The organism is Kitasatospora sp. NPDC056327, from assembly GCF_042261735.1.
Classification (GTDB): Bacteria; Actinomycetota; Actinomycetes; order Streptomycetales; family Streptomycetaceae; genus Kitasatospora.
Genome location: NZ_JBHJRC010000014.1, coordinates 1 through 56,257 on the forward strand (window position 1 = coordinate 1; position 56,257 = coordinate 56,257).

At 74.4% G+C, this 56,257-nt stretch carries 51 protein-coding genes and 3 riboswitches (1 of these 54 cut by a window edge); of the genes, 21 read left to right on the forward strand and 30 right to left on the reverse strand.

Annotated features, from left to right (window positions below; genetic code table 11):
• Positions 1–79 precede the first annotated feature (79 nt).
• From ACFCX4_RS03800 to ACFCX4_RS03810, 3 genes are all read right to left on the reverse strand, one after another.
• The gene (locus ACFCX4_RS03800) at positions 80–472 is read right to left on the reverse strand and encodes a DUF3040 domain-containing protein (protein WP_376138653.1); all 393 of its coding nucleotides are present in this window, start codon (positions 470–472) and stop codon (positions 80–82) included.
• A gap of 408 nt (positions 473–880) precedes the next feature.
• Entirely contained in the window at positions 881–1,633 is a 753-nt protein-coding gene (locus ACFCX4_RS03805; protein ID WP_376138655.1) for a methyltransferase domain-containing protein, read from the reverse strand.
• 121 nt (positions 1,634–1,754) lie between these two features.
• Entirely contained in the window at positions 1,755–2,363 is a 609-nt protein-coding gene (locus ACFCX4_RS03810; protein WP_376138657.1) for an SAV_6107 family HEPN domain-containing protein, read from the reverse strand.
• Positions 2,364–2,875: 512 nt separating this feature from the next.
• Here ACFCX4_RS03810 and ACFCX4_RS03815 point away from each other — a divergent pair.
• Positions 2,876–3,517, forward strand: coding sequence for a DUF4126 domain-containing protein (locus ACFCX4_RS03815; RefSeq protein WP_376138658.1), 642 nt, complete (start codon positions 2,876–2,878; stop codon positions 3,515–3,517).
• A 10-nt stretch (positions 3,518–3,527) separates the two neighbouring features.
• Positions 3,528–5,036 (forward strand): phytoene desaturase family protein, encoded by a 1,509-nt coding sequence (locus tag ACFCX4_RS03820; protein ID WP_376138659.1) that lies wholly within the window; start codon positions 3,528–3,530, stop codon positions 5,034–5,036.
• A 28-nt stretch (positions 5,037–5,064) separates the two neighbouring features.
• Here ACFCX4_RS03820 and ACFCX4_RS03825 read toward each other — a convergent pair whose 3' ends face one another.
• Both ACFCX4_RS03825 and metF read right to left on the reverse strand, forming a co-directional pair.
• Positions 5,065–6,036 carry a hypothetical protein gene (locus ACFCX4_RS03825; RefSeq protein ID WP_376138661.1) on the reverse strand — a complete coding sequence of 324 codons (972 nt, stop codon included), beginning with the start codon at positions 6,034–6,036 and terminating at the stop codon, positions 5,065–5,067.
• A gap of 143 nt (positions 6,037–6,179) precedes the next feature.
• A complete protein-coding gene (gene metF, locus ACFCX4_RS03830) occupies positions 6,180–7,094 on the reverse strand; it encodes a methylenetetrahydrofolate reductase [NAD(P)H] (protein ID WP_376138662.1) in 915 nt (304 codons plus the stop codon).
• 220 nt (positions 7,095–7,314) lie between these two features.
• On the opposite strand from metF, the gene ACFCX4_RS03835 reads away from it, so the two are divergent.
• On the forward strand, positions 7,315–8,421 hold the full coding sequence (locus tag ACFCX4_RS03835) for a polyprenyl synthetase family protein (protein ID WP_376138663.1): 1,107 nt from the start codon (positions 7,315–7,317) through the stop codon (positions 8,419–8,421).
• 62 nt (positions 8,422–8,483) lie between these two features.
• Here the strand turns inward: ACFCX4_RS03835 and thiE are convergent, their stop codons facing one another.
• From thiE to ACFCX4_RS03850, 3 genes are all read right to left on the reverse strand, one after another.
• Entirely contained in the window at positions 8,484–9,128 is a 645-nt protein-coding gene (gene thiE / locus ACFCX4_RS03840) for a thiamine phosphate synthase (RefSeq protein WP_376138664.1), read from the reverse strand.
• On the reverse strand, positions 9,125–9,490 hold the full coding sequence (locus ACFCX4_RS03845) for an Rv2175c family DNA-binding protein (RefSeq protein ID WP_376138665.1): 366 nt from the start codon (positions 9,488–9,490) through the stop codon (positions 9,125–9,127). Before ACFCX4_RS03845 ends, thiE begins: the two co-directional genes overlap by 4 nt.
• Positions 9,491–9,603: 113 nt before the next feature.
• Positions 9,604–10,833: an NAD(P)/FAD-dependent oxidoreductase gene (locus ACFCX4_RS03850; protein WP_376138666.1), complete on the reverse strand. Its 1,230-nt coding sequence runs from the start codon at positions 10,831–10,833 to the stop codon at positions 9,604–9,606.
• 181 nt (positions 10,834–11,014) lie between these two features.
• Positions 11,015–11,127, forward strand: a riboswitch (TPP riboswitch).
• Between ACFCX4_RS03850 and thiO the strand changes: the two genes are divergently transcribed.
• The 4 genes from thiO (at position 11,121) to pknB (ending at position 15,205) form a co-directional block, all read left to right on the forward strand.
• A complete protein-coding gene (gene thiO / locus ACFCX4_RS03855; protein WP_376138668.1) occupies positions 11,121–12,284 on the forward strand; it encodes a glycine oxidase ThiO in 1,164 nt (387 codons plus the stop codon). (Overlaps the previous riboswitch by 7 nt.)
• Positions 12,281–12,502, forward strand: coding sequence for a sulfur carrier protein ThiS (gene thiS / locus ACFCX4_RS03860; protein ID WP_376138670.1), 222 nt, complete (start codon positions 12,281–12,283; stop codon positions 12,500–12,502). The genes thiO and thiS overlap by 4 nt, the downstream gene beginning before the upstream one ends.
• Before the next feature lie 3 nt (positions 12,503–12,505).
• The gene (locus ACFCX4_RS03865) at positions 12,506–13,321 is read left to right on the forward strand and encodes a thiazole synthase (protein ID WP_376138672.1); all 816 of its coding nucleotides are present in this window, start codon (positions 12,506–12,508) and stop codon (positions 13,319–13,321) included.
• 108 nt (positions 13,322–13,429) lie between these two features.
• Positions 13,430–15,205 carry a Stk1 family PASTA domain-containing Ser/Thr kinase gene (pknB, locus tag ACFCX4_RS03870; RefSeq protein ID WP_376138752.1) on the forward strand — a complete coding sequence of 592 codons (1,776 nt, stop codon included), beginning with the start codon at positions 13,430–13,432 and terminating at the stop codon, positions 15,203–15,205.
• A 49-nt stretch (positions 15,206–15,254) separates the two neighbouring features.
• Here pknB and ACFCX4_RS03875 read toward each other — a convergent pair whose 3' ends face one another.
• Positions 15,255–15,884, reverse strand: a complete 630-nt coding sequence (locus tag ACFCX4_RS03875; RefSeq protein ID WP_376138673.1) for a sulfite oxidase-like oxidoreductase — start codon at positions 15,882–15,884, stop codon at positions 15,255–15,257.
• A 239-nt stretch (positions 15,885–16,123) separates the two neighbouring features.
• Here ACFCX4_RS03875 and bfr point away from each other — a divergent pair, with 239 nt between their 5' ends.
• On the forward strand, positions 16,124–16,603 hold the full coding sequence (gene bfr, locus ACFCX4_RS03880; protein ID WP_376138674.1) for a bacterioferritin: 480 nt from the start codon (positions 16,124–16,126) through the stop codon (positions 16,601–16,603).
• A 16-nt stretch (positions 16,604–16,619) separates the two neighbouring features.
• On the opposite strand, the gene ACFCX4_RS03885 is transcribed toward bfr, so the two are convergent.
• Positions 16,620–16,889 carry a bacterioferritin-associated ferredoxin gene (locus ACFCX4_RS03885; RefSeq protein WP_376138676.1) on the reverse strand — a complete coding sequence of 90 codons (270 nt, stop codon included), beginning with the start codon at positions 16,887–16,889 and terminating at the stop codon, positions 16,620–16,622.
• 193 nt (positions 16,890–17,082) lie between these two features.
• Positions 17,083–18,420: a class II 3-deoxy-7-phosphoheptulonate synthase gene (locus ACFCX4_RS03890; protein ID WP_376138678.1), complete on the reverse strand. Its 1,338-nt coding sequence runs from the start codon at positions 18,418–18,420 to the stop codon at positions 17,083–17,085.
• A gap of 309 nt (positions 18,421–18,729) precedes the next feature.
• On the opposite strand from ACFCX4_RS03890, the gene ACFCX4_RS03895 reads away from it, so the two are divergent.
• The gene (locus tag ACFCX4_RS03895) at positions 18,730–20,664 is read left to right on the forward strand and encodes an anthranilate synthase family protein (protein ID WP_376138680.1); all 1,935 of its coding nucleotides are present in this window, start codon (positions 18,730–18,732) and stop codon (positions 20,662–20,664) included.
• Positions 20,665–20,712: 48 nt separating this feature from the next.
• On the opposite strand, the gene ACFCX4_RS03900 is transcribed toward ACFCX4_RS03895, so the two are convergent.
• The 3 genes from ACFCX4_RS03900 to ACFCX4_RS03910 form a co-directional block, all read right to left on the reverse strand.
• Positions 20,713–21,408, reverse strand: a complete 696-nt coding sequence (locus ACFCX4_RS03900) for a response regulator (RefSeq protein ID WP_376138682.1) — start codon at positions 21,406–21,408, stop codon at positions 20,713–20,715.
• A 100-nt stretch (positions 21,409–21,508) separates the two neighbouring features.
• Positions 21,509–22,777, reverse strand: coding sequence for a MacS family sensor histidine kinase (gene macS, locus ACFCX4_RS03905; protein WP_376138684.1), 1,269 nt, complete (start codon positions 22,775–22,777; stop codon positions 21,509–21,511).
• A 37-nt stretch (positions 22,778–22,814) separates the two neighbouring features.
• Entirely contained in the window at positions 22,815–23,654 is an 840-nt protein-coding gene (locus ACFCX4_RS03910; protein WP_376138754.1) for a lysophospholipid acyltransferase family protein, read from the reverse strand.
• Between the two features lie 323 nt (positions 23,655–23,977).
• On the opposite strand from ACFCX4_RS03910, the gene ACFCX4_RS03915 reads away from it, so the two are divergent.
• From ACFCX4_RS03915 to ACFCX4_RS03925, 3 genes are all read left to right on the forward strand, one after another.
• Positions 23,978–24,772, forward strand: a complete 795-nt coding sequence (locus ACFCX4_RS03915) for an alpha/beta hydrolase (RefSeq protein ID WP_376138686.1) — start codon at positions 23,978–23,980, stop codon at positions 24,770–24,772.
• 10 nt (positions 24,773–24,782) lie between these two features.
• Positions 24,783–25,703, forward strand: a complete 921-nt coding sequence (locus tag ACFCX4_RS03920; RefSeq protein WP_376138687.1) for a hypothetical protein — start codon at positions 24,783–24,785, stop codon at positions 25,701–25,703.
• A 669-nt stretch (positions 25,704–26,372) separates the two neighbouring features.
• Positions 26,373–28,574 carry a calcium-binding protein gene (locus tag ACFCX4_RS03925; RefSeq protein WP_376138689.1) on the forward strand — a complete coding sequence of 734 codons (2,202 nt, stop codon included), beginning with the start codon at positions 26,373–26,375 and terminating at the stop codon, positions 28,572–28,574.
• 134 nt (positions 28,575–28,708) lie between these two features.
• Here ACFCX4_RS03925 and ACFCX4_RS03930 read toward each other — a convergent pair whose 3' ends face one another.
• The 5 genes from ACFCX4_RS03930 to ACFCX4_RS03950 all read right to left on the reverse strand — a co-directional run bounded on the left by ACFCX4_RS03930 (position 28,709) and on the right by ACFCX4_RS03950 (position 33,043).
• Positions 28,709–29,452 carry an endonuclease/exonuclease/phosphatase family protein gene (locus ACFCX4_RS03930; protein ID WP_376138691.1) on the reverse strand — a complete coding sequence of 248 codons (744 nt, stop codon included), beginning with the start codon at positions 29,450–29,452 and terminating at the stop codon, positions 28,709–28,711.
• Between the two features lie 252 nt (positions 29,453–29,704).
• Positions 29,705–30,649 carry an ROK family glucokinase gene (locus ACFCX4_RS03935; RefSeq protein WP_376138693.1) on the reverse strand — a complete coding sequence of 315 codons (945 nt, stop codon included), beginning with the start codon at positions 30,647–30,649 and terminating at the stop codon, positions 29,705–29,707.
• A 192-nt stretch (positions 30,650–30,841) separates the two neighbouring features.
• Positions 30,842–31,216: a DUF5304 family protein gene (locus ACFCX4_RS03940; protein WP_376138695.1), complete on the reverse strand. Its 375-nt coding sequence runs from the start codon at positions 31,214–31,216 to the stop codon at positions 30,842–30,844.
• A 161-nt stretch (positions 31,217–31,377) separates the two neighbouring features.
• On the reverse strand, positions 31,378–32,553 hold the full coding sequence (locus ACFCX4_RS03945; protein ID WP_376138697.1) for an ArsA family ATPase: 1,176 nt from the start codon (positions 32,551–32,553) through the stop codon (positions 31,378–31,380).
• Positions 32,554–32,587: 34 nt separating this feature from the next.
• The gene (locus tag ACFCX4_RS03950; RefSeq protein WP_376138699.1) at positions 32,588–33,043 is read right to left on the reverse strand and encodes an SRPBCC family protein; all 456 of its coding nucleotides are present in this window, start codon (positions 33,041–33,043) and stop codon (positions 32,588–32,590) included.
• A 353-nt stretch (positions 33,044–33,396) separates the two neighbouring features.
• Here ACFCX4_RS03950 and ACFCX4_RS03955 point away from each other — a divergent pair, with 353 nt between their 5' ends.
• Entirely contained in the window at positions 33,397–35,190 is a 1,794-nt protein-coding gene (locus tag ACFCX4_RS03955) for an AMP-dependent synthetase/ligase (protein WP_376138701.1), read from the forward strand.
• A 131-nt stretch (positions 35,191–35,321) separates the two neighbouring features.
• Here the strand turns inward: ACFCX4_RS03955 and ACFCX4_RS03960 are convergent, their stop codons facing one another.
• Positions 35,322–36,458 (reverse strand): glycosyltransferase family 4 protein, encoded by a 1,137-nt coding sequence (locus ACFCX4_RS03960; RefSeq protein WP_376138703.1) that lies wholly within the window; start codon positions 36,456–36,458, stop codon positions 35,322–35,324.
• A gap of 255 nt (positions 36,459–36,713) precedes the next feature.
• Between ACFCX4_RS03960 and ACFCX4_RS03965 the strand changes: the two genes are divergently transcribed.
• Entirely contained in the window at positions 36,714–38,132 is a 1,419-nt protein-coding gene (locus ACFCX4_RS03965; protein WP_376138705.1) for a glycosyltransferase 87 family protein, read from the forward strand.
• 9 nt (positions 38,133–38,141) lie between these two features.
• Here the strand turns inward: ACFCX4_RS03965 and ACFCX4_RS03970 are convergent, their stop codons facing one another.
• From ACFCX4_RS03970 to ACFCX4_RS03995, 6 genes are all read right to left on the reverse strand, one after another.
• Entirely contained in the window at positions 38,142–39,257 is a 1,116-nt protein-coding gene (locus tag ACFCX4_RS03970; protein WP_376138707.1) for a hypothetical protein, read from the reverse strand.
• 56 nt (positions 39,258–39,313) lie between these two features.
• Positions 39,314–40,378 carry an NlpC/P60 family protein gene (locus ACFCX4_RS03975; RefSeq protein WP_376138709.1) on the reverse strand — a complete coding sequence of 355 codons (1,065 nt, stop codon included), beginning with the start codon at positions 40,376–40,378 and terminating at the stop codon, positions 39,314–39,316.
• Positions 40,379–40,630: 252 nt separating this feature from the next.
• A complete protein-coding gene (locus tag ACFCX4_RS03980) occupies positions 40,631–41,809 on the reverse strand; it encodes an NlpC/P60 family protein (protein ID WP_376138711.1) in 1,179 nt (392 codons plus the stop codon).
• Between the two features lie 10 nt (positions 41,810–41,819).
• Positions 41,820–41,976: riboswitch (cyclic di-AMP (ydaO/yuaA leader) on the reverse strand.
• Between the two features lie 408 nt (positions 41,977–42,384).
• On the reverse strand, positions 42,385–43,428 hold the full coding sequence (locus ACFCX4_RS03985) for an NlpC/P60 family protein (protein ID WP_376138713.1): 1,044 nt from the start codon (positions 43,426–43,428) through the stop codon (positions 42,385–42,387).
• A 210-nt stretch (positions 43,429–43,638) separates the two neighbouring features.
• Positions 43,639–45,147: an NYN domain-containing protein gene (locus ACFCX4_RS03990; protein WP_376138715.1), complete on the reverse strand. Its 1,509-nt coding sequence runs from the start codon at positions 45,145–45,147 to the stop codon at positions 43,639–43,641.
• Positions 45,148–45,281: 134 nt separating this feature from the next.
• Complete coding sequence (locus ACFCX4_RS03995) at positions 45,282–45,545, reverse strand: hypothetical protein (RefSeq protein WP_376138717.1); 264 nt, start codon at positions 45,543–45,545, stop codon at positions 45,282–45,284.
• Positions 45,546–45,747: 202 nt separating this feature from the next.
• Between ACFCX4_RS03995 and ACFCX4_RS04000 the strand changes: the two genes are divergently transcribed.
• The gene (locus ACFCX4_RS04000; protein ID WP_376138719.1) at positions 45,748–46,590 is read left to right on the forward strand and encodes a rhomboid family intramembrane serine protease; all 843 of its coding nucleotides are present in this window, start codon (positions 45,748–45,750) and stop codon (positions 46,588–46,590) included.
• Positions 46,587–46,868 (forward strand): Lrp/AsnC family transcriptional regulator, encoded by a 282-nt coding sequence (locus ACFCX4_RS04005; protein ID WP_376138721.1) that lies wholly within the window; start codon positions 46,587–46,589, stop codon positions 46,866–46,868. Before ACFCX4_RS04000 ends, ACFCX4_RS04005 begins: the two co-directional genes overlap by 4 nt.
• A 29-nt stretch (positions 46,869–46,897) precedes the next feature.
• Here ACFCX4_RS04005 and ACFCX4_RS04010 read toward each other — a convergent pair whose 3' ends face one another.
• The 3 genes from ACFCX4_RS04010 to ACFCX4_RS04020 all read right to left on the reverse strand — a co-directional run bounded on the left by ACFCX4_RS04010 (position 46,898) and on the right by ACFCX4_RS04020 (position 50,283).
• Positions 46,898–48,307, reverse strand: a complete 1,410-nt coding sequence (locus tag ACFCX4_RS04010) for an aminotransferase class V-fold PLP-dependent enzyme (protein WP_376138723.1) — start codon at positions 48,305–48,307, stop codon at positions 46,898–46,900.
• Positions 48,308–48,360: 53 nt separating this feature from the next.
• Positions 48,361–48,478: riboswitch (SAM riboswitch) on the reverse strand.
• A gap of 119 nt (positions 48,479–48,597) precedes the next feature.
• Complete coding sequence (trpD, locus tag ACFCX4_RS04015; protein WP_376138725.1) at positions 48,598–49,674, reverse strand: anthranilate phosphoribosyltransferase; 1,077 nt, start codon at positions 49,672–49,674, stop codon at positions 48,598–48,600.
• A 183-nt stretch (positions 49,675–49,857) separates the two neighbouring features.
• On the reverse strand, positions 49,858–50,283 hold the full coding sequence (locus tag ACFCX4_RS04020; protein WP_376138727.1) for a hypothetical protein: 426 nt from the start codon (positions 50,281–50,283) through the stop codon (positions 49,858–49,860).
• Positions 50,284–50,675: 392 nt separating this feature from the next.
• Between ACFCX4_RS04020 and ACFCX4_RS04025 the strand changes: the two genes are divergently transcribed.
• From ACFCX4_RS04025 to ACFCX4_RS04045, 5 genes are all read left to right on the forward strand, one after another.
• Positions 50,676–51,296: a heme-copper oxidase subunit III gene (locus tag ACFCX4_RS04025; RefSeq protein WP_350566761.1), complete on the forward strand. Its 621-nt coding sequence runs from the start codon at positions 50,676–50,678 to the stop codon at positions 51,294–51,296.
• A gap of 186 nt (positions 51,297–51,482) precedes the next feature.
• Complete coding sequence (locus ACFCX4_RS04030) at positions 51,483–52,292, forward strand: c-type cytochrome (protein WP_376138729.1); 810 nt, start codon at positions 51,483–51,485, stop codon at positions 52,290–52,292.
• Positions 52,289–53,359, forward strand: a complete 1,071-nt coding sequence (locus tag ACFCX4_RS04035; RefSeq protein ID WP_376138731.1) for a Rieske 2Fe-2S domain-containing protein — start codon at positions 52,289–52,291, stop codon at positions 53,357–53,359. The genes ACFCX4_RS04030 and ACFCX4_RS04035 overlap by 4 nt, the downstream gene beginning before the upstream one ends.
• Positions 53,356–55,008 (forward strand): cytochrome bc complex cytochrome b subunit, encoded by a 1,653-nt coding sequence (locus ACFCX4_RS04040; RefSeq protein ID WP_376138733.1) that lies wholly within the window; start codon positions 53,356–53,358, stop codon positions 55,006–55,008. Before ACFCX4_RS04035 ends, ACFCX4_RS04040 begins: the two co-directional genes overlap by 4 nt.
• A 133-nt stretch (positions 55,009–55,141) precedes the next feature.
• The gene (locus ACFCX4_RS04045; protein ID WP_376138735.1) at positions 55,142–55,525 is read left to right on the forward strand and encodes a GntR family transcriptional regulator; all 384 of its coding nucleotides are present in this window, start codon (positions 55,142–55,144) and stop codon (positions 55,523–55,525) included.
• Between the two features lie 34 nt (positions 55,526–55,559).
• On the opposite strand, the gene ACFCX4_RS04050 is transcribed toward ACFCX4_RS04045, so the two are convergent.
• On the reverse strand, positions 55,560–56,257 hold the 3' portion of the coding sequence (locus ACFCX4_RS04050) for an Ig-like domain-containing protein (protein WP_376138737.1). The gene runs 562 nt beyond the window's last position; 698 of the gene's 1,260 nt are visible here — the last part of the coding sequence; its start codon lies beyond the right edge, outside the window; it ends in the stop codon at positions 55,560–55,562.

Below are 56,257 nucleotides of genomic sequence, written 5' to 3' on the forward strand. Positions count from 1 at the left end.
CCCCGGGGGCTCCATTTTGCCGACCCCCCCCCCCCGCCGCGTGCCCGTCCGGCCGGTCCGTCCCGGGGAACCCCGGGTCTCAGAACCCGCCGGTCTGCTCGTCGCGCCGGCGCTGCCAGCGCTGCTCGACCCGGTCCATCATCCCGGCCTTGCGGCGGGGGGCGGCGGTGGCCGGTCCGGCGCCCTGCGTCTGGCCGGACGGCCCGCGGCGCCAGCCCGTCACGGCGAAGACCGCGCACCCGAGCATCACCAGGAAGCCGACCACACTGACCCAGATCTGGTCGGGGACGACCATGCCGCCCATCAGCAGGCCGATACCGATCACGAAGCCGCCGACGGCCAGGTAGACCCGCCGACGGGTGTAGGTGCGCAGACCGGTTCCCTCAAGCGCCGACGCGAATTTGGGATCTTCGGCATACAGCGCTCGCTCCATCTGGTCGAGCAGTCGCTGCTCGTGCTCCGAGAGCGGCACGGAGTCCTCCTACTCGTCGGTCGCGGGTGCGACCGGTCCGCCGCCCCGGTCGGGGTGGCAAGTCCAAATCAGCCTTGGGAACACGCGGTCGGACGCCTGTGCGGGGGCCCGGGCCCGTGTCGTCCATATGCCCCGAGCATCCGGCGGTCATGCTTTCCGGCTTTACCCAGATCATACGGTCCACGGGCCCTTCGCGGAGTGGTCGACCACGCGTGGGCCCGGCCACTTCGGCGGCTGCGCGCCGCACCATGCCCAACGCCGCACGGACCGGACAAGTGCCCGAAGCGTGGGAATCGGCCCGGACCTGGGGAGATCCCGGGAAGAGGGCCGGGGAACGGAAGGGGGCGTACCGACGGTCCGACGGCGAACGGGAGGAAATCCGTCGGCGAACGGTGGTGGGCCGTCCGGTCAGGCCAGGGTGGCCAGCAGGTGGAGCTGGGTCGCCACGGCGTGGAACGCCGGCTGCCCGGCCGCGGCCTCCTCCAGCTTGAGCAGCGCCTCCAGCGCACCCGGCTCGGTGTCCACCAGGACGCCCGGCACCAGGTCGGCGAAGACCCGCACGCCGTGCACCGACTCCACCCGCAGCCCGGCCCCGGCCGCCAGCCGGTCCAGCTCCTCGCCGGTGAAGCGGCGCGGCATCGGGTCGCTCGAACCCCAGCGGCCGTCGGTGGCGCCGAGCGCCGCGCGGGCGTCGTCGAAGTGGCCGCCGAGCGCCCGGGCGAGCACGGCGCCGTTGCGGTTGGCCGCCAGCAGGCTCACGAAGCCGCCCCGGCGCAGGGTGCCGGCCAGGCTGCCGAGCGCCTCGGCCGGGTCGTCCACGACCTCCAGCACGCCGTGGCAGAGCACCGCGTCGACGGTGCCGGGCGCGACCAGCTCGGGGAGCGTCTGGGTGTCGCCCTGCACGGCGCGGACCAGTGCGGTCACGCCCGCCTCGGCGGCCCGCCGCTCCAGCGCGAACAGCGCGTCCGGGCTCGGGTCGACCACGGTGACGCGGTGGCCCAGCCGGGCCACCGGCACGGCGAAGTTGCCGGTGCCGCCGCCGGTGTCGACCACGTCGAGCACCGGCTGGTCCAGCTCGGCCACCCGCTTCTCCAGGGCGGCGCGCACCACCTCCCAGACCACGGCGGTACGCAGGGCGCTGCGGGGACGCGTCGGGTACAAGGCGAGGCTCCTTGGCACGTGCAGTGTCGATCAGGTTGCCTCCACCTTAGGCCCTCCCTGCCCCGCGGCCCCGTCCGCACCCGGGGCCGGGCCTACCCCCGGGCGCCCCGCCCCGCCCGCGTCAGCCCGCCTCCCTCACCTCCCCGTTCGCGGCGGGCCCCGGGCCCGGTCCGTCCTCCCCGGGGCCGTCCAGGGGCAGCCGCGGGGCGGGCGGGGCCGCGTGCAGACCGAGCAGCCGCTCGACCAGGCGCAGGAACAGCGCCGAGTTGCGGATCAGGTCGTCGGCGTCACGGGCCGAGGCCGAGCCCCGGATACCCGCCTCGGCGGCCGCCCGGCGGCGCGCCCCGGCCGCGAAGTACGGCGCCCACTCGGCGAGTTCGGGTGCCACCTCGGGCAGCACCTCCCAGGCGCTGCGGATCGCCCGGCGCCGGCGTTCGCTCTTCTCCGGGCGCCCGCGCACGGCGAGCACGGCGGCGACGGTGCGCAGCGCCGCGAGGTGCGCGGCGGCGTACCGCTCCAGCGGGTCCTCCAGGGCACGGGCCCGGTCGAGGGTGCGGTGGGCCTCGGCGAGCAGGTCGAGGGCGGCGGGCGGGGCGGCGGTGCGGCGGGGCACCGGATGGACGTCGGCACCGGCGGACGGCCCGTGGGCGGCGGGACGCGGCGCGCCCCCCGGTCGGTAGGCGGCGGAGTGGAGGCGGGCGGTGACGGGCTCAGGGTGGCTGATGGTCATGGTCTCCCCCGTTCCGAGGCAGCGCACGGGCCGGGTGGTCCGCGCCCCTCCATGGTGAACGGCACCACTGACAATCGGGCTCCCGCGCCGTCACCGCCGGTCACCGGAGCGCCGTCCCCCACGAACGGCGCTTCGGGACCCGGCGGTCCCCCCGGAGGCCCCGGCCCCCCCCGGCCGTGCTCCGCCGCCCCGTGCCGGCGGTGCGCGGCCCCCGGCCGGATCCGGTGCGGACGGCCCCCTCGGCGGTTGCGCCGGCCCCCGTGACCGGCGGACGCCGACCGCCCGCTCCCTCGGGGCGGGGCGCCCGACGCGCCGCCGTCCCGGTGCCACCACTCTGGCGTCCGCGCAGGTCGGAGACCATCCGCGCGGATACTCAACCGGTGTCCTGAGTATCCGTACTCAGACGACCGGGGCGGGAACCGCGGGCCTCGCCGGCGGCGTCGTCCGGGTACCGTACGGACGGGCCGGGGCCGACCCCCGGCGGCACCACGGACAGGAACGGACGGACACCGATGACCATCGTCCCGCTGATCTTCACCAGCGGACTGGCGAGCGGGATCAACGCCTACGCGGTGGTGCTGCTGCTCGGTCTGCTGGGCCGGTTCGCCGGGGCCGAATCGGTGCCCGGGGCCCTGGAGCGCACCGACGTGCTGATCGCGGCCGGGGTGCTGTTCCTGCTGGAGGCGGTGGCCGACAAGATCCCGTACGTCGACAGCGTCTGGGACGCCGTCCACACGGTGATCCGGCCGGTCGCGGGCGCCACCGTCGGCGCGCTGATCGCCTCGACCGACCCGGGCTCGCTGGGCGAGGTCGCGGCGGGAGCGATGGGCGGCACGACGGCCCTGGTCAGCCATCTGGTGAAGGCGTCGCTGCGGATGGCGGTCAACACCTCGCCCGAGCCGGCCAGCAACATCGCGGTCTCGCTGGCCGAGGACGTCTCGGTGGCCGGCCTGGTCACGCTGGCGATCTTCCACCCCTGGCTGGCCGCCTCGATCGCCGCCGTCCTGCTGCTGGCCGGCATCCTGCTGGTCCGGTTCGCGGTCAACCGCATCCGCGCCTTCCGCGCCCGCCGCCGCGAACGCCGCGCCGCCCGGGCGGGGAGCACGGCCGCCCCCGGCCGCCCGGTGGCGGAGGGGACCGCGCCGCGGATCTAGGATCGAGGTCATGGCACGGATCGTCATCATCGGCGCAGGTATGAGCGGGCTCGCGGCGGCTTCCCGGCTGGCGACCCTCGGGCACGAGGTGACGGTCTGCGAGGCGCGCGGCACCCACGGCGGCATGGTCGGCCGGTACGAGCGCGACGGCTTCGCCTTCGACACCGGCCCCGGTCTGCTCACGCTGCCCGCCGTCTACCGCGACCTCGCGCTGAAGACCGGGCGCGAGCCGCTGGAGCAGCTGGTCGAGCTGGGCCCGGTCGACCCGGAGAGCCGGCACCTGTTCCCGGACGGAACGTCCGTCGCCCTGCCCAACGCCTCCCGGGGCGGTGTGGTCCAGGCCCTGGACGGGGCCTTCGGGCCGGGCGCCGGCGAGCGGTGGGCCACGGTGCTGGGCCACGGCCGCACGGTCTGGGAGGGCACCCGGCGGCCGCTGCTGGAGGAGCCGCTGCCCGACCGGCCGCGGGAGCTGTACACCGACCCGTACCCGGTGCCCGGCGCGGCTCCCCGGCGCGGACTGTTCGGGCGTCTGCGCCCCCCGCAGCAGTGGACGCTCGCCGACGTCGCCGCGGAACAGCTCGGCGGGCACCCCGGGCTGACCGCCCTGCTGCACGAGCACGCGCTGCGGGCCGGTCTCGACCCGCGCTCCGCACCCGCCGGGGCCACCGTGCTGCCGTACATGGAGCAGTCCTTCGGCGTCTGGTACGTGCGCGGCGGCCTGCGCGCCCTGGCGGACGCGGTGTACCGCCGCTGCGAGCAGCGCGGGGTGGAGTTCCGCTTCCAGACGCCGGTCGCCCGGGTGATCGTCCAGGACGGCCGGGCGTGCGGCGTGCAGACCAAGGGCGACCGGATCGACGCGGACCTGGTGGTCTCCTCGATCGACGCCCGGGTGCTGCACACCCAGTGGATGGGCCCGGCCGAGTCCTCGGACGACTGGCCCGCCTCCGCCTCCCGGCTGCACGGCGTGCCGGGGCGGGTGAGCGTGCTGCTCGCGCTGCGCGGCGCCCGTCCCGAGGGCACGGCGCACCGCACGGTGGTGCACGCCGGTGACCCGGCCGCCGAGCTGGCCGGCGTCTTCGACCCGGGGGTGCCGCTGTCCGACCGGCCGACCGTGCAGGTGCTGCGGCCGGACGACCCGTCCCTGCACCCGGCGGGGCACGAGGCGGTGGTGCTGACCGCGACGACGCCGTCGCTGGACCTCGACTGGGGTGCGCCCGGTGTGGCGGACGCCTTCGCGGACCGGATGCTCGACCACGTCGACGCGGCCGGGCTGGGTCTGCGCGAGCGGCTGCTCTGGCGGGTGGTGCGCACCCCCGAGCACACCGAGCGGGACGCCGGTTCCTTCTTCGGCTCCGTCCCGCCGCCGGCGCTGGCCGGTGCGGGCGGCGACCTGCTCCAGGCGCCGAACGAGGACTACCCCGGTCTCTACCTCACGGGGGGTGCCGCCCACCCCGGGGGCGGGCTGGCCCGGGTCGGCATGTCGGCCTGCATCGTCGCCAACCTCATCGGCCCCGCCTGACCGCGCGCCCACGGGCGGGCGCGCGGGGTCAGCCCTGCTGCTGTTGCTGCCAGGTGGGCTGCTGCTGGTAGCCGTACTGGTCGTACTGCGGCTGCTGGGGGATGCCGTGGGAGTGCTGCTGCTGGTGCTCCTGCGGCTGGGCCTGGGGCTGCTGGGCGGCCTGCCACTGGTGCTGCTGCTCGTAGCCGTACTGGCCGGGCTGCTGGTGCTCCTGCGGCTGGGCCTGCTGGTATCCGCCGTAGGGGTCCGTCTGCTGCTGGTAGCCGCCGTACGGGTCGTGCTGCTGGTAGCCGCCTCCGTAGCCCTGGTCGTAGCCGAAGGCCGGCTGCTGCTGGGCGGGCTGCCACTGCTCCTGCGCCTGGTGCTGGTGCTGCTGCTCGTAGCCGAACTGGCCGGGCTGGCCGGGCTGCTGCTGGTGCTGCTGCGCCGGGTCGTAGCCGCCCTGGTAGGCCTCCGCGTAGGCGTCCTGCTGCGGGACCGCCCGGAGCACCTCGGTCTGCTGCTGCTCGTAGTACGCCGACGCGTACACCCCGTCGGTGGCGAGCTCCTGCATCTCGAACGCGGCGGTGCGCTCGACGGCCGGCTCCTCCTCGGCCGCCGGGGCGGGCGCCGCCGGGGCGGCCTCGACCGCGCCGACCTCGCCGACCCGCTCCACCGCGACGGCCGCGGCCACCGCGCCGCCACCGGTGAGCGCGCCGAGCAGCGGCACCCGGGCGAGCGGCCCGGGCAGGCTCCCGTCCGCGGCGCGCAGCGACCAGCCGCCGGAGAACCCGCGCTTGACGGAGAGCGTGACGAAGGTCTGGCCGACCGCGAACATCGCGGCACCCGCGCCGATCACCGGGACGGACCCGGCCGCCATGCCGGCGGCCACCGCGAGGAAGCCGGCCAGCGCGAGGGCGCGCCAGTGCACCGGGGCCCGGTTCTGGAACAGCAGCTCGGCGACCAGCCAGAGCGCCACCACCGCCAACGCGGCGTACAGCAGCAGGTATCCGATGCCCATCCCGCCCGCTACCTCCAGTCGCGTGCCCGCGCTCGCCGCGCGTGTGCGGCGACTGTACCGGTTCAACGGCCCGGGTACCGCATCGCGTTCCCGCCCGCCGTCCCGTCCTCCGGGGCGGCCCCGGCGGACGGGACGCGCGCAGCTCAGCGCCGGTGCAGACCGAGGTTCTGGTAGATCTCCAGGGTCGCCGTCGAGTGGTTCAGCGTGATGAAGTGCAGCCCGGGGACGCCCTCCGCCAGCAGCCGCTCGGACATCGCGGTGGCGTGCTCCATGCCGACCGCGCGCAGCGCCGCCGGGTCGTCGATCACCGCGCGCAGCCGGGCCTCCAGGTCCGGCGGGAAGGCCGAGCCGCTCAGCTGCGGGAAGCGCTCCAGCTGCTTGGCGTTGGTGACCGGCATGATCTCCGGGATGATCGGCACCTCGCAGCCGGCGGCCGTCACCCGGTCCCGCAGCCGCAGGTAGTCGTCGACCTCGAAGAACATCTGGGTGATCGCGTAGTCGGCGCCGGAGCGGATCTTCGCGACGAAGTGCCGGATGTCCTCGTCCCAGCCGGTCGAGCGCGGGTGCATGTTGGGCGAGGCCGCCACACCGACGCAGAAGTCGCCGATGCCCTTGATCAGCTCGACCAGCTCGTAGGCGTAGGTGACGCCCTGCGGGTGGCTGATCCAGTCGCCCAGCGGGTCGCCGGGCGGGTCGCCGCGCACCGCGAGGACGTTCCGCACGCCCTGGTCGGCGTACTGGCCGATGATGTTGCGCAGTTCGGCGATCGAGTGGTCGACCGCGGTCAGGTGGGCGACCGGGGTGAGCGTGGTCTCGGTGGCGATCCGCCCGACCATGTTCACCGTGCGCTCCCGGGAGGAGCCGCCGGCGCCGTACGTCATGCAGACGAAGTTGGGGTCGAGCGGTTCGAGGCGCCGGATGGCGTCCCAGAGCCGCTGCTCTCCGGTCTCGTTGCGCGGCGGCATGAACTCGAAGGAGAAGGAGCGCTTTCCGGCCGCCAGGAGTTCGCGGACGGTCTGAGCGCGGTCCGGTCTGGTCGAAGCGATACCGAGTGCCATGATGGCAGGTTAGCCGTCGGCGGAAGGGCGCGGACAACTCGGTCCCAGCTGTTGAGACGGCGGTCGGACGTCCGGTGGACACCGGGTGGACGGCGCCGGCGACCCGGTGCGGCCGGTCCGCGAACAGCGGCCCCTCGGGCCCCGCACGGCCCGAGCGTACGGCTGTTCCCCTCCGCCCCGGATACCCTTGCTGCACCCCAGCTACCTCCGGAGCCCCATCGTGACCTCGTCCAGCCAGCGGCCGGCCAACCCCATTGACGTGGAGGACGTGCGCGAGCGCGTCAACGCCGCCCTCGCCGGGTTCATGGACGGCCAGGCGGCCCTGCTCGGCAAGGTCTCCCCGCAGCTGGAGCCGGTCACCGAGGCGCTGCGGGACTTCCTGCTGGACGGCGGCAAGCGGCTGCGTCCGGCGTTCTGCTACTGGGGCTGGCGCGGCGCGGGCGGACCGGCGGCCGGCGAGGGGATCGCCCGGGCGGCGGCGGCGCTGGAGCTGCTCCAGGCCAGCGCGCTCGTCCACGACGACCTCATGGACCGCAGCGACACCCGCCGCGGCCTGCCGTCCGTGCACCGCCGCTTCGAGGGGCTGCACCGCGAGCGGGGCTGGCGCGGCGACCGCGAGCAGTACGGCGCCTCGGCGGCGGTGCTGCTCGGCGACCTGCTGCTGATCTGGTGCGACGAGCTGTTCCTGAACTCCGGCCTGGACCCGGCCGCGGTGCTGGCCGCCAAGCCGGTGTTCGACCTGATGCGCACCGAGGTCATGGTCGGCCAGTACCTGGACGTGCTGGAGCCGGTCGCCGGGGACTCCGCCGACGGCGGCGCGCTGGAGCGCGCGCAGACCGTGCTGCACTACAAGTCGGCCAAGTACACGATCGAACGGCCGCTCCAGGTCGGCGCGCTGCTGGCGGGGGCGCCGGAGCGGCTGGTGGAGGCGTACGGCGCGTTCGGCCTGCCGCTCGGCGAGGCGTTCCAGCTGCGGGACGACCTGCTCGGCGTCTTCGGCGACCCGGCGGTCACCGGCAAGCCGGCCGGCGACGACCTGCGCGAGGGCAAGCGGACGCTGCTGGTCGCGCACGCCATGCGGGGCCTGTCGGCCGCCGACGCCCGGCACCTGGACGAGCGGCTGGGCGCGCCGGACCTGACCACCGGGGACGTCTGCGCGCTGCGCGACCTGGTGGCCCGCTCCGGCGCCCCGGAGCGGGTGGAGCAGCGGATCGAGCAGCTGCTGCGGCAGGCGCTGGGCGCGCTGGAGGAGGCCCCGCTGGCGGACGACGGGGCCCGCTCGACGCTGCTGGCGCTGGCCGGGGCCGCCACCGCCCGCAAGTACTGAGCCGCCCGGGCACCGGGCCCGTCCCCGGGCGGCGCGGCCCCGGCGCCGCGGGGCGCCGGGCGTCAGAGCGCGCGCAGCCGCCGGGCGAACCCGGCGGCCGCGGCCCCCGGGTCCTGCGCGCCGGTGATGGCCCGGACGACCACGACCCTGCGGGCGCCGGCCGCCAGCACCTCGTCCAGATTGCCGAGGTCGATGCCGCCGATGGCGAACCACGGCCGCCCGGTGCCCAGCTTCGCCGCGTACTCGACCAGGCCGAGGCCCGGCGCGTGACGGCCCGGCTTGGTCGGGGTCGGCCAGACCGGCCCGGTGCAGAAGTAGTCGACGCCGGGCTCGACGGCCGCCGCGTCCACCTCCCGCTCGGCGTGGCAGGAGCGCCCGATCAGCACGTCCTCGCCGATGATCGCGCGGGCCGCCGGCACCGGCAGGTCGTCCTGGCCGAGGTGCAGCACGTCCGGTCCGGCCGCGTGCGCGACGTCGGCCCGGTCGTTGACGGCGAGCAGCCTGCCGTGCCGGCGGCACGCGTCGGCGAAGACCTCCAGCGCCGCCAGCTCCTGCCGGGCCTCCAGGCCCTTGTCGCGGAGCTGGACGACGTCCACGCCGCCGGCCAGCACGGCGTCCAGGAACTCCGCGAGGTCGCCCTGCTCGCGCCGGGCGTCGGTGCACAGGTACAGCCGGGCGTCGGCGAGCCGGCCCCGGAGGTCGGTCACAGCGCCATCGCCTGGGCGCGGCGCTTGACCTCGGTGGCCCGGTTCTCCCGGAGCGCCTGGACCGGCGTGCCGGGCAGCGACGGGTCCTCGGTGAACATCCACTCCAGGATCTCGTCGTCGTCGAACCCGCTGTCGCGCAGCACCGTCAGGGTGCCGACCAGGTGCTTGACCGGGCCGGTCTCGTCGATGAACGCGGCCGGGACCTGCAGCGACCTGTTGGGGCCGCGGCGGACGGCGATCAGGTCACCCTTCTTGACCATGTCGCGGACCTCGGTGACGACCAGGCCCCACTTCTCGGAGATGTCGGGGAGGTACAGCCACGCGGGGACCAGGGCTTCAATCTTGGCTTCGTTCTCACTCACGGCACCAGACTGCCACCTCGGCGCCCCACCGCGCACACCCCCGGCACCGCGTCCGGGGCCCGCCGGGGCACCGGGGGCCCCGGGAACGCCGCGGCGGCCTCCGGCGGCGCCCGTCAGCCGGCCGCGAGCGCCGACTTCAGCGGGACCTCCGGGTCGGCGGCGCGGACCGGGTCCAGGACGGCGCCGCGCTCGATCAGCCGCCGCCCCTGGGTGAGGTCGCGCGGCCGGTCCACCGCGAGCAGTGCGCGCAGGGCGCCGTCGCGCAGCCAGAGCACCGTCCAGCCGGCGCCGTCCGGCGAACCGCGCCACAGCAGCCCGTCCTCCCCCGTGTGCCGTCCGGCGTACTGCACCATGCGTCCGAACTGCTCGGACCAGAAGTACTGCACCGGGTCGTACGGCGGGGCGTCCGTGCCGAGCAGGGTGGCCGCGGCCGCCCCGCCGGACTGCAGCGCGTGGTCCCAGTGCTGGACGGTGAGCCGCACGCCGGAGCGCGCCGAGGGGTAGCCGACGCAGTCGCCGGCCGCGAGGACGCCGGGCACCGTGGTGCGCAGCCGCTCGTCCACCAGGACGGCGCCGGCCGCGTCCAGGGCGACCCCGGTGCCGGCCAGCCAGCCGGTCGCCGGGCGGGCCCCGATGCCGACCACGACCTCGTCGGCGGGCAGGTGCGAGCCGTCCGCGAGCAGCACCGCGCCCGCCTCGACGGCGGCGACGCCGGTGCCGCAGCGCAGGTCGACCCCGGCGGCGGCGTACCAGGCGGCCATCGCCCGGCCGACCTCGGTGGGCAGCGCGCCGGGCACGGGCGCCGGACCGGCCTCCACGACGGTCACCTCGCAGCCGGCCGCCCGGGCGGCGGTGGCCACCTCGGCGCCGATCCAGCCCGCGCCGACCAGGACCAGCCGCAGGCCGGGGCGGAGCAGGGCGCGCAGGGCGAGCGCGTCGTCCAGGGTGTGCAGCAGGTGGGCGCGCTCGGCGCCGGGCAGGGCCCGCGGTTCGGCGCCGGTGGCGATCACCAGGGCGTCGTAGGGCTCGTCCCCGGCGTCGGTGTGCAGGGTGCCCGCGCCGCCCGGGCCGCCGGGGGTGAGGCCGGTGGCGCGGCGGCCGGTGAGCAGTTCGACTCCGAGCCCCCCGAGGTCGAGGTCGAGGGCGGTGCTGTCGGTCCTGCCGAGCAGCACGTCCTTGGAGAGCGGCGGCCGGTCGTACGGCGGGTACGGCTCCGCGCCGACCAGCGTGATCCGCCCCTGCCAGCCGTCGCGCCGCAGCACCGCGGCGCACTGCGCCCCGGCCAGCCCGGCCCCGACCACGACCACCCGATCCGTTCGTCCCGTCCCGCTCAGCTCAGCCACGCCCGTCACTGTACTGAGCCCGGGTCCCGGGTCCCGGGTCCGAGCTCCCCGGTCCGGGGTCGTAGGCCCGGGGTCGCAGGTCCGGGGTCGCAGGTCCGGGGTCGCAGGTCCGGGGACCCGGGGACCGGCGGGAGTGGGCCACGGGCACCTTCAGGGGCCGCGGCACCCGGAGTTAAGGTGGGGGCACCATCACGGGAGCCCGGCGTACCGGGCTGAGAGGCGGGCTGTCACGGCCTGCGACCGTCCGAACCTGATCCGGGTCATACCGGCGAAGGGAGAGAGCGACCTTGACACGCTTGGCACCGGGCGACCACGCCGATGTGCTGGTCGTCGGCGGTGGGATCATCGGACTCGTCGTCGCCTGGCGGACGGCCCAGCGGGGACTGCGGGTCACCCTGGCCGACCCGGACCCCGGCGGCGGCGCGGCCCGGGTGGCGGCGGGCATGCTCGCCCCGGTCACCGAACTCCAGTACGGCGAGGAGCCCCTGCTCCGCCTCGGGATGGCCTCCAACGAGCGGTACGCGGCCTTCGCCGCCGAGCTCACCGGCGCGAGCGGCGGCCAGGACACCGGCTACCGGCAGTGCGGCACCCTCGCCGTCGCCCTCGACTCCGACGACCGCGAGGAACTGCGCGAACTCCACGCCTTCCACCGCCGGCTCGGCCTCGACTCCCAGTGGCTGACCGGCCGCGAGGCCCGCCGGCTGGAGCCGATGCTCGCCCCGGGCGTGCGCGGCGGCCTGCACGTCACCGACGACCACCAGGTGGACGGCCGCCGGCTGGCCACCGCCCTGGTCCGCGCCTGCGAGCGGGCCGGCGTGGTGCTGCTGCGCACCGCGGCCGCCGCCCTGCTGACCGGGGACGACCGCGCGACCGGCGCCCGGCTCGCCGACGGCACCGGGGTCACCGCCGACCGGGTCGTGCTGGCGGCCGGCTCGCGCAGCCACCTGCTGCCCGGCCTGCCCCCGGGCGTGCTGCCCGCGATCCGCCCGGTCAAGGGCCAGGTCCTGCGGCTGCGGGTGCCCGAGGCGTACCGGCCGTTCCTCTCCCGCAACGTGCGCGCCGTCGTGCGCGGCGCCCACCTCTACCTGGTGCCGCGCGAGAACGGCGAGGTGGTGATCGGCGCGACCACCGAGGAGCAGGGCCACGACACCACGGTCACCGCCGGCGGCGTCTACGAGCTGCTGCGCGACGCGCACGAGCTGGTCCCCGGCATCACCGAGCTGCCGCTGGTGGAGACCGGCGCCGGCCTGCGCCCCGGTTCGCCGGACAACGCGCCGCTGCTCGGCCCGACCGCGCTGCCCGGTCTGGTCGCCGCCACCGGCCACTACCGCAACGGCGTCCTGCTGACGCCCGTCACCGGCGACCTGCTGGCCGAGTACCTGGTCACCGGCACCCTGCCGGAACTCGCCCGCCCGTTCTCCCCCACCCGATTCACGAAGGTCCCGGCATGAGCCCCCGCACCAGCGACATCCCCCTGAGCGTCAACGGCGAGCCCCGCGAGGTGCCCGCCTCGACCACCCTCGCCGAGGTGGTCGCCACCCTCAGCCAGGCGCACTCCGGCGTCGCCGCCGCCCTGAACGAGGCCGTGGTGCCCCGCACCGAGTGGCCGCGCACCCCGCTGGCCGCGGGCGACCGGATCGAGATCCTCACCGCCGTCCAGGGGGGCTGACCGATGACCGGCACCCACCCCGACGACAAGGACGTCCTCACCATCGCCGGGACGGCCTTCTCCTCCCGGCTGATCATGGGCACCGGCGGCGCCCCCAGCCTGGAGGTCCTGGAGCAGGCGCTCCGGGTCTCCGGCACCGAGCTGACCACCGTGGCGATGCGCCGGGTCAACGCCGCCACCCAGGGTTCGGTGCTCGACGTCCTGACCCGCAACGGCATCCGGGTACTGCCCAACACGGCCGGCTGCTTCACCGCCGGGGAGGCCGTGCTCACCGCCCGGCTGGCCCGCGAGGCGCTCGGCACCGACTGGGTGAAGCTGGAGGTGATCGCCGACGAGCGGACCCTCCTGCCGGACCCGATCGAGCTGCTGGACGCCGCCGAGACCCTGGTCGACGACGGCTTCACGGTGCTGCCCTACACCAACGACGACCCGGTGCTGGCCCGCAAGCTGGAGGACGTCGGCTGCGCGGCGATCATGCCGCTGGGCTCGCCGATCGGCTCCGGGCTGGGCATCCGCAACCCGCACAACTTCCAGCTGATCGTGGAGGGCGCCGGAGTCCCGGTGGTCCTGGACGCCGGCGCCGGCACCGCCTCGGACGTCGCGCTGGCGATGGAGCTGGGCTGCGCCGCGGTGATGCTGGCCTCCGCGGTCACCCGGGCCCAGGACCCGGTACTGATGGCCGAGGCCATGCGGCACGCGGCCGAGGCCGGCCGGCTGGCCCACCGGGCGGGCCGGATCCCGCGCCGCTTCCACGCCGAGGCCTCGTCCGCGATGGCCGGCCGCGCCGAGCTCGACACCCGGGAGCACCCCGCCTTCTGAGCCCGGCCGGATCGCCGGCCCGGTGTCACGAACCGGGAACGGAGCGGCCCCGGGAGCGGTGCCTCCCGGGGCCGTGCCGTACCCCCGCACTAGACTCGCCGGGTGGACATGGCACTGCGCGACCCCCTGATCGGTACCCTGCTCGACGGCCGGTACCGGGTCGAGCGGCGGATCGCCGCGGGCGGCATGTCCACCGTCTACCGGGGCACCGACACCCGGCTCGACCGGATCGTCGCCCTCAAGGTGATGCACCCCTCGCTGGCCGGCGACACCGTGTTCACCACCCGCTTCATCCGCGAGGCCAAGGCGGTCGCCCGGCTCGCCCACCCCAACGTCGTCAACGTCTTCGACCAGGGCGCCGACGGCGCGCACGTCTTCCTCGCCATGGAGTACGTGCCCGGCGGCACCCTGCGCGACCTGCTGCGCGACCGCGGCGCGCTCTCCATCCGGGCCGCCCTGGACATCCTGGAGCCGGTGCTCGCCGCCCTCGGCTCCGCCCACCGGGCCGGCCTGGTGCACCGCGACGTCAAGCCCGAGAACGTGCTGATCACCGACGACGGCCTGGTCAAGGTCGCCGACTTCGGCCTGGTCCGGGTGCTGAACGCGGCCGACGGCGCCGTGACGGCCGCCACCGGCGACACCGTGCTCGGCACCGTCTCCTACCTGGCGCCCGAGCAGATCCACCCGGGCGCCGAGACCGACCAGCGGGTGGACGTCTACGCCGCCGGCATCCTGCTGTACGAGATGCTCACCGGCTCCCGCCCGCACACCGGCGAGAACCCCGTCCAGGTGATGTACCGCCACCTGCACGAGGACGTCCCGCCGCCGTCCGCGGCCGTCCCCGGCGTGGCGCCCGCGCTGGACGCCATAGTGGCGGGCGCCTGCGCCCGGGACCGCGCGGGCCGCCCGCACGACGCCGTCGAACTGCTCGCCGCACTGCAGCGGGTCCGCCGCGGTCTCACCCCGGCCCAGCTGGACGCCGAGCCGCCCGCCGCCACCCGGCCCGGCCCCGGCCACCCGGCCGGCGAGGCCACCTCGGTGCTCACCCCGGTCCTCCGCTCCGGCCCGCCGGTCGAGCGCACCAGCGTGCTGGACGTGCCGCCGGACGTCATGGAGCAGCTGCTCACCGAGCGCCGCCCGTACGACGAACCGCCGCCGGAGCGCTCCCCGCGTGCCCGCCGTGCCCGCTCCGCCGCCCGCCGGCTGCCACGCAAGCCGCTGATCTGGACGGCCGTGCTCACCGCCGTGGTCCTGCTGGTCGGCGGCGCGACGTACGCGATCTCCGGCGCGGTGTACGGCACGGTCCCGGGCGTGCTCGGCAAGGACCGGGCCGAGGCCCAGCGGATCCTGGACGCCGCCGGCATGCACGGACGGGTCTCCGAGGTGTACAGCGAGGCCGTTCCGGCCGGCCAGGTGATCGCGGCCGATCCGGGGGTCGGCACCCGCGCCCGCAAGAGCGACACCGTCACGCTCACCGTCTCGCGCGGGCCGAAGCGGATCGCGGTGCCGGACGTCGTCGGCCGCCCGTCCGCACAGGCCGGCACCACGCTGACGGGGGCGCAGCTGGCGGCCGGCACGGTGACCGAGGCGCACAGCGACACCGTCCCGGAGGGCTCGGTGATCAGCAGCTCGCCGGCCGCCGGGCAGCAGGTGCCGGAGAACACGCCGGTCGCGCTGGTGGTCAGCAAGGGGATGGTGGCGGTCCCGGACGTCACCGGGATGTCCAGGGACGCCGCGGAGAAGACGCTCCAGGCGGCCGGCTTCGGGATGCAGAGCAGCGGGGTGAACCTGTTCGGCACCGGCAAGGTGACCGGCCAGTCCCCGGCGGCCGGCGAGCGGCGCCCGCAGCGCACGGTGGTGACCGTCACCTTCCCGTTCCTGTAGCGGGGCCGGGCGGGGGCCGGGCGGGGCGGCGCGATCCGCAGGACACGCCCTACCGAAGCGGGCCGTCGCCCGGTTCCTCCTGGTAGGAGTAGCGCTGCTCCCGCCACGGGTCGGCCCGGTTGTGGTAGCCGCGTTCCTCCCAGAAGCCGCGCCGGTCGGCGCGCATGTACTCGACCGCCCGGACCCACTTGGGCCCCTTCCAGGCGTACAGCCCGGGGACGACCAGCCGGACCGGGAAGCCGTGCTCGGCGGTGAGCGCCTCGCCGTCGTGGTGGGTGGCGAGCAGGGTGCCGGGCGCGGCGAAGTCCTCCAGCCGCAGGTTGGCGCTGTAGCCGTACTCCGCCCAGACCATGACATGGGTGACGCTCCGGTCCGGCGGCACCCGGTCGAGCAGGAGGGCGGTGGACACCCCGGTCCACTCGCCGTCGAGCACCGAGAAGCGGGTCACGCAGTGCAGGTCGGCCCGGACGGTGGTGCGGGGCAGCGCGTTGAAGCCCTCGAAGTCCCAGCTGTGCTTCTCGGCCGAGGCGGTCGCGCCGAACACCTGGAGGTCCCAGGTCAGCGGCTTGAAGCGGGGCACCGGCCCGTAGTGCAGGGCGGGCCAGCCGCGCTGGAGGCGCTGGCCCGGCGGGAGTCCCGGGTCAGACGGCTCTGGCGGTTCTTGTTCGGACTGCCCCATGGATCCATGGTGACAGACGGCGGGCGACGCCCGCCGTGCGCCCCTTCTGCACCCCGCGCGCCCGCTCGTACGGGCCAGTGCCGGGGCGGCGGCGATCCCGTGCGCTGGGCAAATCGGATATTCCGACACATGTCCTAGTGAGTGTGCACTTACTGGAATTTCTTCCCGACACGGTGCCAGGATGCCTGCAGCCGGAGGGTACGGCCGTGATCCCGCACACACAGCAGGAAGGCACCGCCATGAAGGGCGACGCAGAGGTCATCGAGTTCCTCAACGAACAGCTCACCGCCGAGCTGACCGCAATCAACCAGTACTTCCTGCACGCCAAGATGCAGGAGAACTTCGGCTGGACGAAGCTCGCCAAGTACACCCGGCACGAGTCCTTCGACGAGATGAAGCACGCCGAGGTGCTCACCGACCGGATCCTCTTCCTCGACGGACTGCCGAACTACCAGCGGCTCTTCCACGTCCGGATCGGCCAGACGGTCAAGGAGATGTTCGAGGCCGACCGGCAGGTCGAGGTCGAGGCGATCGACCGGCTCAAGCGCGGGATCGTGGTGATGCGGGCCAAGAACGACGTCACCTCGGCCAACATCTTCGAATCGATCCTTGAGGACGAGGAGCACCACATCGACTACCTCGACACCCAGCTCGAACTGCTGGAGAAGCTCGGCGAGGCCCTCTACCTCGCCCAGCTGATCGAGCAGCCGGAGTCCTGAGGCCGGAGGCGGCCGCTCAGGCCACCCGCAGTGGTACCGGCGCCGGTACGGCCGCGGGACCGGCGTCCGCACCCGGGTCGGCCAGGCCCAGCCGGGCCGCCAGCCGGGCGGTCGGGCAGGGCCGGGCGCCGTGCTCGCCGAGCAGGGCCTGGATCCGCCGGACGCAGGAACCGCAGTCCGTCCCGGCCTTGCAGCCACTGGCTATCTGGCGCGGCGTGTTGGCGCCGTCGTCGATCGCCCGCTTCACCTGGTCCTCGGTGACCGCATGGCACATGCACACGTACATCGCGGTCTCTCCCGGGGTGAAGCGGTGAAGCGGAGTGGATCTTGACTAAGGCAAGCCTTAGTTCACTAAGCCTCACCTTACCCGGCGAACCGGGTACGCAAAAGCCTCTCCGGCCGGGGAAACCCCCAGGCCGGAGAGGCTTGGCTCACATGCGGAGCGCTCACGGGCGGCGCCGGGCACCGCCCGTCGTCGCTCAGTTGCCGCCGCGGTACATCTCGGCGACCAGGAACGCCAGGTCCAGCGACTGGCTGCGGTTGAGCCGCGGGTCGCAGGCCGTCTCGTAACGCTGGTGCAGGTCGTCGACCAGCACCTCGTCGCCGCCGCCGACGCACTCGGTGACGTCGTCGCCGGTCAGCTCCACGTGGATGCCGCCCGGGTGGGTGCCGAGCGCGCGGTGCACCTCGAAGAAGCCCTTGACCTCGTCGAGCACGTCGTCGAAGCGGCGGGTCTTGTGACCGCTGGACGCCTCGAAGGTGTTGCCGTGCATCGGGTCGCAGATCCAGACCGGCTGCGCGCCGGAGGCGGTGACCTTCTCCACCAGGGTGGGCAGGTGGTCGCGGACCTTGCCCGCGCCCATCCGGGTGATGAAGGTGAGCCGGCCGGGCTCCCGCTCCGGGTCCAGCTTCTCGATCAGGGTCAGCGCCTCGTCGACCGTGGTGGTCGGGCCGAGCTTCACACCGATCGGGTTGCGGACCTTCGAGGCGAACTCGATGTGCGCGTGGTCCAGCTGACGGGTGCGCTCGCCGATCCACACCATGTGGCCGGAGACGTCGTACAGCTCACCGGTGCGCGAGTCCACGCGGGTCAGCGCGGTCTCGTAGTCGAGGATCAGCGCCTCGTGCGAGGAGAAGAACTCGACCGTCCGGAACTCCTCCGGCGCCACGCCGCAGGCGTTCATGAACGCCAGCGCGTTGTCGATCTCCCGGGCCAGCTGCTCGTAGCGCTGGCCGGCCGGCGAGTTGCGCACGAAGTCCTGGTTCCAGGCGTGCACCTGGCGCAGGTCCGCGTAACCACCGGTGGTGAAGGCGCGCACCAGGTTGAGCGTCGCGGCGGACGCGTTGTACATCCGCTTCAGGCGCTCCGGGTCCGGGATCCGGGACTCGGGGGTGAAGTCGAAGCCGTTCACCGAGTCGCCGCGGTAGACCGGCAGGGTCACGCCGTCACGGGTCTCGGTCGACTTGGAGCGCGGCTTGGAGTACTGGCCGGCGATGCGGCCGACCTTGACCACCGGCACGGAGGCCGCGTAGGTCAGCACGGCCGCCATCTGCAGCAGGGTCTTGAGCTTGTTGCGGATGTGCTCCGCCGAGACGCCGTCGAAGGCCTCGGCGCAGTCGCCGCCCTGCAGCAGGAACGCCTCACCACGGGCCACGGAAGCGAGCCGGGCGCGCAGCTGGTCGCACTCGCCGGCGAAGACGAGGGGCGGATACGAGGCGAGCTCGGCAAGGGTCTTGCGCAGAGCCTCTTGGTCCGGCCATTCAGGCTGCTGCGCCGCGGGCAGGGACTGCCAGGTGTGGAGATTCGTCACGGTCACGCGCTCAAGGCTACGGGGTGCGGCAACCGATTTGTGACCACCGCCCGAGGGATGAGACACCCGGCGGACAATCCCGTGACGCGCCTCACGCCGCCCGGGGATCCGCTAGGCTCGGGCCCGTGAACACGCCGCACACCTTCTCCTGGTGGTGGGCCGACCCCCTGGGTGGCCCACAGCCCGCGCGTTCCTAGACGCAGACGACACGGCCGCCCCTCGGGGCGGCCGTCGGCGTTCTCCAGCAGGCCGGCAGCCCTCCCGGGAGCGGAAACCCAATCCGCCGCAGTAGCCCCCGGAAGGAACGCCGCCACCGTGACCAGTGCCGCCGACCTGCTCGCCCGTCTCACCGCCGCCGACGCACCGGCCTTCGCCCTGCTGCACCGCCGCACCCCGCGCACCGCGCCCGACACCGTCGAGGTGCTGCTCGGCACCGTCGACGTGCACGACCGGCTCGCCGACCTGCCGGTCCGCCACGGCGTCCCCGCCGACGGCCCGGTCCACGACCTGCTCGCGCTCGTCCCCTACCGGCAGATCCGCGAGCGCGGCTTCGAGGCGCACGACGACGGCACCCCGCTGCAGGCCCTCGCGGTCACCGAGCAGTACGCCCTGCCGCTCGCCGAGGTCACCGCGGCGCTCCCCCGGCTGCCCGTCACCCTCCGCGGCGGCGGCTTCGACATCGACGACGCCGGGTACGCCGCGATCGTGCGCCGGGTGATCGAGGAGGAGATCGGCCGCGGCGAGGGCGCCAACTTCGTCATCCGCCGCGACTTCACCGCGACCCTGGAGGACTTCTCCCCCGCGCTCGCGCTCACCCTGTTCCGACGGCTGCTGGAGCAGGAACGCGGTGCCTACTGGACCTACCTGGTGCACACCGGGGACCGCGTCCTGGTCGGCGCCTCCCCCGAGGTGCACGTCCGGCAGAGCGGCGGGACCGTCGTGATGAACCCGATCTCCGGCACCTACCGCTACCCGGCCGCCGGGCCGGACCCCGACTCGCTGCTCGCCTTCCTCCACGACCCCAAGGAGCTGGAGGAGCTGACCATGGTGGTCGACGAGGAGCTCAAGATGATGTGCACCGTCGGCGACCTCGGCGGCCAGGTGCTCGGCCCCCGGCTGAAGGAGATGTCCCACCTCGCCCACACCGAGTACGAACTGCGCGGCCGCACCTCGCTGGACGTCCGCGAGGTGCTCAGGGAGACGATGTTCGCCGCCACCGTGACGGGCAGCCCGGTGCAGAACGCCACCCGGGTGATCCGGCGCCACGAGCGCGGCGGCCGCGGCTACTACTCCGGCGCGCTCGCCCTGATCGGCCGCTCGGCCGGCGGCGGCCAGCTGCTCGACTCGCCGATCTGCATCCGCACCGCCGACATCGACCCGGCCACCGGCCGGCTCGCCGTCCGGGTCGGCGCCACCCTCGTCCGCCACTCCGACCCGGCCTCCGAGGTCGCCGAGACGCACGCCAAGGCCGCCGGGGTGCTCACCGCGATCGGTGCCCGCCCGGCCGGCGACCGGCTCTCCCGACCGGGCCGGCCGCGGCTCGCCGACGACCACCGCGTCCAGACCGCCCTGGACTCCCGGCGGGCCGGCCTCGCCCCGTTCTGGCTGCGGATGCAGCAGCCGGCCACGGTCACCGAGGAGCTGGAGACCCTGGTGGTCGACGGCGAGGACACCTTCACCGCGATGCTCGCCCACCTGCTGACCTCGCTCGGCCACCGGGTCACCGTGGTCCGCTACGACGAGCCGGGCCTGCGCGAGCGGGCCGCCGCCCACCCCGGCCCGCTGGTGCTCGGCCCCGGCCCGGGCGACCCGGCCGCCGGGGACGACCCCAAGATGGCCGTGCTGCGCCCGCTCGTCACCGACGCGCTGGCCGCCGTCCGGGACGGCCGGCGCACCGCCCCGCTGCTCGCCGTCTGCCTCAGCCACCAACTGCTCGCCGCCGCGCTCGGCCTGCCGCTGGCCCGCAAGGCGGTTCCCCACCAGGGCGCGCAGGAGAGCCTCGACCTCTTCGGGACCAGGCGCACCGTCGGCTTCTACAACACCTTCACCGCCCGCTGCACGGACGCCGACGCCGCCCGGCTGGCCGGCGAGGGCGTCGAGGTCGCCCGCGACCCGCTGACCGGGGACGTGCACGCGCTGCGCGGGCCGGGCTTCGCCGGGCTGCAGTTCCACCCGGAGTCGGTGCTCACCCGGGAGGGCGTGGAGATCGTCGCCGGGCTGCTGCGCGGGGCGGTGGCCGCCGACCGCTGAGCGGGGGGCGCGGGGAGCACGGGCGGTCCCGGCTCCCCGCGCCCGCGCTCACATCTCGTCGTCCAGCCCCTGCTCGATCGCGTAGCGGACCAGCTCCACCCGGTTGTGCAGCTGGAGCTTGCCCAGGGTGTTCTGCACGTGGTTCTGCACGGTGCGGTGGGAGAGCACCAGCCGGTCGGCGATCTGCTTGTACGACAGGCCCTTGGCGACCATCCGCAGCACCTCGGTCTCCCGGGCGGTCAGCTGCGGGACGACCGGGGAGGCCGGGGCGGGCGGCTCGGCCGCCAGCCGGCGGAACTCGCCGAGCACCAGGCCGGCCAGGCCCGGGGTGAACACCGCGTCGCCGACGGCGGTGCGGCGCACGGCCTCCAGCAGCTCCTCCCGGCCCGCCGACTTGACCAGGTAGCCGGTCGCCCCGGACTTCACCGCCTCCAGCACGTCCGCGTGCTCGCCGCTCGCGGACAGCACCAGGACGCGCACCGACGGGTCGTGGGCGACCACCTGCCGGCACACCTCGGCGCCGGACAGGGCGGGCAGGTTGAGGTCCAGCACCACGACCTGCGGGGAGCAGGCGCGGGCCCGCCGGACGGCCTCCTCGCCGTCCCCGGCGGTGGCCACCACGTCCAGCCCGGCCTCGGCGAGGTCGCGGGAGACGGCGTCGCGCCACATCGGGTGGTCGTCCACCACCATCACGCGCACCGGCCGGTCGGTCGGCTGCTGCTCGGTCGGCCGGTCGGTGGTCATGCTCGGGGGCCTTTCGCAGGAGGTGCCGTGCCGGAAGGCGTCGCGACGGGAGAGGTCGCGACGGGAGAGGCCGGGCCGGGAGAGGCCGGGCCGGAAGGTGTCACCGGGGGCCCACCGCGGTGGCGCGCGGAACCCTCAGCTCCACCTCGACGCCCTCGCCGGGCGCCGAGTACAGCTCGGCGGTGCCACCGAGGTCCCGCAGCCGGCCGCGGATCGACTGGGAGACGCCCAGCCGGCCGGCCCGCTCCGCCTCGCCCAGCCGGTCCGGCGCGAAGCCCGGTCCGTCGTCCCGGACCGTCACGGTGACCGCCTCCGGCTCGTCCTCGACCAGGATCCAGGCGCGGGCCCCGGGCCCGGCGTGCCGGCGGACGTTGTCCACCGCGGCGCCGACCGCGGCGGCCAGCTCGCCGGCGGCCGGGGCGGGCAGCGGCACCGGGGTGCCGGGGGCCGACACGGTGACCCGCTCGTCCGCGTACGGGGCGAGCAGGGTGCGCAGGTCCTGCGGACGGTCCGGGTCCTCCGGGGTATCCGCCCCGCGCTGGGCGGGCAGCGGGCCGCCGCTCATCAGCGCGCGCAGTGCCCGCTCCTGTTCACCGGCCAGCCGGCCGAGTTCGGCGAGGTCCGCGTCGCCCGGCCCGCCCGCGGCCCCGCCGGACGGAGCGCCCGGCGGACCGCCGGAGGCCGACTCGCCGCCCCGCCGCTGGACCAGGGCGAGCACCTGCAGCACACCGTCGTGGATGTCCCGGGAGAGCCGCTCGCGCTCCCGGGTCGCCGCCTCGACCTGGAGCGCCCGGGTGAGCGTCGCCTCACTGGCGCGGGCCAGCTCGATGACGTAGCCGATCGCGCAGCCGGCCACCATGAGCAGCACGATGTTGTGGACGTTGTCGCCGGTCGGACCGCCGTGGCCGAGGATGTTCGCCACCCCGATCACCGAGCCGGCCGCCGCCGCCCAGCGCCAGCCGCCACGCCCGGCGAAACCGAGCACGGTGCCCGCCGCCCAGATGGTGGGCAGGGTCGGCGCGCCGCGGCTGATCCTGGACGGGTCGTCGACCATGCCGCTCATCACGATGCCGGTCACGGCGAGCACGAGGTCGGTGGCCAGCACGTACCAGGTGCAGCGGTGCGGGTTGGAGAACGCCCGGGTGGAGGCGAGCGTCCAGAGGGTCAGCGCGCCCAGGTAGATCCAGCCGGCGACCGGGTGCAGGAACTGCAGGTAGGAGTCGAAGAACCGGAGCACCGCGTAGCAGAGCGCCAGCACCCGGAAGAGCGAGATCGCCCGCCAGAGCGGCAGTTCGACGGACATCCCGCCCGCCGCCACCGCCGCGCCGACCGTGCCCGGCCCCGCCCCGGTTCTGCCACCGTCCGTCATGCCCGCCGTCCTTCCCCCGACGCCGGCCGGGCCCGTCTCAGGCCGAGCCGCCGTCCTTCGGCTGCTGCTCCCGGCCGGGCTGCCCGGACCCGGCCCCGTCCGCCCCGGCCTCCGCCTCCGCCTTCTCGGCTTCCGCCTTCTCGGCCTTGGCGGCGGCCTGCTCGGCCTTCTGCACGGCCTTGCGCTCGGCGTCGGCCTTCTTCTTGTCGTCGGCGATCTGCCGCTTGGCGGCGGTCGCGTAGATGTCCACGTACTCCTGGCCGGAGAGCCGCATGATCTCGTACATCACCTCGTCCGTCACCGAACGGAGGATGAAGCGGTCGTTCTCCATGCCGTGGTAGCGGGAGAAGTCCAGCGGGCGGCCGATCCGGATGCCCGGACGGATGCCGAAGCTGGGGATCACCTGGCCGGGCGGCTGCACCTTCTCGGTGTCGATCATCGCGACCGGGATCACCGGCGCGCCGGTCGCCAGCGCGACGCGGGCCAGACCGCCGACCTTGCCCCGGTAGAGCTTGCCGTCGGGCGAGCGGGTGCCCTCCGGGTAGACGCCGAACAGCTCGCCCCGGTCCAGCACGGCGATCGCCGAGCGGATCGCCGCCTCGCCGGCGCCGCGCACGCCCGAGCGGTCCACCGGGAGCTGGCCGACGCCCTTGAAGAAGGCGGCGGTCAGCCGGCCCTTGATGCCGGGCGTGGTGAAGTACTCGGCCTTGGCGATGAACGTCACCCGGCGCTTGATCAGCGCGGGGAAGAAGAAGGAGTCCGAGAAGGAGAGGTGATTGCTCGCGATGATCGCGGCACCCTCGGTGGGGATGTTCTCCTCACCCTCGATCCACGGCCGGAAGAAGATCCGAAGCAGTGGCGCGACGATCATCTTCATCAGTCGGTAGAACAACCCGGGCCTCCTGTATTGCGGACCGGTCGATCCTAATGCCCTTCGGCGTGCGCCCGTGCCCCGCCCCGCCCCGGCGGGGTGTCTCCCGCCGGGGCTGACGGGCCGTCGGGCCGGGTTCCCGGCGGGGGTGTACGGAGCGGGCGGGCACGTGGGACGATGCGAATTCCGCAGCCTTCCGCACCGGCCCGCCCCCGCACGCCCCAGTCACCCCCGCACGCACGCACCTCCCGGCACGCACCAGCACGCACGTCCGTCCCCGTACGTACCAGCGCCACCCTCCAGCGTCCTCGCCCGCGAAGGAGCCCGCCATGCCGCTGCTGCCCGGCGCCGAACCGTACCGCCACCGGGGCGGGCCGGTGGGCGTCCTGCTCTGCCACGGGTTCACCGGCTCGCCGCAGTCGCTGCGGCCGTGGGCGGAGGACCTCGCCGCCGCGGGGTACACCGTCTCCCTGCCGCTGCTGCCCGGTCACGGCACCCGGTGGCAGGACATGCAGCCGACCCGCTGGGAGGACTGGTACGCGGAGGTCGAGCGGGAGCTGCTGTCGCTGGCGGCGGAGTGCGAGCGGGTCTTCGTCTTCGGGCTCTCGATGGGCGGCGGCCTGGCGCTGCGGCTGGCCGCGGTGCACGGGCCGGCGGTCTCCGGGCTGGTGCTGGTCAACCCGTCGGTGAGGTCGGACAGCCCCGCGAGTGTCATTCTGCCGGTGCTGCGGCACCTCGTCCCGAGCCTGCCCGGGGTCGCCAACGACATCGCCCGGTCCGGGTCGGTCAAGCTCGGCTACGACCGGACGCCGCTGCACGCCGCGTGGTCGCTGGCCCGGCTGTGGAAGGAGGTCCAGGCGCGGCTGCCGCAGGTGACCCAGCCGGTGCTGCTCTTCCACAGTCCGCAGGACCACGTGGTCTCCGCGGCCAACTCCGAGCTGGTGCTGGCCCGGATATCCTCGACCGACGTGACCGAGCGGCTGTGCCAGCGCAGCTACCACGTCGCGACGCTGGACCACGACGCGGCGGAAATATTCGCGACCGCCCAGGACTTCCTCCGACGGCTGGCTCCCGCGCACGCGGCGGGTGCCGGCCCGGTGAAATCCGACCACCACCAAGGCTGAAGGGCCGGAAGTGCACGAGATCAGCAGGGCGGGCGGCGAGGACGAGACGCCCCGCGAGGACGGTGCGGCCACCGGCGGCGCGCGGCCCGGTGCCGGGCGGGCGGACGGCGAGCAGACGGGCCGCGGACCGGCCGGGGGCGCGACCCCGGTGGGCGGCGAGGCGGCGGCCGGCGTTCCCGGGGCCGCTTCCGGTGGGAGCGGCCCCGGCGGCGCGTCCGGCACGGGTGGCGCGTCCGGCACGGGGGCGGGGTCCGGTTCGGGGGCGGCGGGTCCGGGCACTCCGGCTGCGGGGACCGGGGCTCAGGGTGCCGGTGCCGCCGGCGCGGGGTCCGGTGACGCTCCGGCGGCGGGCGAGGGCGGGACGGCCGGGCCGTCCAGGACCCGGCGCGCGCCCGAGCGCAGCCAGGCCGAGCAGGACGAGATCTTCGCCGCGCTGGTCGCCCAGTTCGACGACCCCGTCGACCTCAACAACCCCAACTGGCCGGAGGTCGAGAACCTCCGGGCCCGCGGTGAGCTCAAGGGGTTCAAGGAGACCAAGGACGACGCCGACCGCCGGTCCGGCGAGCCCGGCGACCTGTCCGAACTGGCGCCCCAGCCCCGCCCCCGGTCGGGGCAGCCGGTGATGCCGGCCGCCGGCGCCGGTCCGCGTGACTTCGAGCTGACCGAGGAGACCGACGAGGGCCACTTCGTGCCGCCGGAGCCGCCCCCGCTGCCGGAGGCCGACGTCACGACCAAGTTCGCCTGGCTGGCCGTGCTCGGCGGGCCCGCGCTGCTGCTCTTCGACGCGGTGGTCTGGCGCGAGGTCTCCGGCTGGCCGGCCTGGGTCGGGGTGGCCGCCTTCCTCGGCGGCTTCGCCACCCTGGTGGTCCGGATGAAGGAGCGCGACGACGAGGACGAGCCCGAGGACCCGCACGGCGGCGCCGTCGTCTGACCCCCGCGTTCCTCCCCCCCTGTCGTCTCCCGTCCCCCGGCCCCTCCGGCCGGGGGACGGTCGCGTGTCGGGGCGGTCGGGGCTGTGGGGCGGGCGCGGGGCGGGCGGGGCGGGCGCGGGGCGGGCGGGGCGGGCGCGGGGCGGGGCCTCCGGTGCGCCGGTCACTCCCCGGGGTGGAGTTCGGCGGCCAGTGGGCGCAGCGGCGCCCGGCCCTGCCGGGCCGTCACGGGGGCCGCCCCGAAGCTGTGGCCGACGCTCCGGGGCGGGGCGCTCCTCATCGCCGAGGGGCCCGACCGGGGCGGCGGGTGCACGGTGCACCCGTGGGACGCCGCCGCCGCGAGGCCCTCGGCACGAGGACCACCGGATCCGGTGGTCGGCGTGACGACGAGGAGGCTCGCAGTGGATCGTTCGCCCACATCCTGTTCCGGGTCGGGCCCCGGCTCCGGGTCCGGCCGTGGGTCCGGGTCAGGCCGTGGGTCCGGGTCAGGCCCCGACTCCGGGTCAGGCCCCGGGAAGACGTCGGGGCCCGTACCCGCGTCCGGCGGACGGCCGGGGTTCGGCCGGGTCGGCGCGGCCGCGGCCGCCGGCCTGCTGCTCGCGCTGGCGCTCCCCGGGACGGCACTCGCCGCGCCCGGTGATCTTGACCCGGCGTTCGGCACCGGCGGGAGGGTGACCACCGACTTCGGCGGCGGCTCCGACGAGGCCCGCGGCGTCGTCGTCCAGCCCGACGGCAGGATCGTCGTGGCCGGGTACGCGGGGGCCACCGACGACTTCGCCCTGGCCAGGTACAACCCGGACGGCACCCTCGACACCGGCTTCGGCAACGGCGGCAAGGTGACCACCGACTTCGCCGGCGGCTCCGACGAGGCCCGCGGCCTCGCCCTCCAGGCCGACGGCAGGATCGTCGCGGTCGGCCGCAGCGAGGTGCCCGAGGGCGGCGTCGGCTGGTTCTCGCTCGCCCGGTACAACCCGGACGGCTCCCTGGACACCGGTTTCGGCACCGGCGGCAGGACCGTCGTCGACTTCGGCACCGGCGGCGCCGACGACGCGTTCGGCGTGACGGTGCAGGGCGACGGCCGGATCGTGGCCGCCGGACTGTCGGGCGGCGACTTCGCCCTCGCCCGCCTCAATGCCGACGGCACCCTCGACACCGGCTTCGACACGGACGGCCGGGTCACCACCGACTTCGACGGCGGCGCCGACGCCGCCCGGGCCGTGGCGGTGCAGGGCGACGGGAGGATCGTCGCCGCCGGGTACACCGGCGGTGCCGGCGGCAACTACGACTTCGCCCTCGCCCGCTACACCCCCTCCGGCGGCCTCGACACCGGCTTCAGCAGCGACGGCAAGGTCGCCACGACCTTCGGCGGCGTCGAGTTCGCCCACGCGGTGGCCCTGCAGCCCGACGGGAAGATCGTCGCCGCCGGGTACACCGGCAACGACTTCGCGCTGGCCCGCTACAACAGCGCCGGCAACCTCGACGGCGGCTTCGACACCGACGGCAGGGTCACCACCGACTTCGGCGGCGGCGAGGTCGCGTACGGCGTCGTGGTGCAGTCCGGCGGCACGATCGTCGCCGTCGGCTCGACCGGGACGGGCGGCGCGAGCGACTTCGCCCTCGCCCGCTACACCCCGGCCGGCGCGCTCGACACGTCCTTCAGCGGCGACGGCAGGACCACCACCGACTTCGGCGGCGGCTTCGACCAGGCGCTCGGCGCGGCCGTCCAGCCGGACGGCCGGATCGTCGCGGCCGGCTTCGGCAACGGTGACGCGGCCCTCGCCCGCTACGACGGCGCGGCCGGCACACCGGCCCCGGTGGACCTCTCCGTCACCAAGACCGGGCCCGCCGGTGTCACCGCGGGCGCCCAGGCCTCCTACACCGTGACGGTCACCAACAACAGCACGACGGCGGCCACCGGGGTCACCCTGACGGACTCGGTCACCGGCCCGGGCACCGTGCTCTCGGCCACGCCGGGGCAGGGCGGCTGCACCACCACCGCCACCCGCGCCGACTGCGCGCTCGGCACCCTGGCCGCGGGCGCCTCCACCACCGTGACGATCACGGTCGGCACCACCGGCACCGGTACCCTCACCGACACCGCCACCGTCGCCGCCTCCCAGAGCGACCCCGTCCCGGCCAACAACACCGCGGGCGCGAGCACCGTGGTGAACGCCCCGGCGGGCGTCGACCTGTCGGTCACCAGGAGCGGCCCGACCACGGCCGCCGTCGGCGACACCCCGTCGTACACCCTGACGGTCACCAACCGCAGCGGCAGCCAGAGCGCCACCGGCGTCACCCTGACCGACAGCCTCGCCGGCCCGGGCGCCCTGCTCACGGCCACCGCCGGGCAGGGCGGCTGCACCACCACCGCCACCGGCGCCACCTGCACGCTCGGCACCCTCCCCGCCGGCGCCGCCACCACCGTGACGGTGACCGTCGAACCCCGGGCCACCGGTACCCTCACCGACACCGCCGACGTCCGCGCCACCCAGAGCGATCCCGTCCCGGCCAACAACACCGTGACGACCGGCACCGGCGTCAACAACGCCCACGGCTGCACGATCATCGGGACCGCCGCCACCGAGACCATCCTCGGCACCGGCGGCAACGACGTCATCTGCTCGCTCGGCGGCAACGACACCGTCTACGCCAACGGCGGCGCCGACACCGTCTACGCCGGATCCGGGGACGACATGGTCGACGGCGGCTCCGGCAACGACACCCTGTTCGGCGGCCCCGGCAACGACCGCCTGACCGGTGGCCCCGGCAACGACACGCTCAACGGCGGGCCCGGCAACGACACCCTGGACGGGGGCTCGGGCACCGACAGCTGCGTCGCCACCACCGGGGACACGGTGATCAGCTGCCCGTAGCGGCGGCCCGGAACCACGCGCGGCGCGGCACCTGTCGGGTGCCGCGCCGCACGTGTGTCGGCGCGGCCCGGAGTGGGCCGGGGCGGCTGCGGCGGCGGGGCGGGGCCTCGGCGGCGTGGGCCCGGCGCGGGGCCTCAGCGCGTGGGCAGCTGCAGCACGGCCAGCACCGGGAGGTGGTCGGTGGCGGCCCGCAGGTCGGCGTCGGTGACACCGGGCAGCCCGTGCGGCACTCCGCAGGCGAGCACCTGGACACCGGGTGTGGCGAAGACGGCGTCGAGCCGCTGGTAGGGGTTGTCGGGGACGGAGGTCATCTCGCCGCCCCAGGGCGCCACCACGTGCCCGTCCTGGAGGGACCCGGCCAGCCCCCGCCAGCCCGGGCCGTCCGGGTGTTCGTTGAAGTCCCCCGCGATGACGCCGAGTTCGGCGTACCTCAGCTGCCCGCGGAGCAGCTCGAACTGCCGCAGCCGCTCGTCCGCGTCCAGGCTGAGGTGGCAGCTGGTGACGGTGAACGGCGCCGCGCCGGCCACCTCCACCAGGGCGGTCGCGAAGCCGCGCGCGTGCAGTCCGCGGGTCTTCGGCAGCAGCCGGTCGTGGACGGCCCGCACCCGGACGCCGGGGCGGCCGAGCAGCAGCGGCCCGGCGGCGGCCCGGCCACCGCCGGCGAGGACCACGGTGCCGGTCCGGCGGGCGAGCCACGCGGCCTGCCCCTCGGGTCGCCAGTAGCGCGGCGACTCCTGAACGCAGACGACATCGGGCGCGCAGGCCCGGATCACCCGGACCAGCGCGTGCCGGTCGTCCCGCAGGGAGCGAACGTTGTAACTGAGCAGCCGCAGCCGGCCGGGCGCGGGCGGCGGCAGTTCGGCCGGTGCGGTGGTCATCGGTGCTCCTCCCCCGGGCGCCCGGACGGCGCCGCCACCGCCGACGCTACCGCCGGAAGCCACCCCCGGACCGCTCCCCCAGCCCTCCCCGCACTCGCGCCACCCAAAATATGCAGACCGGTCTACCGATTCCCACGCTGCCCTTTGCCGTCCCCTGCCATCGAAGGCTCCCGCTGCGCAGGAAGTCGGCGGATCCGACTTCCTGCGCGCCACATTCCCGAGAAATATGCAGACCGGTCTACAGATTCCGGCTCAGATCGTGCGGGCCAGGTCGGCCGCGCCGGCGATGCCGGCGGCCGAGCCCGTCGAGGCGAGCACCACCTCGGCACGGGGGCGGTGCACCCCGCCGGTCAGGTAGTGCTCGAAGGCCTTGGCGACCGGGTCGAGCAGCAGGCTGCCGGAGTCGGAGACGCCGCCGCCGAGGACGAAGACGCCCGGGTCGAAGAGCGCCGCGAGGTCGGCCATCCCCCGGCCCAGCCAGTCGGCCAGCTCCGCGTAGCACTCCAGGGCGAGCGGGTCGCCCTCCTCCGCGGCCTGGGTGATGTGGATGCCGCGGATGGTCTCGGCGACGCCGTCGTTGAGCTCCAGCATCCGCTTGCCGCGTACCTGGTCGGCGGCGGCGCGCTCCCGGCCGTAGCGGCGCAGCGCCCGGCCCGAGCCGTACTGCTCCCAGCAGCCCTTTCCGCCACAGCCGCAGGACAGGCCGTCCGGGACCATGTTGAGGTGGCCGATCTCGCCGGCCACGCCGAACCGGCCGCGGTGCAGCCGCCCGTCCAGGACGAGGCCGCCGCCGATGCCGGTGCCGACGGTGATCAGCACCATGTCGCTGTGACCGGCGCCCGCGCCGAAGCGGTACTCGGCCCAGGCGGCGCAGTTGGCGTCGTTCTCGACGACGGCGGGCAGGCCGGTGAGCTCCTCGACCCGGCTGCGGAGGGGCTCGTCCTCCCAGTCGATGTTGGGGGCGAAGATCACCGTCGAACGGCTGCGGTCGACGAAGCCGGGGGCGCCGATGCCGGCCGCGGTCACGTCCGGGTACTGCTCCTTGAGCTCGCGCACGGCCTGCGCGATGGCGTCGACCGCCCACTGCGGGTCGGCCGGGGTGGGCACCCTGGTCCGGGCCAGGATCTCGCCGGCCTCGTCGACCACACCTGCCGCGATCTTGGTCCCGCCGACGTCGACGCCGATGGTCAGAGCCATGTGTCCCTCAGCTATTCACTCGTTCCCGCTGGACGGAACGCTACCGCCCAACCATGCCCGCGTACACACCGTCGCATACATTAACCGAAGACATTTCGCAGCCGACTCGGCCCGACCCCTTCAAAAGTCGTACATTTTCACCGGTTGCATCACAGCCTGAAGCCACGACGTGACCCGGAGGACATCAGGGGTTCACTGCTTGTCGGACGGTGTCTCAGGCGTGTCGTCGAGGTCGACCCGCTCGGTGCGGGCCGGTCCGCCCGCCGTCCAGCGGCGCTCGTGACCGGCCACCGCGGCCCGGTAGGCGGCGAGCAGTTCGGTTCCGGCGGCGGCCAGACCGGTGCCGGCCGCGGCGAGGTGGCCGTAGACCTCGGGCTGCTTCTCGCGCAGACGGTCGGCCAGCCCGGCCAGCGAGATCAGGGTCTCGGCGCTCGCCTCCTGGGCCTTCCCTCCGACGACACCGGCGAACCGGCGAACCTCGTCCACCAGCGGACCCAGCTCCGGCCCGAACGGGTGCGCGGCCCCGTCCTGCTCGGTGGTGGTCCCGGTCCGGTCGGTGGTGGTCATCGCACGCGCCTCCTCAGCAGCGGCGGCCGCACCCGCGGCCACCCGCCCCGACGCTACCGGACCGCCCGGGCGCACCCGCCCGGCCGCACCCGCCCGGCCCGTTCCTGCGCGGCCCGCACCCGCCCGGCCCGTTCCCACCGGGGGAACGGGCGGACGGCGGCTCAGCCCCGAGGCCAGAGCGCCGGATCGGGGGCGAAGCGGACGGCGAGCACACCGTCCTGAAGACCGGCGCCGGCGACCGTGCAACGGCGCAGCGCGGAGGGCAGGGCGAGCACCCGGCGGTGGGCGCCGAGGCCGACCACCAGTTCGTCGCCCCGCCGGACGAGGTCGAGGTCGGCCCGCTCGGAGCCGGGCAGCGGGAGGTGCCAGACCAGCAGGCCGTCCGCGGCCAGCCGGTCCTCGACGGTCCACGGCCCGGCCGGGCGCGGCTCCGGGCCGGCGCCCGCGCCGTAGAGCCGGTCGGCGACCGCCTCCAGGGTGGCCTCGGCCGGTCCGGTGGTGAGCACCGGGACGTCCTCGCAGGCGGCGGCGAGCGCGGTCAGCTCGTCCCGGCGGCGGCGGGCCAGCCCGGCCAGCCAGGGGTCGGGCGAGTCGGCGGCGGCGTCCGGCAGCACGCCGTGCACCACCACGGCGTCCGGGCGGTGGCCGTGCAGGGCCAGTCCGGCCCGGATCCGGCGCAGTTCGTCGAACGGATGGGCGTCGGCCGCGGTGACCAGGCGGACGCTGGTCCCCGGCGCGGTGATCGCGGCGCGCGCCGCGGCGAGTGCGCCGGCCGCCTTGCCGCGCGCCTCGTACAGCCAGTCGGCGGGCATCGGCACCCCGGCGAGTCCGGCCAGCAGCGGGCGCAGCGCCCGGGCGGCCTGGCGCTGCTCGGGCACGAGCCGGGCCAGGTAGCGCTCCAGCTGTTCGGGCAGGGCGAGGGTGGCGATCAGGTCGGCGGGCGGCGGGGCGAGCACGACCAGGACGTCGGCGTCGACGGCGGGCAGCGCCCGGAGCAGGGCGAGCCGGGCGGTGCCGGGCAGGGCGGTGAGCTCCTCCGGGTCCAGCGGCTCGGCGCCGAGCAGGTCGAGGGCGGGCCGCAGCCGGCCGCCGATCTCGCCGAGGGCGTGGCGGAACGCCGCCTGCTCGTCGGTCCGGGCGACGGTCAGGCCCGGCGCGTACGCCGCGGGCGCGGCCTCCAGCCGCGTGCCGAGGACGGCGTCCAGGGTCCGGTGCGGGTCGTCGGCCGCCAGGAGCAGGGTGCGCCGGCCCCGCCGGGCGGCGTGCAGGGCGGTGGCGGCGGCCACCGAGGGTGCCGCCGGGTCGCCGCTGACCAGGATGGTGCGTGTCGCCGTCATGCCGTACCGCCCCCGTTCGCCCGTGCCGCCGCGCTCAGAGCGCCTTGCCGGCGGCGGTGTCCTCGACCCGCTTCTTCAGCCCGGCCAGGGCCCGGTCGATGATGACCTTCTCGGCCTTGCGCTTGATCATGCCGAGCATCGGGATCTTGACGTCGACGGCCAGCTGGTAGGTGACCTCGGTGCGGTCGGCGCCGAGCGGGGCCAGGGTGTAGGAGCCGTCGAGCGAGCGGAGCATCTGACTGCGGACCAGGGTCCAGCCGCACTCGCGGTCGCCGTCCCAGGTGTAGGCGAGGACGTGCTCGTCCCGGATGGCGCCGGCGTCGAGGACCAGCCGGACCTGCGCGGCGCGGCCGTCGGCGGCGGTCTCCAGGACCTCGACCTCCTTGACCTCGCCGGTCCAGGCCGGGTAGGCGGCGAAGTCCGCGATCACGGCCATGACCTTCGCCGGGGTCGCGTCGATGGTGATGCTCGACCTGGTGTGCTCCGCCATGGAATGGCCCTCCGCGTCGTCCCGTGCTGCTGGTTCCGGCCGAGTCGCGCTCGGCCGGGTGCGCCCGGAGCAGGCTATCGCGACCGGCGATCGGGGCCGCCCCCGGTCCGCCCCGGCGGCGGGACGGCGGCGGGACGGCGCGGCCCGGCGACCGGTCGGTGCGGACCGGTCCGGCGGCTACCGGCCGGTCACCTGTGAGCTGCCGTAGGGTGCCATTCGAACGACCCGGTCCCGGCCTGGTCGGACGGGTCAAGGTGTGACACTTCGAACACCGGAGCCGACCCCCCTGGTCGAAGCTGCCTACCGGGCAGTAACGTCCTGCCGTCCCGCAGCGTCGCGAACGAGGAGCAGTCTTGCTCGACTTCAGCCTTCCGGCCCTCTACCAGGTACCGAGCGGCGGCAACCTCTCCGACGTCGTGCACCGGAACGCCGAACTGCACCCCGGCGTCGCGGTGGTCAGCCGCAAGGTGGACGGCCGCTGGCAGGAGTTGACCGCCGCCCAGTTCCTGGTCGAGGTGCGGGCCGCCGCGAAGGGCCTGATCGCCGCCGGCATCGAGCCCGGCGACCGGGTGGGCATCATGTCCCGCACCCGGTACGAGTGGACGCTGCTGGACTTCGCGATCTGGACGGCCGGGGCGATCACCGTGCCGGTCTACGAGACCTCCTCCGCCGAGCAGGTCGAGTGGATCCTCGGCGACTCGGGCGCGGTCGCCGTGTTCACCGAGAACGACACGCACAGCGCGGTGGTCGCCGAGGTCCGGGACCGCCTGCCGGAACTGCGGCACGGCTGGCAGATCGAGGGACCCGCGCTCGCCGCGCTGACCGAGGCCGGCCGCGGGGTCACCGACGCCACCGTCGACGGGCACCGGGCGGCGGCGGACCCCGACTCGGTCGCCACCATCGTCTACACCTCGGGCACCACCGGCCGCCCGAAGGGCTGCCGGCTGACCCACGGCAACTTCCTCGCGGAGTGCGGCAACGTGGTGGAGCGGCTGGCCCCGCTGTTCCGCACCGGCGAGAGCTCGGTGCTGCTCTTCCTGCCGCTGGCCCACGTGCTCGCCCGGATCGCCCAGATCGCCCCGGCGATGGCCCCGATCAAGCTCGGCCACGTCTCCGACGTCCGGGACGTCACCGCCGAACTCGCCTCGTTCCGGCCGACGCTGATCCTGGGCGTGCCCCGGGTGTTCGAGAAGGTGTACAACACCGCACGGGCCAAGGCGCAGGCCGACGGCAAGGGCAGGATCTTCGACCGGGCCGCGGACACCGCGATCGCCTACAGCCGGGCGCTGGACGCGGGCGGCGCCGGGCTGCTGCTCAGGCTCAGGCACGCCGTCTTCGACAGGCTCGTCTACAGCAGGCTGCGGGCGGCGCTCGGCGGCCGGGCCACCCACGCGATCTCCGGCGGCGCCCCGCTCGGCGAACGGCTCGGCCACTTCTACCGGGGCATCGGCTTCACCGTGCTGGAGGGCTACGGCCTGACCGAGACCTGTGCGGCCACCGCCTTCAACCCGTGGGACAAGCCGAAGATCGGCACGGTCGGCCAGCCGGTCCCCGGCGCCTCGGTGCGGATCGCCGAGGACGGCGAGGTGTTCTTCAAGGGCCCGCACGTCTTCACCGGCTACTGGAACAACCCGGAGGCCACCGCGGAGACCCTGAAGGACGGCTGGATCGCGACCGGCGACCTCGGTTCGCTGGACGACGAGGGCTACCTGACGATCACCGGCCGCAAGAAGGAGATCATCGTCACCGCGGGCGGCAAGAACGTCGCCCCGGCCGTGATCGAGGACCGGATCCGGGCGCACGCGCTGGTCGGCGAGGTCATGGTGGTCGGCGACCGCAAGCCCTTCGTGGCCTGTCTGATCACCGTCGACGAGGACTTCTTCCCCAAGTGGAAGGAGCTCAACGGCAAGCCCGCCGTCGCCACGGTGGCCGACCTGCGCGACGACCCGCAGATGCTCGCCGCCCTCCAGTCGGCGGTGGACGACGGCAACGCGGCCGTCTCGCACGCCGAGGCGGTGAAGAAGTTCCGGCTGCTCGACACCGTGCTCTCGGAGGCGAGCGGGCATCTGACGCCCTCGATGAAGCTCAAGCGCAACGTCGTGCTGAAGGACTTCGCGGCCGACGTCGAGGCGATCTACCGCCGGTAGCCGCCCACCGGTGCGGCCCGCCCGGGCACGGCGGGACGGGCCGCACCCTCGTGCCCCGGGCAGCCGCTCCGCCCGCCGAGCCCCGCCCGGCCCGCTCGCCCCGCGTCACCCGCCCGGCCCGCCCGCCCCGCTCAGCCCGCCAGCAGCGAGGTCAGCCGCCCGGCCAGCAGGTCCCAGCGCCAGGAGCGCTCCACCCACCGCCGCCCGGCCTCGCCCATCCGCCGCCGCAGCTCCTCGTCCCGCAGCAGCCGTACGATCCGCTCGGCCGCCGCCGCGGGCGTGCCGCCGGGCACCACGTAGCCGGTCTCGCCCTCCAGCACCGCGTCCGGAGCGCCGCCGGAGTCGCCGGCCACCACCGGCAGACCGGTCGCCGACGCCTCCAGGTAGACGATGCCGAGGCCCTCGACGTCCAGCCCGCCGCGGCGGGTGCGGCAGGGCATCGCGAAGACGTCGCCGGCGCCGTAGTGGGCGGGCAGCTCCTCCCAGGGCACCGCCCCGGTGAACCGGACGGCGGAGCGCACGCCCCGGGCGTCCACCAGCTTCTCCAGGTCCGCCCGGTAGGGCCCGCCGCCGACGATCAGCAGCACCGCGTCGGGCACGTCCGCGAGGATCTGCGGCATCGCCTCGACGAGGGTGTCCTGGCCCTTGCGCGGCACCAGCCGGGAGACGCAGACCACCACCGGCCGCCCGGTGAGTCCCAGCCGCTCGCGCACCGCGGCGCCGCCGGAGTCCGGGTGGAAGGTCTTCTCGTCGACGCCGGGCGGCAGCTGCACCATCCGCGCGGCCGGCTCCGGCCCGACCGCGGCGGCGATCCGGGAGCGGGTGTACTCACCGAGGTAGGTGAGCACGTCGGTGCCCTCGCCGATCCGGCGCAGCAGCTGCCGGGAGACCGGCAGCTGGGCCCAGGCGGCCTCGTGCCCGTGGGTCATGCCGAGCAGCCGTCCGGCCCCGGCCCGGCGCAGGGCGGGCGCCATCAGGCCGAGCGGGGCGGCGGCACCGAACCAGACCGAGTCGCAGCGCTCGGCCCGCAGGATCTCGGCGGCCCGCCGGGTGACCCGCGGTGTGGGAACCATCACCTTCGTCCGGTCGCGGATCACCGGGAACGGCTGTTCGGCGTCGAAGCGCGCCACCTCGGTGCCGTCGCGCCAGTCGGACGCGTACACCACGACGCTCCCTGCGGGCTGACGGACGGCCATGTTGTGCACGAAGGCCTGGATGCCGCCGGGCCTCGGCGGGAAGTCGTTGGTGACGATCAAGGTCTTGTGCATCAGGCCACGGCTCGCTCGGTCGGGGGGTGCTCGGTGTACCGCTGGGTGATCCGTACGATAGGTCAACACCACGACCCGCCGGGAACGGATCCGCGCACGGCAACCGTTCCACCCCCGGGTCTGTCCTAGTACCCGGGCAGTCGGTGCGGCCGGCCAGACCCCGCGACGGCGGCCCGGCCCCGACCCGCCCGGACCGCCCGGGCGTCCGGCGCGCGGCGCCGTCGGCGGAACGTGCGAGACGAACGAGGGAGCGCAGTGGAGTTGGCCCCGGCCACCGAGTCCGGTACACCCAGCGGCGCCGAGGGCTCCGGCACGGCGCTCGCGGTGCGCCGCGAGCCGTCCCGGCACACCACGCGCCGCTCGGGCCGGTCGGGCGCGCTCCTGGCGCTCGGCGGGACCTGGGTGGCCACCCGGGCGCTGCTGGTGCTGCTGGTGACCGGTGTGCTGCGGATGCCCGGCGGGGACATCACCGCCGACGTCTGGCTGATCTACCACGGCTGGTACGGCGTGCTGCAGACCGGCACCTTCCCGCTGGACGACGTCACCTGGCAGTACCCGCCCGGCGCCGCCCTGGTGATCCTGCTGCCGGGCCTGCTGCCCTGGTCGTACCTGGTCTCGTTCTGGGTGATCTGCGGGATCGCCGACGCGGCCGCGATGGCCCTGCTGGTCCGCACCGGGCTGCGCAGGGGCCGGGCGCTGACCGGCGCCTGGGTCTGGGTGGCCGGCGTCCCGCTGCTCGGCCCGATGATCTACAACCGCTACGACGTGATCGTCACGGCGATCGCGGTGGGCGGTCTGCTGGCGCTGGTCCGCCGCCCGGCGCTCGGCGGCGTCCTGCTGGGCCTCGGCGGCATCGTCAAGATCTGGCCGCTGCTGGGCCTCATCGGCACCCCGTCGGGCCGGCGCACCCGCCGCTCCTGGACCGCCGCGGCCGCGGCGGCGGCCTCGATCGGCTTCCTGCTGGCCGCCGGGATGAACGGGGCCTTCGAGTTCCTGACGTTCCAGAAGGACCGCGGCGTCGAGGTGGAGTCGGTCGGCGCGCTGCCGATCCACTTCGCCCGGATCGCCGGGGCCTGGGACGGCAAGGTGATGATGAACTACGGCTCGGTCGAGATGCTCGGGCCGTGGGTGCCGCTGGTCGGCAAGGTGATGCTGGCCGGCACGGTGCTCGGTTTCGGCTGGCTGCTGCTGTGGCGCTTCACCGCCCGCCGCCGCAACGCGGCCACCATGTACGACGCCGCACTGACCGCGCTGCTGATCTTCACCGTGACCAGCCGGGTGATCAGCCCGCAGTACCTGGTCTGGCTGGTCGGCGTGGCGGCGGTCTGCCTGACCGTGCGCGGCACCAGCCAGCGGCCGGTGGCGCTGCTGATCCTGGCCGCGACCCCGCTGACCATGGTGGAGTTCCCGCTGGTCTTCGGCGACGTGGTGGCCAGCAGGCCGGGCGCGATCGCCGTGCTGACCGCGCGCAACCTGCTGCTGCTGGTCGCCACCGGCATGTCCTGCGTCCGGCTCTGGCGCTCCACCCGGCGCACCGAGCCGCTCCCGGCCACCGTGGTGCTGCCCCGCGCGGAGCCGGTGCCGGCGGCCGCGTTCTCGGTGCGGCCGGGCATCGCGTACGAGCAGGACCTGCTGGACGGCATCGACCGCCCGGCGGCCCGCAGCGAACGCTGAGGCCGGCGCTCAGCCCGCCAGCGCACGGACCTCGGCGAGCCACAGGCCGGTGAACCCGGCCAGGCCGGGGCCCAGCAGGTCCCGGAACAGCCCGTCCAGCCAGGCCTCCCGGTCCGCGCCCGGGGCGCTCGCACCGACGGCCCGGTAGAGGGCCACCAGCCGCTGCGGCCCGTACCGGCGGGCGATCAGGTCGCAGGCCAGCCAGGACTGCTCGTAGGCGAGGGCCAGGCCGTCCCCGCCGGCCGCGAGGGCGGTGTCCCCGGGCAGTGCGACGGGCAGCCGGCCGGCGGCCGCCTCCCTGGCCAGCTCCGGGGCGAGCTGCCGGGCCGAGCGGCCCGAGTCGTGGAAGGCGGTCCAGTCGGCGACGCCCTCGGAGAGCCAGAGCGGCGTCCAGGCCCGGGTGTCCGCCCGGGTCGCCACGTGCACCGCCTCGTGGGTGACCACCGCCTGCCGGCCGAACCCGCTCAGCCGCGCGAACTGCTCCGGGTTGACCAGCACCCGGTCGGCCGGGGCGTGCGACGGCGCGCCGGGGGCGGAGACGGTCACCGCGGCCATGCCGGACCAGCCGGCCCGGTCCTCGGCCAGCAGCCGGGTGAACTGCTCCCCGGTCGCGGGCAGTTCCAGCAGCAGCCGGCCGGCCCGGGCGGTGCCCCAGAGCGCCTCCACGGCGGCCACCGCGCGGTCGCCGACCACGGTCGGGGCGAGGTCGCCGGTGCCCGCGCCGTCGACCGCGAGCACCAGGCAGCGCCCGCCGGCGGCGGCCCGGACGGTACCGAGGTCCCACAGCGGCGGCGGACCGCCCGTGCCCTCCTCGGACTCGACCCGCGGGCCGGCCGCGGAGCGGACCAGCACCAGCCGACGCGGGTGGACGACCGGCTGCTCGTCGTAGCCGGTCACGGAGACGGTCAGCTCCGCGGTGGCGGTGCACCGTCCGGCCGCGTCCACCGGGCCGAGCACCAGGTTGCGGTAGCCGGTCCGCAGCGGCAGCGCGGGCGGACCGGCGGTCAGCGCCCGGGCCCGGGCGTCGAGCAGTTCCAGGACGCCGGCGCGCTCGTCCGCGGCCGCGGCGGCGGGCCCCGCCGGCACGGCCCCGGGCAGCGAGAGCTGGGCCGCGGCGCCGGCCACGAGCAGCAGGGCGGTGCGCCGCGACGGCCGGCGGCCGTCGGCGGGATCCGGGCGGCTCAGAGCCGGATCACCCCCGCGAGCGGCATCGCGCCGACGCTCTCGTAGCGGACCCTCGCGCCGGGGTAGGGGGCGTGCACGATCACCCCGCCGCCGGCGTACATCCCGACGTGGTGCATGTCCCGGTAGAAGATCACCAGGTCTCCCGGCCGCGCTTCGGAGAGGCTGACCCGCCGGCCGGCGTACGCCTGGGCCTGCGAGGTGCGCGGCAGGGTCACTCCGGCCTGCCGCCAGCTCCAGTACATCAGACCCGAACAGTCGAACGCCTTGGGCCCGGTGGATCCGTACACGTAGGGCGAGCCGATCATCCGCACCGCGGCGGCCAGTGCGGCGGCGCCGCGCTCGGAGGCCGGCGGGGCGGTGCCGAAGTCCAGCCGGTCGGTGCCGCGGGTGGCCCGCTGCTCCGCCTCCCGGGCGTCCTGGGCGGCGAGCCGGGCCCGCTCCACCGCGCCGAGGCCGTTGAGCAGCTTCTGCGCCTTGGTGAGCCGCTGCTGGATCTGCTGCTTGCCCTCGGCCAGCGCCTTGCGGGTCTGCTCCAGTTCGGCCAGCTTGGCACCGGTCTCGGCACGGCGCTGGTCGAGCACCCGCTGACGGCCCAGCACCTCGTGCAGGGTCTCGTTCTGCCGCTCGGCGGCCTGGTCGAGGCTGCGGGCCCGCGCGAGGTAGCCCTCGGGGTCGGTGGCGAGCATCAGCTGGACGGTCTGCGCCATGCCGCCGGCGCGGTACTCGGCGCCGGCCACGGTGGCGAGGTCGCCGCGCAGCCGGTTGAGCTCGTCCTGGGCGACGGCGATCTGCTGCTGCAGCGTGCCGGTCTCCTGCTGGAGCCGCTGCTGGGCCTCCTGGGCGGCGTTGAACCGCTCGGAGGCCTGCTCGGCCTCGTCGTAGAGCTGCTCCACCTGCGCCTTGACGTCCTTGCGGTCGGCCGGGGCGTCGGGCGAGCCGGGCGCGGCCTGGGCGCTGCCGCCGGCCGCCACGGCCAGCGCGGTGGTGGCCGCCGCGGTGAGCACCAGCGCCCGGGCGAGCGCGTGCGCACCTGACAGCGGGGAACGGCGGTGCACGGCCATGCGACGTCGGCTCCGATCCTGGGCCCGGCCCGCCGCCGCACCGGGGCGGGGCGGCTGTCGACGCGGGGCGTCCGGTGGCAGACGTTAGCGAGTCCGGGCAACCGATTCCAAACCCCTCCGAACCCGAATATTCAGACACTTATCGGACGTCAGATCGGTTCGCGGACCGAGGGTCCCGAGCCCGCCGGGAAAAGCCGCAGGCCCGGCCTCCCGCACGGGGGGACCGGGCCTGCGGCGGATGCCGACCGGGGGTCAGATGCGCACGATCACGTTGATCGGCATGTTGGACGCGGCCTCGTAGCGGACCGAGGCGCCCGGCTTCGGGGCGTGGATGACCTGGCCGCCGCCCACGTAGATGCCCACGTGGTGACGGTCGCCGTAGAAGATCACCAGGTCGCCGGGCTGGGCCTTGGAGATGTCCTTGCCGATCTGGGTGCCGGCGGTGGCCTGCGCCTGCGAGGTGCGCGGCAGCGACACGTTCGCCTGGGCGTACGCCCAGCCGGTGAGGCCGGAGCAGTCGAAGGAGTTGGGGCCGGTGGCGCCGTAGACGTACGGGGAGCCGAGCTTGCTCTCCGCGGCGGCGATCGCGGCGGCGGCGCGCGAACCGTTGGCGGCCGGGGCGGCGGGCGCGGCCGGGGCGGCCGGCTTGGTGGCGGCCGGGGCCGTGGAGCCGGTGGACGGCGCGCTCAGGTTGCTGCGGTTCTCGTCGCGGGAGGCGCGCTCGGCGTCGGCCTTCTCCTTGGCGGCCTTGGCGGCCTCGGCCTTGGCGGCGTCCGCCTTCGCCTTGGCCTCGGCGGCGGCCTTCTCCTCGGCGGCGCGGATGGCCTGACGCTCCTGCTCGGTGAGCGTGTTGAGCAGGTCCTGGGCCTTCTGCAGCTTGCCCTGGACCTCCTCCTTGGAGGCCTTCAGCTGCTGGGTGGTGGTCTCCAGCTCGCCGAGCTTGGTCTGGGTCTCGGTGCGGTCCTGGTCCAGCCTGCGCTGCTGCTCCTGGAGCTCCTTCAGCGCACCGGACTGGGTCGAACCGGCCTGGTTCAGGGCGTCGGCCTGGCTGAGGAAGTTGTCCGGGCTGGCGGAGAGCATCAGCTGGACGGTCTGCGATATGCCGCCCGTGCGGTACTGCTCGCCGGCGATCTCGGAGAGGCCGCCCTGGGCCTCGATCACCACGGCCTGCTGACGGGCCACCTTGTCCTGCAGCTCGGCGACCTGCTTCTGAAGCTCCTGCTGCTTGGCCTGGGCACCGTTGTACTTCTCGGTGGCGACCTCGGCCTCGATGTTGAGCTGGTCGACCTGCTCCTTGACCTGGTCCTTGGTGGGCGCGGGGTCGGCGTGGGCGCCGGACTGCGCGGACAGGGCAACGGCAGCGGCGGCGACACCGGTCAGGATCGAGACGCGGGTGCGGCCGGCGGGCTTGGGACGACGATGGGACGCCACGAAGGCGGACTCCTTCTTCCTCATCCGCCTACCGGGTGAGCTGACGGGTTCGGGCGGAAGCGTGCCCTACGACGCCTCACCGCCCGCTCGCGCGGCCGACCTGGCGCCGATTCACCCCGGAGGAACGTGGTTCCCCGGCTCCGCTCCACCGTGGGCCCCGACTGCTGGATCCCACACGTGACGGGCCGTCCAGGCCCCGCCCCGCTGCTTCGCGAACTCGGCGGCGAACCCCGCCGCCACCCAGGCTGGGTGATCGACTGTGCGTGGTTCGAAGCAAGACCCTAGTAACAGATCCGTGATCCGTTCAAATCCTTGTCAGAAAAAAGCCGGAAGAATACCCAAGTTCCTTTGTGAATATGACCGAATGTGATCACACCCCCACGGCGGGCTGATCATTCACCGCAGACCGGTCGAACGCCCGACCGAAACGCCCGCGCCACCCCCGGGCGGAGGTGGCGCGGATCACAGGGGCCGCGGCCGCCCTTCCGGGCGTGTCGTGGCGGGCCGTCAGGCCCGGGCGGTGCGTCAGGTGCGCCGGGTCCGCCGGACCCGGCCGCGGACCGACGGGCGGTGCGTCAGACCCGGCGGATCGTGTTGATCTTCATGGCGTCGGCCTTCATCACCTTCACCACGTCACCGGTGCGCGGCGCGTGGACCACCATGCCGTTGCCGATGTACATCCCGACGTGGCTGCGGTCGTCGCGGTAGATGATCAGGTCGCCCGGCTGGGCCTCGGCCAGCGACGGCACCCGGGACCCGTAGTTGCCCTGGGCCTGCGAGGTGCGCGGCAGCGAGACGCCGGCCTTCCCGTACGCCCAGACCATCAGACCGGAGCAGTCGAAGGTGCTCGGGCCGGTGTCGCCCCAGCCGTAGGGCGACCCCTGCTTGCTCATCGCGAGGGAGACCGCCGCGCCCGCCTTGCCGCTCGCCTGCGGCAGGCTGCCCAGGTCGGTGCGCTCGGAGCCGCGGGAGGCCCGGTCGGCCTGCTGCTGCGCCGCCTTCAGGGCCGCGCGGTCCGCGGCGCTGAGCGAGTTCAGCAGCTCCTGGGCCTCCCGGAGCTTCTTGTTGACCTCGGCCTTGGTCTGGTTCAGGTCCTTGGTGGTGCTGTCCAGCGAGGCCAGGACGGCGGCCGCCTCGGCCTTCTGCTGATCCAGCCGGCGCTGCTGCTCCTGGAGGCCCTTGAGCGCCTCGGCCTGGCTGGAGCTGGCCTGCTGCACGCTGGAGGCCTTGTCCAGGTAGCCGGACGGGTCGGAGGTCAGCATCAGCTGGACGGACGGGTCGATGCCGCCGTTGCGGTACTGCTCGCCCGCCACCTCGGCCAGCCCGGCCTGAAGCTGGGTCATCTGCTCCTGGCCGCGCGCCACCTGGTCCTGGAGCTGGTCCGCCTGCTTGCGCAGCTGGTCCGCACGCTCCTTGGCACCGTTGTACTTCTCGGTGGCCTGCTCGGCCTCTTCCTGCAGCTGGTCGATCTGCGCCTTGACGTCGTCCTTCTTGGGCGACGGGCTCGGCGCTGCGTGGGCGGCGACCTGGGCGGAGAGAGCGACCGCGGTCGCAGCGGCAGCGGTGAGCACGGAGACCCGCGCGCGACTCGGCTGCTTGGGACGGCGGTGGGAGGCCAAGGGACAGGCTCCTTCTTCCAATGGCCTCACCCTATTGGGTGAGAATCCGGAAAATAGGTTTGACGCCAGACCCTAGTGAAGATCCACGCTTCGCGCCACTCCCCCGATCGCGTGAACCGGGCCGCGGCGCCTGACTTCACCGAATTCGCACAACGCCGCAATCCGGGCGCTGACCAGCCGTCACACCGACCGGCCCGCACCCGGGGAACGTCACGGCCTGGCCAGCCGGTTCAGCAGCAGCACCGAGGCGACGGGGCGCGCGCCCGCCTTCCGCACGCCCTCGGCGACCTCCCGGTCGGTGGAGACCACCACCACCGGGCGCCCCTGCGGCTCGGCCCGCACCAGCCGCCGGATCAGCTCGTCCGCCGTCTCCCCGGTCCGGCTGAACCGCACCCGCACGCCGCGCGGCGGCGCCATGATCACCGGCACGTCCAGGTCCTGGCCGTCGAACACGCAGGTGACCTCCGCCTGGGTGCGCTGCGCCAGCATCGCGAGCCCGCCCAGCAGCCGGATCCGCTGCTGCTCCAGCGGCAGCGTCGGGTACCCCGTCTTGGTCACGTTGTAGCCGTCCACCACCAGATGCACCTGCGGGATCGCCAGTAGCTGGTCCAGCAGCGCCGGATCGTCCTCGGCCAGACCGCGCCGCGCCACGTCGTGCGGCGACGCCGAGCCCGGCACCACCGCCTCCACCAGGTCCGCCGGACGGATCTGGGACACCGGCAGCGCCAGCTCCCGCTGCAGCCCCTGCGCCGACTGCAGCACCGTGTCCAGCAGCAGCCGCAGCCGCATGTCCTCGACGCTGCGCCCCTCGCGGGCCGACCGCCGGCCCTGCTCTGCCGTGTTCTCCAGCTCGGTGACCCGGTGGCGCAGCCGGCGCGCCTCGCTCTCCGCCGCGCCCCGCTCGGCCGCCGACTGCGCCCGGAGCGCCTCCAGCTCGGCGGCCACCTTGCGGGTCTCCGCCTGCGCCCGCCGGGTGTCGCTCTCCAGCGAGCGCAGCTTCCGCCGGAGCGAGTCGGCCTCCCGCCGGACGTCCTCCGACTCGGCCCGCTGCCGCTCCAGATCGGCCCGCGCCGTGGACCGCACCTCGGCCAGCTCGGCCTGCAGCTTCTCCACCAGGCGGGCCGCCTCGGCCGCGGCGCCCTCGGCGCCCGCCCGCTCGGCCTCCTCGCCGGCCTCGGTCACCAGCCGGCTCCACCCCGCGGAGCGCACCAGGTAGGCGGCGGCGGCGACGTCCATCGGGTCGGCGGCACCCGGCACGGTGCCCGACTCCAGTGCTCTCACCAGATCGGGCTGGCCCAGTCTCAGCCGTTCCGCTATCCGCGACCGGAAGGCCGGCTCGGCCTCCAGCGCCGCGGCCAGCGCGGTCGCCGCGTACTTGGCCCGGCGGGCCGGGGTGAACTTGGCGTACTGACGCAGCGACTGCGGCAGCTCGCCGAGCGGCAGCCCGCCGAGCGCGTCGGAGGCCAGCCCGACCACACGCCGGCGCACGCCCTCGGGCAGCGGCCGGTCCAGCGTCTCCGTGTTCCTCGCCCCGGGGGCCTCGGCGGCCCCGGCCGCGCCGTCGACGGCTGCCGCCGGCTCGTCACCGCCGCCGGGCTCCTCCCCGGTGGCCGGGGCGCCGGTGCCGGAGGGGGCGGCCCCTGCCGCGTCCGGCGCCTGCGCGTCCACAGCGGGCTGCCGCCCCTGCGGCCCGGCGGGCTCCTTCGCTGCGTCCACCACGTCCTCGGCTCCGATCCTGGTCCAGCGGGGTACGGCCCCCGGCCACCGCCCCCGTCACACTCCGTGCGTTCTCTCCGTATTGTCCCGTGCGGCGGGCGGCCACGCCGTGCGCCGCCCGCCGCCGGATCAGGCGGTCAGGCCTGCTCGGGGGCCTCGGTGCCCTCGGCCGCGCCGGGACGGGCGACCAGCTCGACCTGGTCCACCGCGTTGCACCAGCGGCAGCGGACGGACTCGACGGTCTCGCTGAGCACCTGGGTCTCCTCGATCTTCGACTCGCCGGCCAGGTCGAAGTGGAGGAACTCGGTGACCCGGGCGGTCCGGGTCACGTCGAAGCGGGTCAGGTTTCCGCAGAGCGTGCAGCGCCAGCGCGTCTCGGCGGTCAGGGCGGGGACGGTCATCGGGGGTCCTCTCGGGTGGTCCCTGAACGGGCTCAGGCGCTCCCCCCGGAGCCCCGGCGTCGGCGGCGGGAGGCGGGAATGCCCGCCCCAAGCCTATTGCCTGGGGCAACCTTCCCGGCCACCCGGCCGACCCCTGCGCCGCGGTAGCCCACCTGCCGTAACCGCGCGGTGGCGTGCCCCCACCGGGGGGATGCTGGGGCCCATGGCGATCCCGGTCCCGGCCCACACCGGCGCGCGCCGCGGCCGACCGGCCGCCACCGCCCCGGCCGTCTGCTACGCGCTGATCGCGCTCAACACCGCGGTCTTCCTGCTCGGACCGGCCGCCGGGCTCAACCCGTTCCACGGCCGCGGCCAGACCCGGGTCTGCGCCGAGCAGCGCTACGAACAGCGCTGGGGCGCCGTCCCCGCCGAGCTGCTGAGCGGGCGCCCGCTGACCGCCGGACAGCTCGCCGAGGCCCCCGATCCGGTGCCCGGCTGCCCGGCCGCGCCCACCCCGGGCAAGCACCCGGCCCTCTCCGTGCTCAGCGCGCTCTTCGTGCACGCCGGCTGGCTGCACCTGCTCGGCAACCTGCTCTTCCTTCACGTCTTCGGCCCCACCGTGGAGCAGCGCATGGGCCGCTCCCGGTTCCTCCTCTTCTACCTGGCCGCGGGCGCGCTGACGACCTACGGCTTCGCGCTGGCCGAGGCCCGCTCGCCGGACGCGACCACGGTGCTGATCGGCGCCTCCGGCGCGATCTCCGCCGTCCTCGGCGCCTATCTGCGCCTGCATCCGCGCGCCCGGGTCACCGTGCTCGTCCCGCTGCTGCTCTTCCTGCCGCTGCGCTTCCCGTCCTGGCTGGTGCTGGGGCTCTGGTTCGCCCTCCAGTGGTGGTCGGTCCACTCCGCCGGGCCCGGCGTCGCGTACCTGGTGCACGTGATCGGCTTCGCGGCCGGCTTCCTGCACGCCACCCTCACCGAGCGCCGACCCCGCGGGACCCGCCCCCGCGACGGTGCCCACGACGCCCGATACGCTGGCGACACCTCACAAAGGAGTACGCCACCGTGATCACCGCCATCGTCCTGATCAAGACCAGCGTCGACCGCATCCCGGAGATCGCCGAGGCGATCGCCGCCATCGATGGCGTCAGCGAGGTCTACTCGGTGACCGGCGGCTACGACCTGGTGGCGATGGTGCGGGTGCGGCGGCACGACGACCTCGCCGAGGTGATCCCCGGCCGGCTCAACAGGATCCCGGGCGTGGCGCACACCGAGACCCAGATCGCCTTCCGCACCTACTCCCAGCACGACCTGGAGGCCGCCTTCTCGATCGGCCTCGACGAGTAGACGGACCCGCCCGGACGGACCGGCGGCCCTCAGCCCTCGCGGCGGGTGTCCGCGACGCAGCGGCCGCCCTCGTTGCGGTAGGTCCAGGCCGCGCCGTCCGTGACCAGCTCGCGGACGGCGGTCAGGAACCGGTCCACGTGCTCGTCCGGGGTGCCGGCACCGAAGCTCACCCGGATCGCGTTGAGGCTGCGCTCGCCCGGCAGCGACGGCTCCGGCGCGCCGCACTCCGACGGCGCGGCCTCCTCGTCGCCGAGCAGGGTCCGCACCAGCGGGTGGGCACAGAACAGGCCGTCGCGGACGCCGATGCCGTACTCGGCGGACAGCGCGGCGGAGAAGTGCGAGCTGTTCCAGCCCCGGACGACGAAGGAGAGCACGCCCACCCGGTCCGAGTCGTCGCCGAACAGGTTGAGCACCCGGACCTCGGGAACCTCCGCCAGCCCCGCCTTCAGCCGCGCGATCAGCGCCCGCTCACGGGTCTCCAGCCCGTCGAACCCGGCCTCGGTGAGCGCCTTGCAGGCCGAGGCGATCGCGTAGACACCGATGACGTTGGGCGAGCCGGCCTCGTGCCGGGCCGGGCCGGTGTGCCACTGGACGGCCACCGAGCCGTCGGTCTCCCGGGCCACCGTGCGGGTGGCACCGCCGCCGGCCAGGTACGGGTCGGCCTCGTCCAGCCAGTCGGCCCGGCCGGCCAGCACCCCGGCGCCGAACGGCGCGTACAGCTTGTGCCCGGAGAAGGCGATCCAGTCGACGTCCAGCTCGCGCACCGAGACCCGGTGGTGCGGGGCCAGCTGCGCGGCGTCCAGCACCACCCGGGCGCCGTACCGGTGGGCGGTCCGGGTCAGCTCGGCGACCGGCCAGAGCTCGCCGGTGACGTTCGAGGCGCCGGTGACGCAGAGCAGCTTCGGGCCCTCGGGCGCCGCGGCCAGCGCGGCGTCGAAGGCGGCGACCGCCTCGGCGTGCGAGCGAGGGGCGCGCAGGTAGGTGACGACCAGGCCGGCGTGCGCCCAGGGCAGCAGCGAGGCGTGGTGCTCGGTCTCGAAGGCGAACACCTGCGTCCCGGCCGGGACGGCGCCGGCCAGCAGGTTCAGCGAGTCGGTGGTGGCCCGGGTGAAGACCACCTGGTCGCCCTCGCGCAGGTCCAGGAACTCGGCGACGGTGCGGCGGCTCTGCTCGAACAGGTCGGTGGAGAGCTGCGACAGGTAGCCGGCGCCGCGGTGCACGCTGCCGTAGTAGGGGGCGTAGGCGGCGACGTCGTCCCAGACCCGCTGCAGCGCCGGGGAGCTGGCTGCGTAGTCCAGGGCCGCGTAGCCGACCTTCTCGCCGTTGGCGAGCGGGACCTCGACGTCGTGGCCGAGGACGGCGAGCGGGGCGCCCGGGGCGGACTGCCCGGAGCGGGCCGGACGAACGGCGGCGGTCGAGGACTGGGCGGAGAGGGACATGGGGATGCACTCCTTCTACGGGTCGAGGGACCCCGGGAGTGCGTGCAGTCCGGCGTCCGCGCTTGCCACACGGACGGATTGCCGTGTGACCCGGTCCTCACCCAGGGCACCCCGCCACGGACGGAGGGTTGCCGGACAGCCAGCTGGGGCTTGACGCTGTCGCTCATGACCTGGCGAAGACTCTAGGTCGCGTCCGTCCCGTGGTCAAACGGGTGTCCACATCCCGGACAGCCTCCCGACATCCGGAAGGGCCCGCCGGGACAACTCCCGACGGGCCCCCGACTCCCGTGTCACACCCGTGCGGTGGCCTCCGACCAGTGCTTCAGCAGATCGCGCGCCGCACCCGAGTCCACGGCCGCGGCCGTGCGCCGCATGGCCGCCGCGAGCTGCTCGGCGAGCGGCGCGCCGGTCGGATCCAGGGCCACCAGCGCGGCGGCCGAGTTCAGCAGCACCGCGTCCCGGACCGGCCCGTGCTCCCCGGCCAGCATCCGGCGCGCGACCTCCGCGTTGTACGCCGGGTCGCCGCCGCGCAGCGTCTCGATCCCGACCGGCTCGATGCCGACCTCGCGCGGGTCGAAGGAGGTCTCGGTGACGGCGCCGTCCCGCACCACCCAGACCCGCGAGGTCGTGGTGATGGTCAGCTCGTCCAGGCCGTCGTCGCCCCGGAAGACCAGCGCGCTCGCACCGCGCCGCGCCAGCACGCCGGCGATCAGCCCGGCCAGCCGGGTGTCGAAGCAGCCCACGGCGTGCGCCGTCACCCGGGCCGGATTGGTGAGCGGGCCGAGGATGTTGAAGGCGGTCGGCACCCCGAGCTCGCTGCGGGCCGGACCGGCGTGCCGCATCGAGGGGTGGAAGGTCGCCGCGAAACAGAAGGTCAGCCCGACCTCCTCGGCGACCTCGGCGACCCGGCGCGGCCGGAGGTCCAGGCGGATGCCCAGCTTCTCCAGCACGTCCGAGGAGCCGCTGGACGAGGAGGCGGCCCGGTTGCCGTGCTTGACCACCTTGGCGCCGGCCGCCGCGGCGACGATCGCCGACATGGTCGAGATGTTCACCGTCTTGGCCCGGTCGCCGCCGGTGCCGACGATGTCCACCGCCGGTCCGGGGATGTCCAGCGGCTCGGCGTGCGCGTACATCGAGTCGACCAGACCGGAGATCTCGTCGACCGTCTCGCCCTTGGCCCGCAGTGCGACCATGAACCCGGCGATCTGCACCGGGGAGGCCTCCCCGCTCATGATCCGGTCCATCGCCCACGCGGTGGCCGAGCGGTCGAGGTCCTCCCCCCGCAGCAGCGCCGACAGGATGTCCGGCCAGGAGCGGACCACCTGCGCGGGGTCGCTACCGCCGTTCGCAGGGTGCACGTTCACCATGGCTGACTCCAGCTCTCGCTCCCCGCGGGCGGGGAAGGTCATAAGGATGGAGTCAGCCTATCGAGCGGCGGGGTGCCGGGTCCTCGCCGTTCACCCTTCTTCTCTTGTACTGAGACGCGGGGCGGGACGCGGGGTGCCGGACCGCCCGCGGGGAGCGGGACGCCGGACCGCCTGCGGGGACGGCTACCGGGCGGCCGGCGCCCGCTTGGCGAGCCGGGCCCGCAGCAGGGTCGCGACGGCACCGGCCATCGCCACCGGGTCCACCGGCCGGGAGATCGCGGCGTCGGCCCGGCTCCAGGCCGCCAGCCAGGAGTCCTGCGGCCGGCCGATCAGCGCCAGCAGCGGCGGGCAGCCGTAGATCTCGTCCTTCAGCTGCCGGGCGAGCCCGAGTCCGCCGACCGGCACCGCCTCGCCGTCCAGGACGCAGAGGTCCACGCCGCCCTTCTCCAGCGCCTTGAGCACCGCGGGGGTGGTGGCGCACTCCAGGTACTCCAGCTCCGGGAGGTCCTCCGCGGGCCGCCGGCCCAGTGCGGTCAGCACCTGCTCGCGGGTGGTGCGGTCGTGGCTGTAGACGAGAACGGTCAGCGTCTCGTCGGCGGTGTTCGCCATGGGCCTGCTCCCTCACGTGTGATCCGGACCACGTTCGCCTCTCCCCGGATGCTACTCCCGATCACCCGCCGCCGAGCCACTCCCGCGCGATCGTTCTCAAGCCGCCGTGCCCCCGACTGGTCCGGGCGGAGCAGGGCGCGTCACCCCCGTCCGCACAGACCACCCGTACGGCGGACGGGTGGTCTCCCCCCTTACTACCGGGGGCTCCCCGGAGCCGCCCCGACACGCCGCCGGGGCCCTCGAAAGGGCCTTCGAGGAACCGTCAGAAAAGGGACACGCCGCTGCTCAGCCACGGTCCGGACGGCCCGTCGGCCACCAGGGGGGCATACCGCACGCACCGGACACTCCGAGGGACACCCCCCGGCGTGAAGACGGAATAAGGGACCGACATAATGTCCGTCGTGGCGACAGCAACAGCAGTAGAAACCGGGCACGCGCACGGATCGGTCAACCGGCCGAACATGGTCAGCGTCGGAACGATCGTCTGGCTCAGTTCCGAGTTGATGTTCTTCGCGGCCCTCTTCGCGATGTACTTCACGCTCCGCTCCGTCAAGGGGCCGGAGTTCTGGACCGAGAAGGCGCACGCCCTCAACGTGCCGTTCTCCTCGGTCAACACCACGATCCTGGTGCTCTCCTCGCTCACCTGCCAGCTCGGTGTCTTCGCCGCCGAGCGCGGGGACGTGAAGAAGCTCCGCTCGTGGTTCATCATCACCTTCGTGATGGGCGCGATCTTCATCGGCGGCCAGATCTTCGAGTACACCGAGCTGGTCAAGAAGGACGGCCTCTCGCTGTCCTCCGACCCGTACGGCACGGTGTTCTACCTGACCACCGGCTTCCACGGTCTGCACGTGACGGGTGGTCTGATCGCCTTCCTGCTGGTCCTGGGACGGACCTACGCAGCCAAGCGCTTCACGCACGAGCAGGCCACCGCCGCGATCGTGGTGTCGTACTACTGGCACTTCGTCGATGTCGTGTGGATCGGCCTGTTCGCGACCATCTACCTGATCAAGTAACCAGCTGATCAGGTCGCTGGCCACCGGCCTCGGGTCCCGCCCTCACCGGCGACGGCCCGATTTCGCCGGTGGCGACGCTCCCACCGACCGACCGCGCGCGCAGCCCTAGACGGCGGCCTCGTGCCGGCCAGACCGGCCGCCGGGTGCACCCACCAGTCGACCAGATCCTGACACCGGGGTTATTCCGTGAAAAAGCTCTCCGCACGACGGCGCCACCCACTGGCGGCGCTGGTCGTCCTACTTCTCGCCCTGGCGGCAACCGGGGGGCTGTACGCCGCGTTCGCGCCCGCCGGCAAGGCGCAGGCCGACGTCTCCGCGCAGTCGCTCGCGATCGATGAGGGCAAGAAGCTCTTCGCCGTGGGCTGCTCCTCCTGCCACGGCCTGAACGGCGAAGGCAGCAGCGACGGCCCGAGCGTGGTCGGCGTCGGCTCCGCCGCGGTCGACTTCCAGGTGGGCACCGGCCGCATGCCGGCCCAGCAGCCCGGCGCCCAGGTGCCGAAGAAGAAGAACATCTACTCGCAGGCGGAGATCGACCAGCTCGCCGCCTTCGTCGCCTCGCTCGGCCCCGGTCCGGTCACGCCGACCGAGGAGCAGTACACCTCGACCAACCCCGAGGACCTGTCCAAGGGCGGCGAGCTGTTCCGCACCAACTGTGCCCAGTGCCACAACTTCTCCGGCCAGGGCGGCGCCCTGACCCAGGGCAAGTACGCCCCGTCGCTGGAGGGCGTGGACGCCAAGCACATCTACGAGGCCATGCAGACCGGCCCGCAGAACATGCCGTCGTTCCCGGACGGGATCATGCCCGAGGAGCAGAAGAAGCAGATCGTGGCCTTCGTCCGCCACACCACCAACGATGAGCCGAACCCCGGTGGTCTCACGCTCGGCAGCCTCGGTCCGGTGACCGAGGGTCTGTTCGGCTGGATCTTCGGTCTCGGCGCGCTCATCGCGGTCGCGATCTGGGTCGCCGCCCACACCACCAAGGCCAAGAAGTCATGAGCCAGGACATGTCAGAAGAGAAGCTTCCGGAGTCCCACGGCTCCGCCGGGCACCACGACGTGGCAGCCCACGGCGACCCGTTCGCCGACCCCGGACTGCCGGCCCACGAGCCGCGCCGCACCGACATCGACGAGCGGGCCGCCAAGCGGGCCGAGCGCCAGGTGTCGCTGATGTTCGTCCTGTCGATGATCGCCACCGTCGGCTTCATCGCCTCGTACGTGGCCATCGACCCGGACAAGATCGTCTACATCTGGCCGCTGGGCCACGTCAGCGCGCTGAACTTCGCGCTCGGCATGACCCTGGGCGTGGCGCTCTTCCTCATCGGCGCGGGCGCGGTCCACTGGGCCCGCACCCTGATGTCGGACCACGAGATCCCGGCCGAGCGTCACCCGATCGAGGCCGACGACGAGGTCCGCGCGGACGTCATCGAGCAGTTCAGGACCGGTGCCGCGGAGTCCGGCTTCGGCCGCCGCAAGATGATCCGCAACACCCTCATCGGTTCGATGGCGCTGGTCCCGCTCTCCGGCGTGGTCCTGCTCCGCGACCTGGGCCCGCTGCCCGAGGACAAGCTGGAGCACACCGGCTGGGACGAGGCCACCGAGGCCAAGCCCCTGGCGCTCATCAACATGAACACCAACCTGCCGATGAAGCCCGAGGACATCACCCAGGGCTCGCTGTCCTTCGCGATGCCCGAGGGCCTCACCACGCACTCCGAGGACTTCCAGCAGCGCATCGCCAAGGACGCCCTCATGCTGGTGCGCATCGCGCCGGAGGACATCAAGGACGAGAAGTCCAAGGAGCTGGGCTTCGAGGGCATCCTCGCCTACTCCAAGATCTGCACCCACGTCGGCTGCCCGATCAGCCTGTACGAGCAGCAGACCCACCACGCGCTCTGCCCCTGCCACCAGTCGACCTTCGACCTGGCGGACGGCGCGCGCGTCATCTTCGGCCCGGCCGGCCACCCGCTGCCGCAGCTGAAGATCACCACTGACGAGAAGGGCTTCCTGGTCGCCCACGGCGACTTCGACGAGCCCGTCGGTCCGAGCTACTGGGAGCGTGCTCGATGAGCAGCAGCACCACCTCCGGTGCCGCCAAGCCCGCCAGCACGCGTGCCAAGCCCGCGAACAAGTGGGAGCAGGCGGCGGACTGGACGGACGGCCGGCTGGGGATCTACTCCCTCGCCAAGGCCAACCTGCGGAAGATCTTCCCGGACCACTGGTCCTTCATGCTGGGCGAGATCTGCCTCTACACCTTCATCATCATCATCCTGACCGGCGTCTACCTGACGCTGTTCTTCAAGCCCTCGATGGGCGAGGTCATCTACGACGGGTCCTACATCCCGCTCAAGGGCCTCCCGATGTCCGAGGCCTACGCCTCGACCGTCGACATCAGCTTCGAGGTGCGCGGCGGTCTGCTGATCCGCCAGATCCACCACTGGGCCGCCCTGGTCTTCGTCGCGGCGATGCTCGTGCACATGCTGCGCGTCTTCTTCACGGGCGCGTTCCGCAAGCCCCGCGAGATCAACTGGGTCTTCGGCTTCCTGCTGCTGGTCCTGGGCATGTTCGACGGCTTCTTCGGCTACTCGCTGCCCGACGACCTGCTCTCCGGCACCGGTATCCGGTTCATGGAAGGCGCGATCCTCGCGGTCCCGCTGGTCGGCACGTACATCCAGATGTTCCTGTTCGGCGGCGAGTTCCCCGGCCACGACATCGTGCCGCGGTTCTTCACCATCCACGTGCTGCTGATCCCGGGCATCATGCTCGGCCTGCTGGTGGCGCACCTGATCCTGGTCTTCTACCACAAGCACACCCAGTGGGCGGGCCCGGGCAAGACCGAGAAGAACGTCGTCGGCATGCCGCTGATGCCGGTCTACATGGCCAAGGCCGGTGGCTTCTTCTTCCTGGTCTTCGGCATCATCGCCGCCATCTCGGCGATCGCCACGATCAACCCGATCTGGTCGGTCGGCCCGTACCGTCCGGACCAGGTGTCCACGGACGCCCAGCCCGACTGGTACATGGGCTTCTCCGAGGGTCTGGTCCGCATCATGCCGGGCTGGGAGATCGGTCTGTGGGGCCACACCCTGAACCTGGGTGTCTTCGTCCCGCTGATGATCTTCCCGCTGGTCCTCGTCGCGATCGCGGTCTACCCCTTCATCGAGGGCTGGATCACCGGCGACAAGCGCGAGCACCACATCCTGGACCGTCCGCGCAACGCCCCGGTCCGCACCGGCCTGGGTGCCGCCTGGATCAGCCTCTACCTGGTCCTGCTGGTGGCCGGTGGCAACGACCTGTTCGCCACCCACCTGCACCTGTCGATCAACTCGGTCACCTACTTCGTCCGCGTGGGCATGTTCGTGATCCCGGTGCTCGTCTTCATCATCACCAAGCGCTGGTGCCTCGGCCTCCAGCGCCGTGACAAGGAGAAGGTGCTGCACGGCCGCGAGACCGGCGTCATCAAGCGCCTGCCGCACGGCGAGTTCATCGAGGTGCACGCCCAGCTGCCGCAGAAGGACCTGCACACGCTCACCGCGCACGAGCAGGTGGAGCCGTACGAGCTGCCGGCCGAGACCGACGAGAACGGCGTGGCCCGCAAGGCCGGCGTGCTCGGCCGGACCCGTGCCAAGCTCTCCCGCGGCTTCTACGGCGAGGGCAGCCAGATCCCCAAGCCCACCGCCGACGAGCACCACGAGATCACCAGCGGCCACGGCCACCACTGATCCCGTCCGCACCGCCACGCCCGAGGGCCGCCGACCAGAGTTCTCCTGGTCGGCGGCCCTCGGGCTTTCCCGTCCCGTGTCCGGCGGCGCCCGCCCCCGCCGGAGCCCACCCAGCGAACGTCAGGAGCCCACCGTGCAACTCTCCGTCGACCAGGCCTCCGGCACTCCCCCGTACGAGCAGATCCGTGCCCAGATCGCCGAGCAGGCCCGCAGCGGCGAGCTGGCGACCGGGCTGCGGCTGCCCACCGTCCGCGCGCTGGCCGAGCGGCTCGGACTGGCCGCCGGGACGGTCGCCCGCGCCTACCGGGAGCTGGAGGCCGACGGAGTGGTGGAGACCCACGGCCGGCGCGGCACCCTGATCGCCGCCGTCGGTGACTCCGCGCACCGGCTGGCCGCCGCGGCCGCCGCCGAGTACGCCGAGCGGGTCCGGCGGCTCGGGGTGCCGCTCGCGGACGCGCTGGGCGCCGCGGACAACGCGCTGCGGGTGGCCTACGCGGACGGCGCCGCGGAGGACTGACCCGCGGGGCCCCGGCGGGACCGCACCGGGGCGCTCAGAGCTGCGGGGCGATCATCCCGCCGGCCGGGGCCCGGGTGGCCGGGGTGGCGGTGCTGACGGGCTGCCCCAGGGCGCTGTGCCCGATCCAGTCGCTCCAGGCGATGTTCCAGTCCCCGAAGCCGTTGCCGAACGGCTCCATGCCCTTGCCCCGGCTGTTCACCACCGTCACCAGGTCCCCCACCCTGGTGTTCTGGTAGAACCAGCGGGCGTTCTCGGTACTCATCCCGGTACAGCCGTGGCTGACGTTCTCGATCCCCTGGGAACCGACCGACCAGGGCGCCGCGTGCACGTACTCGCCGCTCCAGGTGACCCGGGTGGCCCACTCGACGTCGAGGTCGTAGGCCTCCTCGCTGCCGGCCGCTATGCCGATCGTCTCGCCGCTCATCCTCACCTTGCGCTCCTGGCCCAGCACCACCTTGACGCCGTTGCGGGTGTCGAAGCCGGGCTTGCCGGTGGTGACCGGCATCGTCCGCACCACCTGGCCGCCCCGCTTGAGGGTCAGCTCGTGCGCGGCCGCGTCCACCACCGTCTCGACCCGCTCGCCGATCCTCAGCGCCAGCGCGGCCCGGTCGCCGCCGTAGAGTCCGTCGGAGATCCGGCCTCCGGTCGCCTCGAAGACCAGGCCGACGGCGGTGCCGGTGGGCCAGTACTCCTCGGGCCGGAAGTGCAGGTTGCGGTCGTCCACCCAGTACC

Coding starts and splice junctions, on each gene's coding strand:
- ACFCX4_RS03810 (WP_376138657.1), bottom strand. CDS start 2,363: ATGACCATCAGCCACCCTGAGCCCGTCACCGCCCGCCTCCACTCCGCC.
- ACFCX4_RS03815 (WP_376138658.1), top strand. CDS start 2,876: ATGACCATCGTCCCGCTGATCTTCACCAGCGGACTGGCGAGCGGGATC.
- ACFCX4_RS03820 (WP_376138659.1), top strand. CDS start 3,528: ATGGCACGGATCGTCATCATCGGCGCAGGTATGAGCGGGCTCGCGGCG.
- ACFCX4_RS03825 (WP_376138661.1), bottom strand. CDS start 6,036: ATGGGCATCGGATACCTGCTGCTGTACGCCGCGTTGGCGGTGGTGGCG.
- metF (WP_376138662.1), bottom strand. CDS start 7,094: ATGGCACTCGGTATCGCTTCGACCAGACCGGACCGCGCTCAGACCGTC.
- thiS (WP_376138670.1), top strand. CDS start 12,281: ATGAGCCCCCGCACCAGCGACATCCCCCTGAGCGTCAACGGCGAGCCC.
- ACFCX4_RS03865 (WP_376138672.1), top strand. CDS start 12,506: ATGACCGGCACCCACCCCGACGACAAGGACGTCCTCACCATCGCCGGG.
- pknB (WP_376138752.1), top strand. CDS start 13,430: ATGGCACTGCGCGACCCCCTGATCGGTACCCTGCTCGACGGCCGGTAC.
- ACFCX4_RS03875 (WP_376138673.1), bottom strand. CDS start 15,884: ATGGGGCAGTCCGAACAAGAACCGCCAGAGCCGTCTGACCCGGGACTC.
- bfr (WP_376138674.1), top strand. CDS start 16,124: ATGAAGGGCGACGCAGAGGTCATCGAGTTCCTCAACGAACAGCTCACC.
- ACFCX4_RS03885 (WP_376138676.1), bottom strand. CDS start 16,889: ATGTACGTGTGCATGTGCCATGCGGTCACCGAGGACCAGGTGAAGCGG.
- ACFCX4_RS03900 (WP_376138682.1), bottom strand. CDS start 21,408: ATGACCACCGACCGGCCGACCGAGCAGCAGCCGACCGACCGGCCGGTG.
- macS (WP_376138684.1), bottom strand. CDS start 22,777: ATGACGGACGGTGGCAGAACCGGGGCGGGGCCGGGCACGGTCGGCGCG.
- ACFCX4_RS03910 (WP_376138754.1), bottom strand. CDS start 23,654: ATGAAGATGATCGTCGCGCCACTGCTTCGGATCTTCTTCCGGCCGTGG.
- ACFCX4_RS03915 (WP_376138686.1), top strand. CDS start 23,978: ATGCCGCTGCTGCCCGGCGCCGAACCGTACCGCCACCGGGGCGGGCCG.
- ACFCX4_RS03930 (WP_376138691.1), bottom strand. CDS start 29,452: ATGACCACCGCACCGGCCGAACTGCCGCCGCCCGCGCCCGGCCGGCTG.
- ACFCX4_RS03935 (WP_376138693.1), bottom strand. CDS start 30,649: ATGGCTCTGACCATCGGCGTCGACGTCGGCGGGACCAAGATCGCGGCA.
- ACFCX4_RS03940 (WP_376138695.1), bottom strand. CDS start 31,216: ATGACCACCACCGACCGGACCGGGACCACCACCGAGCAGGACGGGGCC.
- ACFCX4_RS03945 (WP_376138697.1), bottom strand. CDS start 32,553: ATGACGGCGACACGCACCATCCTGGTCAGCGGCGACCCGGCGGCACCC.
- ACFCX4_RS03950 (WP_376138699.1), bottom strand. CDS start 33,043: ATGGCGGAGCACACCAGGTCGAGCATCACCATCGACGCGACCCCGGCG.
- ACFCX4_RS03960 (WP_376138703.1), bottom strand. CDS start 36,458: ATGCACAAGACCTTGATCGTCACCAACGACTTCCCGCCGAGGCCCGGC.
- ACFCX4_RS03975 (WP_376138709.1), bottom strand. CDS start 40,378: ATGGCCGTGCACCGCCGTTCCCCGCTGTCAGGTGCGCACGCGCTCGCC.
- ACFCX4_RS03995 (WP_376138717.1), bottom strand. CDS start 45,545: ATGACCGTCCCCGCCCTGACCGCCGAGACGCGCTGGCGCTGCACGCTC.
- ACFCX4_RS04000 (WP_376138719.1), top strand. CDS start 45,748: ATGGCGATCCCGGTCCCGGCCCACACCGGCGCGCGCCGCGGCCGACCG.
- ACFCX4_RS04010 (WP_376138723.1), bottom strand. CDS start 48,307: ATGTCCCTCTCCGCCCAGTCCTCGACCGCCGCCGTTCGTCCGGCCCGC.
- trpD (WP_376138725.1), bottom strand. CDS start 49,674: ATGGTGAACGTGCACCCTGCGAACGGCGGTAGCGACCCCGCGCAGGTG.
- ACFCX4_RS04020 (WP_376138727.1), bottom strand. CDS start 50,283: ATGGCGAACACCGCCGACGAGACGCTGACCGTTCTCGTCTACAGCCAC.
- ACFCX4_RS04025 (WP_350566761.1), top strand. CDS start 50,676: ATGTCCGTCGTGGCGACAGCAACAGCAGTAGAAACCGGGCACGCGCAC.
- ACFCX4_RS04035 (WP_376138731.1), top strand. CDS start 52,289: ATGAGCCAGGACATGTCAGAAGAGAAGCTTCCGGAGTCCCACGGCTCC.
- ACFCX4_RS04040 (WP_376138733.1), top strand. CDS start 53,356: ATGAGCAGCAGCACCACCTCCGGTGCCGCCAAGCCCGCCAGCACGCGT.